The organism is Hydrogenophaga sp. L310, from assembly GCF_055703065.1.
The window spans coordinates 57,672-114,104 of record NZ_JBVPZA010000013.1 but is presented as its reverse complement, the minus strand read 5'-3'; the positions used below and the strand labels follow the sequence as shown (position 1 = coordinate 114,104).

The 56,433-nt window shown below is 67.0% G+C and carries 48 protein-coding genes (1 of these 48 cut by a window edge); 29 read left to right on the top strand and 19 right to left on the bottom strand.

Annotated elements, in window-relative coordinates; translation table 11 throughout:
- The 3 genes from AC0GNO_RS19290 to AC0GNO_RS19280 all read left to right on the top strand — a co-directional run.
- Positions 1-342 (top strand): transposase (locus tag AC0GNO_RS19290; protein ID WP_472905134.1); only part of this gene is annotated, 342 nt, incomplete at its 5' end.
- Between the two features lie 198 nt (positions 343-540).
- A complete protein-coding gene (locus AC0GNO_RS19285) occupies positions 541-1,371 on the top strand; it encodes a Bug family tripartite tricarboxylate transporter substrate binding protein (protein ID WP_472905133.1) in 831 nt (276 codons plus the stop codon).
- Positions 1,361-1,504, top strand: coding sequence for a hypothetical protein (locus AC0GNO_RS19280; RefSeq protein ID WP_472905132.1), 144 nt, complete (start codon positions 1,361-1,363; stop codon positions 1,502-1,504). Before AC0GNO_RS19285 ends, AC0GNO_RS19280 begins: the two co-directional genes overlap by 11 nt.
- A 36-nt stretch (positions 1,505-1,540) precedes the next feature.
- On the opposite strand, the gene AC0GNO_RS19275 is transcribed toward AC0GNO_RS19280, so the two are convergent.
- Both AC0GNO_RS19275 and AC0GNO_RS19270 read right to left on the bottom strand, forming a co-directional pair.
- Complete coding sequence (locus AC0GNO_RS19275) at positions 1,541-2,353, bottom strand: IclR family transcriptional regulator (protein WP_472886964.1); 813 nt, start codon at positions 2,351-2,353, stop codon at positions 1,541-1,543.
- A gap of 73 nt (positions 2,354-2,426) precedes the next feature.
- On the bottom strand, positions 2,427-2,858 hold the full coding sequence (locus AC0GNO_RS19270) for an acyl-CoA thioesterase (protein ID WP_472886965.1): 432 nt from the start codon (positions 2,856-2,858) through the stop codon (positions 2,427-2,429).
- A 68-nt stretch (positions 2,859-2,926) separates the two neighbouring features.
- Here AC0GNO_RS19270 and AC0GNO_RS19265 point away from each other — a divergent pair, with 68 nt between their 5' ends.
- Positions 2,927-4,759 carry an ABCB family ABC transporter ATP-binding protein/permease gene (locus tag AC0GNO_RS19265; protein WP_472905131.1) on the top strand — a complete coding sequence of 611 codons (1,833 nt, stop codon included), beginning with the start codon at positions 2,927-2,929 and terminating at the stop codon, positions 4,757-4,759.
- 145 nt (positions 4,760-4,904) lie between these two features.
- Here the strand turns inward: AC0GNO_RS19265 and AC0GNO_RS19260 are convergent, their stop codons facing one another.
- Entirely contained in the window at positions 4,905-6,455 is a 1,551-nt protein-coding gene (locus tag AC0GNO_RS19260) for an acetyl-CoA hydrolase/transferase family protein (protein WP_472905130.1), read from the bottom strand.
- Between the two features lie 106 nt (positions 6,456-6,561).
- Here AC0GNO_RS19260 and AC0GNO_RS19255 point away from each other — a divergent pair, with 106 nt between their 5' ends.
- The 4 genes from AC0GNO_RS19255 (at position 6,562) to htpX (ending at position 10,447) form a co-directional block, all read left to right on the top strand.
- On the top strand, positions 6,562-7,488 hold the full coding sequence (locus tag AC0GNO_RS19255; protein WP_472886968.1) for a LysR substrate-binding domain-containing protein: 927 nt from the start codon (positions 6,562-6,564) through the stop codon (positions 7,486-7,488).
- Positions 7,489-7,516: 28 nt separating this feature from the next.
- Positions 7,517-8,569 (top strand): dihydroorotase, encoded by a 1,053-nt coding sequence (gene pyrC / locus AC0GNO_RS19250; RefSeq protein WP_472905129.1) that lies wholly within the window; start codon positions 7,517-7,519, stop codon positions 8,567-8,569.
- A 6-nt stretch (positions 8,570-8,575) separates the two neighbouring features.
- The gene (locus tag AC0GNO_RS19245) at positions 8,576-9,376 is read left to right on the top strand and encodes a DUF3025 domain-containing protein (RefSeq protein ID WP_472905128.1); all 801 of its coding nucleotides are present in this window, start codon (positions 8,576-8,578) and stop codon (positions 9,374-9,376) included.
- 201 nt (positions 9,377-9,577) lie between these two features.
- Positions 9,578-10,447, top strand: coding sequence for a protease HtpX (gene htpX / locus AC0GNO_RS19240; protein WP_472905127.1), 870 nt, complete (start codon positions 9,578-9,580; stop codon positions 10,445-10,447).
- Positions 10,448-10,579: 132 nt separating this feature from the next.
- Here the strand turns inward: htpX and AC0GNO_RS19235 are convergent, their stop codons facing one another.
- On the bottom strand, positions 10,580-11,944 hold the full coding sequence (locus AC0GNO_RS19235; RefSeq protein ID WP_472905126.1) for a peptidoglycan DD-metalloendopeptidase family protein: 1,365 nt from the start codon (positions 11,942-11,944) through the stop codon (positions 10,580-10,582).
- 200 nt (positions 11,945-12,144) lie between these two features.
- On the opposite strand from AC0GNO_RS19235, the gene tyrS reads away from it, so the two are divergent.
- The gene (tyrS, locus tag AC0GNO_RS19230) at positions 12,145-13,407 is read left to right on the top strand and encodes a tyrosine--tRNA ligase (RefSeq protein ID WP_472905125.1); all 1,263 of its coding nucleotides are present in this window, start codon (positions 12,145-12,147) and stop codon (positions 13,405-13,407) included.
- A gap of 376 nt (positions 13,408-13,783) precedes the next feature.
- Here tyrS and AC0GNO_RS19225 read toward each other — a convergent pair whose 3' ends face one another.
- The 6 genes from AC0GNO_RS19225 to glgB are packed head-to-tail and all read right to left on the bottom strand — an operon-like array spanning position 13,784 to position 24,765.
- On the bottom strand, positions 13,784-16,276 hold the full coding sequence (locus AC0GNO_RS19225) for a glycogen/starch/alpha-glucan phosphorylase (RefSeq protein ID WP_472905124.1): 2,493 nt from the start codon (positions 16,274-16,276) through the stop codon (positions 13,784-13,786).
- 52 nt (positions 16,277-16,328) lie between these two features.
- The gene (gene glgA, locus AC0GNO_RS19220) at positions 16,329-17,855 is read right to left on the bottom strand and encodes a glycogen synthase GlgA (protein ID WP_472905137.1); all 1,527 of its coding nucleotides are present in this window, start codon (positions 17,853-17,855) and stop codon (positions 16,329-16,331) included.
- A 2-nt stretch (positions 17,856-17,857) separates the two neighbouring features.
- The gene (gene glgC / locus AC0GNO_RS19215; protein WP_472905123.1) at positions 17,858-19,117 is read right to left on the bottom strand and encodes a glucose-1-phosphate adenylyltransferase; all 1,260 of its coding nucleotides are present in this window, start codon (positions 19,115-19,117) and stop codon (positions 17,858-17,860) included.
- Positions 19,118-19,151: 34 nt separating this feature from the next.
- Positions 19,152-20,663 carry a 4-alpha-glucanotransferase gene (gene malQ / locus AC0GNO_RS19210; protein ID WP_472905122.1) on the bottom strand — a complete coding sequence of 504 codons (1,512 nt, stop codon included), beginning with the start codon at positions 20,661-20,663 and terminating at the stop codon, positions 19,152-19,154.
- A gap of 20 nt (positions 20,664-20,683) precedes the next feature.
- Positions 20,684-22,849, bottom strand: coding sequence for a glycogen debranching protein GlgX (gene glgX, locus AC0GNO_RS19205; RefSeq protein WP_472905121.1), 2,166 nt, complete (start codon positions 22,847-22,849; stop codon positions 20,684-20,686).
- The gene (gene glgB, locus AC0GNO_RS19200; protein WP_472905120.1) at positions 22,846-24,765 is read right to left on the bottom strand and encodes a 1,4-alpha-glucan branching protein GlgB; all 1,920 of its coding nucleotides are present in this window, start codon (positions 24,763-24,765) and stop codon (positions 22,846-22,848) included. The genes glgX and glgB overlap by 4 nt, the downstream gene beginning before the upstream one ends.
- Before the next feature lie 119 nt (positions 24,766-24,884).
- On the opposite strand from glgB, the gene AC0GNO_RS19195 reads away from it, so the two are divergent.
- Genes AC0GNO_RS19195 through AC0GNO_RS19185 form a run of 3 tightly spaced genes read left to right on the top strand, consistent with a single transcriptional unit; the run spans position 24,885 to position 27,243 of the window.
- Positions 24,885-25,811, top strand: coding sequence for a cation diffusion facilitator family transporter (locus AC0GNO_RS19195; RefSeq protein ID WP_472886977.1), 927 nt, complete (start codon positions 24,885-24,887; stop codon positions 25,809-25,811).
- Positions 25,808-26,254, top strand: coding sequence for a D-aminoacyl-tRNA deacylase (gene dtd / locus AC0GNO_RS19190; protein ID WP_472905119.1), 447 nt, complete (start codon positions 25,808-25,810; stop codon positions 26,252-26,254). Before AC0GNO_RS19195 ends, dtd begins: the two co-directional genes overlap by 4 nt.
- An 8-nt stretch (positions 26,255-26,262) precedes the next feature.
- On the top strand, positions 26,263-27,243 hold the full coding sequence (locus AC0GNO_RS19185) for a chorismate transformation FkbO/Hyg5 family protein (RefSeq protein WP_472905118.1): 981 nt from the start codon (positions 26,263-26,265) through the stop codon (positions 27,241-27,243).
- Between the two features lie 33 nt (positions 27,244-27,276).
- Here the strand turns inward: AC0GNO_RS19185 and ybeY are convergent, their stop codons facing one another.
- Together ybeY and AC0GNO_RS19175 are read right to left on the bottom strand one after the other, a co-directional pair.
- The gene (gene ybeY, locus AC0GNO_RS19180) at positions 27,277-27,738 is read right to left on the bottom strand and encodes an rRNA maturation RNase YbeY (protein WP_472905117.1); all 462 of its coding nucleotides are present in this window, start codon (positions 27,736-27,738) and stop codon (positions 27,277-27,279) included.
- A 9-nt stretch (positions 27,739-27,747) separates the two neighbouring features.
- A complete protein-coding gene (locus AC0GNO_RS19175) occupies positions 27,748-28,728 on the bottom strand; it encodes a PhoH family protein (RefSeq protein WP_472905116.1) in 981 nt (326 codons plus the stop codon).
- A 33-nt stretch (positions 28,729-28,761) separates the two neighbouring features.
- Between AC0GNO_RS19175 and ruvA the strand changes: the two genes are divergently transcribed.
- The 4 genes from ruvA to ruvB are packed head-to-tail and all read left to right on the top strand — an operon-like array spanning position 28,762 to position 32,254.
- Positions 28,762-29,340, top strand: a complete 579-nt coding sequence (gene ruvA / locus AC0GNO_RS19170; protein ID WP_472886982.1) for a Holliday junction branch migration protein RuvA — start codon at positions 28,762-28,764, stop codon at positions 29,338-29,340.
- Between the two features lie 56 nt (positions 29,341-29,396).
- Positions 29,397-30,560, top strand: coding sequence for an AAA family ATPase (locus tag AC0GNO_RS19165; RefSeq protein WP_472886983.1), 1,164 nt, complete (start codon positions 29,397-29,399; stop codon positions 30,558-30,560).
- Positions 30,557-31,156, top strand: coding sequence for a hypothetical protein (locus AC0GNO_RS19160; protein WP_472886984.1), 600 nt, complete (start codon positions 30,557-30,559; stop codon positions 31,154-31,156). Before AC0GNO_RS19165 ends, AC0GNO_RS19160 begins: the two co-directional genes overlap by 4 nt.
- A gap of 45 nt (positions 31,157-31,201) precedes the next feature.
- A complete protein-coding gene (ruvB, locus tag AC0GNO_RS19155) occupies positions 31,202-32,254 on the top strand; it encodes a Holliday junction branch migration DNA helicase RuvB (protein WP_472905115.1) in 1,053 nt (350 codons plus the stop codon).
- Here the strand turns inward: ruvB and AC0GNO_RS19150 are convergent.
- From AC0GNO_RS19150 to AC0GNO_RS19140, 3 genes are read right to left on the bottom strand one after another with little or no spacing between them, the layout of a single operon-like run.
- Positions 32,244-33,977 (bottom strand): lysoplasmalogenase family protein, encoded by a 1,734-nt coding sequence (locus AC0GNO_RS19150; protein ID WP_472905114.1) that lies wholly within the window; start codon positions 33,975-33,977, stop codon positions 32,244-32,246. The genes ruvB and AC0GNO_RS19150 overlap by 11 nt on opposite strands.
- Positions 33,978-33,996: 19 nt before the next feature.
- Positions 33,997-35,154 carry a DSD1 family PLP-dependent enzyme gene (locus tag AC0GNO_RS19145; protein ID WP_472905113.1) on the bottom strand — a complete coding sequence of 386 codons (1,158 nt, stop codon included), beginning with the start codon at positions 35,152-35,154 and terminating at the stop codon, positions 33,997-33,999.
- A complete protein-coding gene (locus AC0GNO_RS19140; RefSeq protein ID WP_472905112.1) occupies positions 35,138-35,782 on the bottom strand; it encodes a histidine phosphatase family protein in 645 nt (214 codons plus the stop codon). The genes AC0GNO_RS19145 and AC0GNO_RS19140 overlap by 17 nt, the downstream gene beginning before the upstream one ends.
- 127 nt (positions 35,783-35,909) lie before the next feature.
- On the opposite strand from AC0GNO_RS19140, the gene AC0GNO_RS19135 reads away from it, so the two are divergent.
- From AC0GNO_RS19135 to gorA, 5 genes are all read left to right on the top strand, one after another.
- Positions 35,910-38,270 carry a PAS domain-containing protein gene (locus tag AC0GNO_RS19135; RefSeq protein WP_472905111.1) on the top strand — a complete coding sequence of 787 codons (2,361 nt, stop codon included), beginning with the start codon at positions 35,910-35,912 and terminating at the stop codon, positions 38,268-38,270.
- Positions 38,271-38,348: 78 nt separating this feature from the next.
- A complete protein-coding gene (locus AC0GNO_RS19130) occupies positions 38,349-39,434 on the top strand; it encodes an IS630 family transposase (RefSeq protein WP_472905136.1) in 1,086 nt (361 codons plus the stop codon).
- An 88-nt stretch (positions 39,435-39,522) separates the two neighbouring features.
- Positions 39,523-40,374 (top strand): 3-hydroxybutyryl-CoA dehydrogenase, encoded by an 852-nt coding sequence (locus AC0GNO_RS19125; protein ID WP_472886886.1) that lies wholly within the window; start codon positions 39,523-39,525, stop codon positions 40,372-40,374.
- 217 nt (positions 40,375-40,591) lie between these two features.
- Positions 40,592-41,131: a hemerythrin domain-containing protein gene (locus AC0GNO_RS19120; RefSeq protein ID WP_472886885.1), complete on the top strand. Its 540-nt coding sequence runs from the start codon at positions 40,592-40,594 to the stop codon at positions 41,129-41,131.
- A 112-nt stretch (positions 41,132-41,243) separates the two neighbouring features.
- Positions 41,244-42,647 carry a glutathione-disulfide reductase gene (gene gorA, locus AC0GNO_RS19115; protein WP_472905110.1) on the top strand — a complete coding sequence of 468 codons (1,404 nt, stop codon included), beginning with the start codon at positions 41,244-41,246 and terminating at the stop codon, positions 42,645-42,647.
- Between the two features lie 38 nt (positions 42,648-42,685).
- Here the strand turns inward: gorA and AC0GNO_RS19110 are convergent, their stop codons facing one another.
- Positions 42,686-43,969, bottom strand: a complete 1,284-nt coding sequence (locus AC0GNO_RS19110; RefSeq protein WP_472905109.1) for an MgtC/SapB family protein — start codon at positions 43,967-43,969, stop codon at positions 42,686-42,688.
- 51 nt (positions 43,970-44,020) lie between these two features.
- Between AC0GNO_RS19110 and AC0GNO_RS19105 the strand changes: the two genes are divergently transcribed.
- The 6 genes from AC0GNO_RS19105 (at position 44,021) to AC0GNO_RS19080 (ending at position 51,588) form a co-directional block, all read left to right on the top strand.
- Positions 44,021-45,508 carry an AMP nucleosidase gene (locus AC0GNO_RS19105; protein ID WP_472905108.1) on the top strand — a complete coding sequence of 496 codons (1,488 nt, stop codon included), beginning with the start codon at positions 44,021-44,023 and terminating at the stop codon, positions 45,506-45,508.
- A gap of 9 nt (positions 45,509-45,517) precedes the next feature.
- Entirely contained in the window at positions 45,518-46,636 is a 1,119-nt protein-coding gene (locus tag AC0GNO_RS19100) for a mechanosensitive ion channel family protein (protein ID WP_472905107.1), read from the top strand.
- A gap of 180 nt (positions 46,637-46,816) precedes the next feature.
- Complete coding sequence (locus AC0GNO_RS19095; protein WP_472905106.1) at positions 46,817-48,277, top strand: efflux transporter outer membrane subunit; 1,461 nt, start codon at positions 46,817-46,819, stop codon at positions 48,275-48,277.
- A 26-nt stretch (positions 48,278-48,303) separates the two neighbouring features.
- Positions 48,304-49,605: an efflux RND transporter periplasmic adaptor subunit gene (locus tag AC0GNO_RS19090; RefSeq protein WP_472886879.1), complete on the top strand. Its 1,302-nt coding sequence runs from the start codon at positions 48,304-48,306 to the stop codon at positions 49,603-49,605.
- Positions 49,602-50,390: an ABC transporter ATP-binding protein gene (locus AC0GNO_RS19085; protein ID WP_472905105.1), complete on the top strand. Its 789-nt coding sequence runs from the start codon at positions 49,602-49,604 to the stop codon at positions 50,388-50,390. Before AC0GNO_RS19090 ends, AC0GNO_RS19085 begins: the two co-directional genes overlap by 4 nt.
- Positions 50,380-51,588: an ABC transporter permease gene (locus AC0GNO_RS19080; protein ID WP_472886877.1), complete on the top strand. Its 1,209-nt coding sequence runs from the start codon at positions 50,380-50,382 to the stop codon at positions 51,586-51,588. Before AC0GNO_RS19085 ends, AC0GNO_RS19080 begins: the two co-directional genes overlap by 11 nt.
- Before the next feature lie 314 nt (positions 51,589-51,902).
- Here the strand turns inward: AC0GNO_RS19080 and purT are convergent, their stop codons facing one another.
- A complete protein-coding gene (purT, locus tag AC0GNO_RS19075; protein ID WP_472905104.1) occupies positions 51,903-53,129 on the bottom strand; it encodes a formate-dependent phosphoribosylglycinamide formyltransferase in 1,227 nt (408 codons plus the stop codon).
- Positions 53,126-54,151, bottom strand: coding sequence for an archaetidylserine decarboxylase (gene asd / locus AC0GNO_RS19070; RefSeq protein ID WP_472905103.1), 1,026 nt, complete (start codon positions 54,149-54,151; stop codon positions 53,126-53,128). The genes purT and asd overlap by 4 nt, the downstream gene beginning before the upstream one ends.
- Here asd and AC0GNO_RS19065 point away from each other — a divergent pair.
- Both AC0GNO_RS19065 and AC0GNO_RS19060 read left to right on the top strand, forming a co-directional pair.
- A complete protein-coding gene (locus AC0GNO_RS19065; protein WP_472905102.1) occupies positions 54,144-55,085 on the top strand; it encodes an ATP-binding cassette domain-containing protein in 942 nt (313 codons plus the stop codon). The two genes, asd and AC0GNO_RS19065, sit on opposite strands and share 8 nt — an antisense overlap.
- Positions 55,082-55,918: an ABC transporter permease gene (locus AC0GNO_RS19060; RefSeq protein ID WP_472905101.1), complete on the top strand. Its 837-nt coding sequence runs from the start codon at positions 55,082-55,084 to the stop codon at positions 55,916-55,918. Before AC0GNO_RS19065 ends, AC0GNO_RS19060 begins: the two co-directional genes overlap by 4 nt.
- A gap of 45 nt (positions 55,919-55,963) precedes the next feature.
- Here AC0GNO_RS19060 and AC0GNO_RS19055 read toward each other — a convergent pair whose 3' ends face one another.
- On the bottom strand, positions 55,964-56,433 hold the final stretch of the coding sequence (locus AC0GNO_RS19055) for a YbdK family carboxylate-amine ligase (protein WP_305362572.1). It continues 658 nt past the right edge of the window; 470 of the gene's 1,128 nt are visible here — the last part of the coding sequence; the start codon falls outside the window, past its right edge — the gene reads right to left on this strand; its stop codon occupies positions 55,964-55,966.

The window sequence follows — 56,433 nt, the reverse complement described above, 5'->3', positions numbered from 1 at the left end:
CTGGCCGATGCGGGGTTCCGCTGTGAGGCGGTGTTTGAGCAACTCAAGGGCAGCCCGAGCGAGTTGATCGTGGCGCTGGGCCGCGAGGGCAAGCAGGACCTTGAGATCGACGCCCAGAAGTACCCGCACAGCGCAGCGATGGATGCCAAGTTGAAGACGCCCGAAGGCAAGGCTGCCTACCGCAAGAGGAAGTGGATCGTGGAGGCGCCCAACGGTTGGATCAAGAGCGTGCTGGGGTTCAGGCAGTTCAGCCTGAGGGGATTGGACAAGGTCAAGGCCGAGTTCAAGCTCGTGTGCCTGGCGCTCAACTTGAGAAGGATGTGCAGTTTGCGCGGTACTTGAGGGGGAAACGGGGCATCGCGGGCCGCGAAACGGAGCCCTCAGACCCGCACAAGGTCGCCGCACAGACCACTCAAAACAACGGGAACGATCAAATCGCCCGAGGCACCGCGCAGTTGCAATCAAATCAGCACGCCAAACGTTCTGCCGCGCAGACTCCTAGCGGCCATCTGGCCATCACAATAGAAGGAGACAAGCATCATGCATTTATTCAAAGTACTCATCACCGCCGCCTGCGCGCTGACGACCACCATGGCCGTTCATGCGCAGACCTACCCGTCGCGGCCCATCAAGATCATCGTCGCCTACGCCGCCGGGCAAGGTACCGACATCGCCACGCGATACCTCGCCACCCAGTTGTCGAGCGATCTGGGCCAGCCCATCGTGATCGAAAACAAGGCCGGCGCCGGGGGCAACCTGGGCACCGAACTGACCAAGCAGGCGGCGCCAGACGGTTACACGCTGACCATGGGCACCAACGCCACCCATGTGCTCAACCAGTTCCTGTACAGCAAGCTGCCGTTTGATGCGGCGCGGGACTTCGAGCCGATCGCCCTGGTCGGCACCTTCCCCATGGTGGTGGCGGTGAACAGCGCTTCGCCGCTGACTTCGGTGGCCGAACTGGTGAGCCTGTCAAAAAGCAAGCCTCACAGCGCCGACATCGCCATGCCCAGCACCACCGCGCGGCTGGTGCTTGAGTTGCTGAAGGACACCTCCTCGGTGGAACTCTTCGGCATTCCGTACAAGGGTTCGGGCAACGCCATGACCGACCTGCTGGGCGGACAGCTCCCGGCGATCATCGACACGCCGACGGCCTTGCGCCCCCACCTGGCTTCGGGCAAGGTTCGCGCCCTGGGGGTGACTTCTGCCCAGCCCAGTGGCCTGGTTCCGGGCGTCAAGACGGTGGCGGAGCAGGGTTTCACCGGTTTCGAGGTGGTGGCATGGAACGCCCTGTACGCACCCAAAGGCACCCCCCCCGGCGATCGTCAACACCTTGAACGCCGCCATCAACAAGGTGTTGATGCGACCTGAAACCCGCCAGCGCTTGCTGGACATGGGCTTTGACCCAGCGGGCGGAACGGTGACCCAGCTGGCCGACTTCGCGAGCGCGGAACGCAAGAAATGGGCGCCGGTGATCCAGCGCGCAGACATCCGGGTCGATTGAGGTCGGCCCCCGGAGCGCCCTGAACCAGCGCTTGGTTCAGGGCCGGTCGAGCAGCAGGTCGGCGATCGAGCGGGCTTCCCGCTGCATCGCGGCCGCCAGCTGCGACGTGGCGGTCGCCTGCAGCTGGCTGGACAGGCCGACGGCCACCAGGGTGTGCATGAGCCGGCCCGAGGGCTCGAAGATGGGCACCGCCACGACGGTGATCCCGCTCATGAAGTTGTCGCGGTCCATGCTCCAGCCGCGTGCCCTGGTCTCTTCGACTTCCTTTTTCCACTGGGCAAAGCTCGGGGCCTTGTCCCACTCGATGGCGCTGAACTTCTTGCGCAGCGCGGTCCAGTTCTCGCCGCTGTAGGCCGCGATCAGGCGCCCCGTGGCGCTCACCAGGGAAGAAAACTGGCTGCCCACGTCGGTGTGCATGCGGAACGGCTGGTCCGACCGCGACAAGGCCAGCACCACCACGGTCTGCTTGGGCGTCACCTCCACCCCCATCGCCGTCACCCCGAACGAAGACGCCAGCCGGTCCAGGCCCGGCTGGGCCAGCTGGGCAAAGCTGCCGCCCTTGAGCACGCTGCGGGCCAGGCTGATCATGCCGCTGCCCAGTGCGTAATGTTTGGTGCCGGGTTCCAGCTTCACCAGTTCCTCGCTCACCAGCACCCGCAGGATGTGCAGGCAGGTGCTGGGCACCAGGCCCAGTTCGTCGGCAATCGCCTTCACGCCCAGGGCCTGGTTGGTTCGCCCCAGCAGACGCAGGATGGCGATGGACCGCGTCACCGCGGGCACATCGCGCACGCGAACACTTTTCTTCACCGGTGCGGTGGGCTGCCGGGCGGTCTTGGGTTCAGGTGGCATCGGGTTCTTGGTTCCATGGAAAGCATTTGTCCATGGACAATCTTAGCCTGACCGTTTCGAGACCCGGCCCGGATCAGGCCGGTTGCTGCAGCCCATCGCGGGGAATCTGCTGCGGCCGGCCGTCCTGGTCGACGGCGACGTAGGTCAGGCTGGCCTCGGTGACCTTCGCGTACTGGCCCTGGGTGCCAAAGCGCTCGGCGAACACCTCCACCTGCACGGTGATCGAGGTGTTGCCTATGCGTGTGACGTGGGCGAAAAAGCTCAGGATGTCGCCCACGCGCACCGGCTGCTTGAAGATGAACTGGTTCACCGCCACGGTGACCATGCGGTCCCGGCAGTAGCGGGCCGGCACCACCGCGCCGGCCAGGTCGACCTGGGCCATGACCCAGCCGCCGAAGATGTCGCCATTGGCGTTGCAGTCGGCCGGCATGGGAATGACCTTGAGCACCAGTTCGCGGTCCTGGGGCAGGGTGGTTTGCGGGCGGGGGCTTGTTTCGGTGGACATGGGCACAATCTCTGAATCAACGATTTGCCCCATTGTCCCGCATGCGCTCCCATTCATCCCGTGTTTCCATGCCCCTGCCGACGACCCCCTCCCCCGGGGACACAGCGGCACAGCGCCGCTCCGACTGGGCCACGCTCTCGCGCCTGTTGCCCTACCTGTGGCAGTACAAGTGGCGCGTGGGCTTTGCGCTGGCCTTCATGGTGGCGGCCAAGATGGCCAACGTCGGCGTGCCGCTGCTGCTCAAGGAGCTGGTGGACGCGATGACGATCCAGCCCGGCAGCGTCGAGGCGCTGCTGGTGGTGCCGCTGGGGCTGATCGTGGCCTACGGGCTGCTGCGCCTGTCCACGACCGTGTTCACCGAGCTGCGCGAACTCGTGTTTGCCAAGGCCACCGAGGGCGCCACGCGAAGCATCGCGCTGCAGGTGTTCGGCCACCTGCACGCGCTCAGCCTGCGCTTCCACCTGGAGCGCCAGACCGGGGGCATGACGCGCGATATCGAGCGCGGCACACGCGGCGTGCAGTCGCTGATCTCGTATTCGCTCTACAGCATCTTCCCCACGCTCATCGAGGTGATCATGGTGCTCACGCTGCTGGGCACCAAGTTCGACATGGGCTATGTCTGGATCACGCTGGTGGCGCTGGTGCTGTACATCACCTTCACGGTGACCGTGACCGAGTGGCGCACCAAGTTCCGGCGCGAGATGAACGAGCTGGAGTCGGTGAGCCAGACGCGCGCCATCGACTCGCTGCTGAACTACGAGACCGTCAAGTACTTCAACAACGAAGCTTTCGAGGCGAGCCGCTACGACGAGGCGCTGGAGAAGCTGCGCCGCGCGCGCATCAAGAGCCAGACCACGCTGTCGCTGCTCAACGCGGGCCAGCAAGTGGTGATCGCGGTGGCGCTGGTGCTGATGCTCTGGCGCGCGACCCAGGGCGTGGCCGAGGGCCGCATGACGCTGGGCGACCTGGTGATGGTCAACGCCTTCATGATCCAGCTCTACATTCCGCTGGGTTTTCTGGGGGTGCTCTACCGCGAGATCAAGCAGAGCCTGACCGACCTGGACAAGATGTTCGTGCTGCTGGAGAAGGAGCGCGAAATCGCCGACCAGCCGGGCGCGCAGGACCTGGTGCTCGACGGCCCGCCGGCGGTGACGTTCGAGAACGTGCGCTTCTCCTACGAGCCAGCGCGCGAGATCCTGCACGGCATCAGTTTCGAGATCCCGGCCGGCAAGACGGTGGCGGTGGTCGGGCCCTCGGGCTCGGGCAAGAGCACGCTGGCGCGGCTGCTCTACCGCTTCTACGACGTCAGCAACCACGAACCCGGGGGGCCGCATGGCGGCGGGCGCATCAACATCAACGGCCAGGACATCCGCGAGGTCACGCAGTCCAGCGTGCGCCAGGCCATCGGCATCGTGCCGCAGGACACGGTGCTGTTCAACGACACCATCGAATACAACATCCTCTATGGCCGGCCCGAGGCCGGGCACGAGGCCGCGGTCGCCGCTGCGCAGGCGGCGCACATCCACAGCTTCATCCAGAAGCTGCCGCTGGGTTATGCCACCACGGTGGGTGAGCGCGGCCTGAAGCTGTCGGGTGGCGAGAAACAGCGGGTGGCGATTGCGCGCACGCTGCTGAAGAACCCGCCCATCGTGATCTTTGACGAGGCGACCTCGGCGCTGGACTCGGCGAATGAGCGGGCGATCCAGGCGGAGTTGAAGAGTGCGGCGCGGAACAAGACTTCACTGGTGATTGCGCACCGCTTGTCGACGGTGGTGGATGCGCATGAGATTCTGGTGCTCGTCAACGGCGAGATCGTTGAGCGGGGCACGCACGCTGATCTGGTTTCGCGTGGTGGGGTGTATGCGGGGATGTGGGCGCTGCAGCAGTCAGGGACGGACTGATCCCTCTTCGTCGTTGTGTCTTTGGCCTTCGAGGCGTGCCGGGTCTCGGCCCGGCGGCCGTGTCTTCACGCCCTCTGCCACTGGGAGAGGGCAGGGGTGAGGGCCAGGCCAGCCATGCCACCGGAGCGAACGACCCCGCCGGCCCTCAAGCCGCCCGCATCTTCCCCGTCTGCTCAAACCGGCTGTGCCAGGACAGCGCCTCGTCCAGCAGGTGCGGCGTGTGCATGCCGCCATGCCCCGCGCGGGCGTTGGCTTCGCTGCGTTCCACGTAGTCCAGCAACGCGGGCCTGAAATCCGGGTGGGCACAGCGCTCGATGATCAGGCGCGAGCGTTGGCGCGGTGACAGGCCGCGCAGGTCGGCCAGGCCTTGTTCGGTAACGATGATCTGCACGTCGTGTTCGGTGTGGTCCACGTGGCTGGCCATGGGCACGATGCAGCTGATGCTGCCGCCCTTGGCGGTGGACGGGGTCATGAACACCGAGAGGTAGGCGTTGCGCGCGAAGTCGCCCGAGCCACCGATGCCGTTCATGATGCGCGTGCCCATCACATGCGTGGAGTTGACGTTGCCGTACAGGTCGGCTTCGATCATGCCGTTCATGGCGATGATGCCGAGCCGGCGGATCACCTCGGGGTGGTTGCTGATCTCCTGTGGCCGCAGCACGATGCGCTCGCGGTAGAAGTCCAGGTTGGCGAGGAACTCTTGCATCACGGGCGCCGAGAACGACAACGCGGTGGAAGAGGCCATGGCCATCTTGCCGGACTTGAGCATGGCAAGCATGCCGTCCTGCAACACCTCGGTGTAGCCCTGCAGGTGATTGAACGGGCCGTCGTTCAGGCTCTCCATCACCGCGTTGGCGATGTTGCCCACGCCCGACTGCAGCGGCAGCAGCTCGGGTGGCAGGCGGCCCTGCTGGACTTCGTCCTGAAAGAAGGCCATCAGGTGGCCGGCGATGCGTTTCGAGGCGTCATCGGGCGCCGAGAAGCGGGTGTCGCGGTCGGGCAGGTTCGTCTCGACGATGGCGATCACCTTGGCCGGGTCGCAGCGCAGGTAGGGCTCGCCGATGCGGTCGCCCGCGTGTGTCATCGGGATCGGCTTGCGGTGCGGCGGGCGTTCGGTGCCGTAGTAGATGTCGTGCATGCCTTCCAGGCCCAGGCTGTGGCCGTGGTTGACCTCCAGGATCACCTTGTCGGCCTGGTCCAGCCAGGTCTTGTTGTTGCCCACCGAGGTGGCCGGGATCAGGCGGCCGTCTTCCAGGATGCCCGCGACCTCGATCACCGCCACATTGAGCTTGCCGAGGAATCCGAACCACACGTACTGCGCCACGTGCGAGAGGTGGATGTCGATGTAGGCCATCTCGCCGTCGTTGATGCGCGCGCGGCAGGTCGGGTCCGACTGGTAGGGCAGGCGCATGTCCATGCCGCCGACCTTGGCGAGCGCGCCGTCGAGTTCGGGCGCGGTGGAGGCGCCGGTCCAGACACCGATGCGGAATGCCTTGCCGGCGTCGTGGTGCGCCTGGATATTCCGGGCCAGCGCCAGCGGAATGGCCTTGGGGTAGCCGGCGCCGGTGAAGCCGCTCATGCCGACGTGGTCGCCGTGTTCGATAAGGGCCGCGGCGGCTTCGGCCGACATGATTTTCTGACGCAGGCCGGCGTGGGCGATGCGGGACGGGCGGATCGGAGGCGGGTTCTGTGTCATGGGATGGAATATCAGGGTTAACCCTAGGTATTGGCTATCGTAACGGATGCCCATGACCGCAAAGCGTCAAAACACCGGGATTCACCCGCGCGCATAATCCGCGACCATGGAAACCAAGTGGCTGGAAGACTTTGTGAGCCTGGCTGAAACGCGCAGCTTCAGCCGTTCGGCGCAGCTGCGCCACGTCACCCAGCCCGCGTTTTCGCGCCGCATCCAGTCGCTCGAAGCCTGGGCCGGCACCGATCTGGTGGACCGGTCGTCCTATCCCACCCGCCTCACGCCCGCGGGTCAGACGCTCTACGAGCAGGCGCTGGAAACCCTGCAGGCGCTGCAGACCACACGCGCCATGCTCAGGGCCCACACGGCCGCGGCGCAGGACGTGATCGAGTTCGCGGTGCCGCACACGCTGGCCTTCACCTTCTTCCCGGCCTGGCTCTCCAGCCTGCGCGAGAGCTGCGGCCCGATCAAGAGCCGGCTGATCGCGCTCAACGTGCACGACGCCGTGATGCGCCTGGTCGAAGGCAGCTGCGACCTGCTGATCGCCTACCACCACACCTCGCAGCCGATCCAGTTGAACGCCGCGCGCTACGAGATGCTGCCGCTGGGCCGCGAGACGCTGTCGCCCTTCGTCAAGCCCAACGAACAGGGAGAACCCCTGTTCACGCTGCCGGGCACGGTGGCGCATCCGCTGCCCTACCTGGCCTACGCGCCCGGCGCCTACATGGGGCGCGCCGTGGAGCAGATGCTCAAGCAGAGCACCGCGACGGTGCACCTGGACCGCATCTATGAAACCGACATGGCCGAAGGCCTCAAGGCCATGGCGCTCGAAGGACACGGTGTGGCCTTCCTGCCCGCCAGCGCCGTGCGCCGTGAGCTGCGCGCCAAGCGCCTGGTAAGCGCGGGGCAGGGACTCGATACCGCGCTGGACATCCGCATCTACCGCGAGCGACCGGGCACGCGCAAGGCCAAAGGCTCGGTGGACGCGTTCTGGAACGATCTGGAAAAACACCTGGCCGCGCAAACCAAGGCCTGAGCTGCAGGCTATTTGAGACAATGGGGTCATGAACGCCCCTGTCTCTGCACCCCAGACCCTCACCATCACCCGCCCCGACGACTGGCACCTGCACGTGCGCGACGGCGAGGCCCTGCGCACCGTGGTGCCGCACACCGCGGCCCAGTTCGGCCGCGCGATCATCATGCCCAACCTGAAGCCGCCGGTGACCACCGCGGCGCAGGCCCTGGCCTACGCAGAACGCATCCGCGCCGCCGTGCCCGCCGGCATGGGCTTCGAGCCGCTGATGACGCTGTACCTGACCGACAACCTGCCGGCCGACGAGATCGCCCGCGCCAAAGAGGCCGGCGTGGTCGCCGTCAAGCTCTACCCGGCCGGTGCCACCACCAACAGCGACGCCGGCGTGACCGACATCCGCAAGACCTATAAAACGCTCGAAGCCATGCAGAAGGCCGGCATGCCGCTGCTGGTGCATGGCGAAGTCACCAGCCCCGAGATCGACCTGTTCGACCGCGAAGCCGTGTTCATCGAGCAGCAGCTGAAGCCGCTGCGCCGCGACTTCCCCGAGCTCAAGATCGTGATGGAACACATCACGACGAAAGAAGCCGCGCAGTACGTGGCCGAGGCCGACGAGTTCCTGGGCGCCACCCTCACCGCGCACCACCTGCTCTACAACCGCAACGCCATCTTCACCGGCGGCATCCGCCCGCACTGGTACTGCCTGCCGGTCCTGAAGCGCGAAGTCCACCGCCAGGCCCTGGTGGCCGCGGCCACCAGCGGCAACGCCAGGTTCTTCCTCGGCACCGACAGCGCACCGCACCCGGCGCACCTGAAGGAGCACGCCACCGGCTGCGCCGGCTGCTACACCGCCCACGCCGCCATCGAGATGTACGCCGAGGTCTTTGACGCGGCCGGCGCGCTCGACCAGCTCGAAGCCTTTGCCAGCTTCAACGGCCCGGCCTTCTACGGCCTGCCGCGCAACAGCGGCACCATCACGCTGAAGCGCGAAAGCTGGACGCCGCCCGAGAGTTTTGCCTTTGGTGAAGCCGAGCTGAAACCGTTGCGCTCGGGCGAGGCACTGCCCTGGAAGCTGGTGGTCTGAACCACCATGTGCGCGTTGATCGAGGCGGTGCAGACCTGGCCGGCGCCCGACTGGTCGTTGCCCTGGAACGCGCCGTTTGCCGTGGATGGCGCGGTGGTGCGCAGCGCCTGCGAGCAGGGTGTTCCGCTGCCGCAGGCGCTGACGCAACGCATCGGAACCCTCGGCCCGCGCTTCGTGCCGCAGGCCGATCTGCCCGAAGGCACAGCCTACGAGCAGTTCATCTTCGAAACCGGCAGCGTGCCCACACGAGAAGGCCTGCACGACTTCTTCAATGGCTTGTGCTGGATGCGCTTTCCGGCCACCAAACGCCTGCTCAACCGCCTGCAGGCGGAGGAGATTCAGAAAGCCGGTGTGGGCCAGGTGCGCGGCCCGGTGCGCGATGCCATCACGCTGTTCGACGAAAACGCCGTGCTGTTGCAGGCCCCAGACGAACTCTGGGACGCGCTGATCGCGCGCGAGTGGACCCGCCTCTTCGTGGCGCTGCGGCCCCTGTGGGCGCAGGCGCGGCTGGTGCTGTTCGGCCACGCCCTGCTGGAGAAGCTGGTGACGCCCTACAAGTCGATCACCGGCCATGTCTACCGGGCGCGGGTGCCGCCGGGCCTGGGTGATGACCTGGCGGCATGGGATGCCTGGCTGGCGGGCCGATTGAGCGCGACCGGGCTGGGTGAAAAGCCCTTCACGCCGCTGCCCGTGCTCGGGGTGCCGGGCTGGTGGGCCGGGAATGAAAAGGCGGACTTTTATGCCGACGCCGGTGTGTTCCGGCCGCAGCGCCTCCCTGGAGATGCCCGGTCACCGAGCGCTGGCTGAATCGTTCAAGTCTTTGAAATTCAAGGCTTTTCCCTTGAATTGCCGACACCTGTCCCCATACTGGTTTCTCGGTATCATGCGCGCACCCGCCCGGGCCGCGCGGACACCGGCCCCGGGTTTCAGATGGAACCTTGGGGCGGCTGAACGATCCTGTCTTTGCAGCCGGTTGTTCAACCGGGTCACCGTCCACATGGAGAAAAAATGAAACGCATCCTGCTGTTTGTCCTGACCAACTTCGCCGTCATGGCGGTGTTGCTGGTCACCACCCGCATCCTGGGGGTGGACCGCTTCCTCACCGCCAACGGGTTGAACATGACGGCGTTGGCCGGGTTCTCGCTCGTGATCGGTTTTGGCGGCGCCATCATCTCGCTGCTCATCAGCAAGCCCATGGCCAAGTTCAGCACCGGCGCGCGGGTCATCAACCAGCCTCAGACCGCCGACGAGGCCTGGATCGTGCAGACAGTGCAGAAGTTTGCCGAAAAGGCCGGCATTGGCATGCCCGAAGTCGCCATCTACGACGGCGCGCCCAATGCGTTTGCGACCGGTGCTTTCAAGAACTCGGCCCTGGTGGCGGTGTCCACCGGCCTGCTGCAGAGCATGACCAGGGAAGAGGTCGAAGCCGTGATCGGCCACGAGGTGGCCCACGTGGCCAACGGTGACATGGTGACCATGACGCTGATCCAGGGCGTGATGAACACCTTCGTGGTGTTCCTGAGCCGCGTGATCGGTTACGCCGTGGACAGCTTCCTGCGCCGCGGCAGCGACAACCATTCCGGCCCGGGCATCGGCTACATGGTGACCACCATCATGATGGACATCGTGCTGGGCTTCCTGGCCGCCATCATCGTGGCCTGGTTCAGCCGCCAGCGCGAATTCCGCGCCGATGCAGGTGCTGCGAGCCTGATGGGCCGCAAGCAGCCCATGATCAACGCGCTGGCCCGCCTGGGTGGCCTGACGCCCGGCGAACTGCCCAAAACTATGCAGGCCATGGGCATCACCGGTGGCCTGGGCAAGCTGTTCTCGACCCACCCACCGATGGAAGAGCGCATCGACGCGCTGCAGAAACTCTGATCCGGGTGTTCGGGAGCCATCGATTCGATCGGTGGTTTCCCCGCCAACAAAAAAGCCCCGCGAGAAATCGCGGGGCTTTTTTGTTGGGGAGCCAGTGAAGGTCTCGTCCCGGACAGACCGGCGGACGGTGGCTTATTCGGCGCTGGCCTGCTGGACCGTGGCCGCTGCGGCGAGGTGTTGCCGCTGCGACTGCGCCACCGCTTCAAAGCGGGCGCGGAACGTCGGGCTCACCGGGATGTTTTCACTTTGACGGGCAATTTCCAGCGGGTCCCGGTGCACGCCCCGGTCGCGGAATTCGAAGTGCAGGTGCGGGCCGGTCGAGGCGCCGGTGGAGCCCACAGCACCCAGGCGGTCGCCCTGCGAAACCTTCTGGCCCATCCTTACATCGATGCGGCTCAGGTGGGCAAAGAGGGTCGTCTGGTTGTCACGGTGGGTGACCTCGATCGCATTGCCGTAGCCGCCTTTCCAGCCGGCAAACGAGACCACGCCGTCACCGATGGTGCGAACGGGCGTGCCGGTGGGGGCCGCGTAGTCCACACCCAGGTGGGCCTTCTGCTTGCGAGAGATGGGGTGAAAACGCATGCCGTAGCCGCTGCTGACGCGCGAAAACTCCAGCGGTGAGGTCAGGTAGGTCTTGCGCGCGCTCTGGCCGTCAAAACCGAAATAGGCACCCTTGTGGCCAGGTTCTTCGAACCAGACGGCTTCGTGCTTGCGCCCGTTGTTGACGAACTCGGCGCTCAGCACGCGTCCGGCGCGCATCGTTTCGCCGTCCGCTTCCAGACTCTCGTAGACCACGCTGAACCGGTCACCCTGGCGCAGGCTGCGGCGGAAGTCGATGTCGGAACCGAAGATCTCGGCCAGTTGCACGGCCACGCTGTCGGGCAGGCCGATGGCGTCGGTCGCGGCAAACAGGGAGGTGTTGATGACGCCACCGGCCAGGCGGACGCTGGGCGTGAGCTCGGCGGTTTCCAGCCGAACCTTGTGACCCAGGGGGTCGGCTTCGATCACCATGCGCTGGAATTCACGCCCATCGTCGGGCAACCAGCGTGCAATCAGGCGCTGCAGTTCGTGGCGGTCGTTGGTTTCCGCGGTGACCAGCTTGCCCGTTCGGCCGTTGAAAAGCTGGCGCGCCGTGGCGTCGTTGCGCAGGAAAGCCAGAGCAGCCGAGTCGGCCACCCCCAGGCGTTGCAGCAGGCTCTGGGCGGTGTCATCGCGGCGCACCTGGTCGCTGCGGAACAGTGTGAGCGATGCAGCGGGTGAGGCGACATCGGTGAGCAGCGGGGCACCCAGCGGAGCCGTGTTCAGCGCCTCGATCACTTGCCGAACCGGCAGATCGGCGGCATCGGGAGCCAGCGGTGCGATGCCAAAAGCCGTCACGCCGGTGCCCAGCAAAATCGCGCCCACACCCAGCGTGATGCGGCGGGGGTGTCGGAGCAGTCCACGGACCAGGAGGCTGGAGGAAGAGAGTGCAAACTGGGGCAGCGAGCCCGGTTTCATGGAAATCAAGGTGCGGTTCCAGCTGGCTTGCCGCAGCGGCGACAGGCAAAAAAAGGACGCCTGATTCGGGGATCGAACCCGTGATCATGGCGCACAAAGGGGCTTGCGTTTGGAAGGCTCCAGGCCGGGCCACTAAAATCCACGCTCGCTAACTCAAAAGTATAGCCAGTTCCAGGGCTGTTGCAGTTGAAAAACCCCTTATGAATCACAGCCTTAACGAAACAAAAGGTGTTCAGAAATCCACGCTGGAGGCGGTGCAGCCGACGGACGGTGTGCGCGAGGCGCTGGCGGTGACCCTGAGAGGCATCGAGGAACTGATCCCGCAGGACGACTGGGTGAAAAAGCTGGCGAGGTCCGAAGCCACCGGTGTGCCGTTGCGCATCAAGCTCGGGCTGGACCCGACCGCACCCGACATCCACATCGGTCACACGGTGGTGCTCAACAAGATGCGCCAGCTGCAGGACCTGGGCCACCAGGTGATCTTCCTGATCGGCGACTTCACCAGCCTGATCGGCGACCCCTCGGGCCGCAACAACACGCGTCCGCCACTGACCACCGAGCAGATCAAGGCCAACGCCGAGACCTACTACAGGCAGGCCAGCCTGGTGCTGGACCCGGCCAGAACCGAGATCCGTTACAACAGTGAGTGGTCGCTTCCGTTGGGCTCGATGGGCATGATCCAGCTCGCGGCCAAGTACACCGTGGCGCGCATGATGGAGCGCAACGATTTCCATGACCGTTTCAAGGCCGGCACGCCGATCTCGGTGCACGAGTTCCTGTACCCGCTGATGCAGGGCTACGACTCGGTGGCTTTGAAGAGCGATCTGGAGCTGGGCGGCACGGACCAGAAGTTCAACCTGCTGATGGGCCGCCACCTGCAGCAGGAGTATGGCCAGGAGCCGCAGTGCATCCTGACCATGCCGCTGCTCGAAGGTCTGGACGGCGTCGAGAAGATGTCCAAGTCCAAGAACAACTACATCGGCATCACCGAAGAGGCGAACAGCATGTTCGCCAAGGTGCTGAGCATCAGCGACACGTTGATGTGGCGCTGGTACACGCTGCTGTCGTTCAAGTCGCTGGCCGAGATCGAGGCGCTGAAGCAGGAAGTGGCCGGCGGGCGCAACCCCAAGGACGCCAAGGTGATGCTGGCCAAGGAGATCACGGCGCGCTTCCACAGCGCGGCAGCGGCGGATGCGGCGGAGCAGGATTTCATCAACCGCAGCAAGGGCGGTGTGCCGGATCAGATTCCCGAGGTGTCGTTGTCGGGTGCGCCCATGGGTGTTGCGGCGCTGCTCAATGCCGCCGGACTGGTGGCGTCCAACGGTGAGGGCAACCGGCTGATCGATGGTGGTGGTGTGCGCATCGATTCTTCTGTGGTCAGCGACAAGGGTCTGAAGCTGGGCGCCGGGGTTTATGTGGTGCAGGTGGGGAAGCGGAAGTTTGCGCGCGTGACTTTGGGCTGACGTTTCGTTTCTCTCCCGCTGTTTCCATTCATGCACCTTTGCGGGATCGGGGCGCCAGCGCGCTCTGTTCCGTTCGTGTCCCCCGGACCGGCTGCGCCGGTCCTCCTCCTTGACCTCACTGCACAGAACGCACTGTCACCCCGATCCGATGCGGTGCTGGCAGGCCACCGTTGATGCGCCCTTGTTGGCATGCCGCTCAGTCGGCGGTCTGAAGGACCGGCGTGGCTGGCGCAGCGAAGTCAAGGAGGAGGGGCCGCGCAGCGGCCCCGGGGGACATGAGCGGAGTCAGCCGCGCCGGTTCTTCAGACCATGAGGTAACGCCTAAGCACAAGGGTTTCGGTCGCACGGCTGCCTTGGCGGCGAAAACAGCACGACCTCACTCAAACAGCGGCTTCACGTTCCAGATATCGTCGGCGTACTCGCGGATCGTGCGGTCCGACGAGAACGCGCCCATGCCGGCCACGTTCATGATGGCCTGGCGCGTCCACTCGGTGGGGCGGCGGTAGACCTCGTCCACCTTCTGCTGCGTGGCGATGTAGTCGGCGTAGTCGGCCAGCAGCAGGTAGTAGTCCGATTCGAGCAGGGTGCGCGTGATGTCGTGGAAACGCTTGGGCTCTTCGGGGCTGAAGGCGCCCTCGGCGATGCGGTCGATGGCGCTCTTCAGGTCGTAGTTGTGGTCGTAGTAGCGGTGCGGGTTGTAGCCGCTGGCGCGCAGGGCCGCCACCTGCTCGGTGCGCAGGCCGAAGATGAAGATGTGGTCGAGCCCCACGTTTTCGGCGATCTCGATGTTGGCGCCGTCCCAGGTGCCGATGGTGAGCGCACCGTTGAGCGCGAACTTCATGTTGCCGGTGCCCGAGGCTTCGGTGCCGGCGGTGGAGATCTGCTCCGACAGATCGGCCGCGGGGATGATGACCTCGGCCAGCGACACGCGGTAGTTCGGCATGAACACCACCTTGAGCTTGTCGCCGATGCGCTTGTCGTTGTTGACCGTGCGCGCCACGTCGTTGATCAGCTTGATCACCAGCTTGGCCATGTAGTAGGCCGAGGCCGCCTTGCCGCCGAAGATCACGGTGCGCGGCACCCAGTTGGCGTTCGGGTGGGTGAGGATCTGCTGGTAACGCGTGACCACGTGCAGCACGTTGAGCAACTGGCGCTTGTACTCGTGCATGCGCTTGATCTGCACGTCGAACAGGCTGTCGGGGTTGACGATCACGCCCGTCTCCTGCGCGATGCGCTCGGCCAGGCGCTTCTTGTTCTGCGTCTTGGCGAGGCGGAAGGCGTTCTGGAATTCGGGTTCGGTGGCGAACTCGCGCAGTGCGCTGAGTTCGTCCAGGTGGCGGCGCCAGGTGCTGCCGATGCGCGCGTCGATCAGTGCCGAGAGCGGGCGGTTCGCTTGAGAGAGCCAGCGCCGCGGCGTGATGCCGTTGGTCTTGTTGCAGAAACGCTCGGGCCAGATCCTGGCGAAGTCGGCAAAGATGGTTTCCACCATCAGCTGGCTGTGCAGCGCCGACACGCCGTTGATCTTGTGGCTGGCCAGCACCGAGAGCGAGGCCATGCGCACCCTGCGCTGGCCACGTTCGTCGATCAGCGAGACGCGGCGCAGCAGTTCGTGGTCATTGGGGAAGCGGTCGTGCACCTCGGCCAGGAAGCGCGCGTTCAGGTCGTAGACGATGCGCAGGTGGCGCGGCAGCAGCCGGCCCATCAGGTCCACCGGCCAGGTCTCCAGCGCTTCCTGCATCAGCGTGTGGTTGGTGTAGCTGAAAATGCGCTGGCACAGGTCCCAGGCGCTGTCCCAGTCGATCCGGTGCTCGTCCACCAGGATGCGCATCAACTCGGGCACGGCCAGCGCGGGGTGGGTGTCGTTGAGGTGGATGGCCACCTTGTCGGCGAGCTGGTCGAAGCTGCCGTGGTCCTTCAGGTAGCGGCGCACGATGTCCTGCAGCGAGGCGCTGACAAAGAAATACTCCTGGCGCAGGCGCAGCTCCTTGCCGTGTTCGGTGCTGTCGTCGGGGTAGAGCACGCGCGAGACGTTTTCCGACTCGTTCTTGGCCTCCACGGCGCGCATGTAGTCGCCCTTGTTGAAGGCGTCGAGGTTGATGCCGCTGGTGGCGCGCGCGGTCCACAAGCGCAGCGTGGCCACACTGCTGAGTTCGTGGCCGGGCACGCCGCTGTCGTAGGCGGTGGCGATGACGTCGTCGGTGTCCACCCAGCGCACGTGCTCGCCTTCCTGCACCAGGCGGCCACCGAACTGCACGGGATAGCTGAACTCGGGGCGCATGAATTCCCAGGGGTTGCCGTTGACCAGCCAGTAGTCGGGTTCTTCGACCTGGCGGCCATCGACGATGCGCTGCGCGAACATGCCGAAGTCGTAGCGGATGCCATAACCCATGCCGGGCAGGCCGACCGTGGCCATGGAGTCGAGGAAACAGGCCGCGAGGCGACCCAGGCCGCCGTTGCCCAGGCCGGGGTCGTTTTCCAGGTCGATCAGGGCGTCGAAGTCGGCGCCGAGCTGGGTGCAGGCGGTCCTGGCGTCGTCGTGGATGCCGACCGCGAGCAGGGCGTTGGTGAGCGCGCGCCCGGTCAGAAATTCCAGCGAGAGGTAGTACACGCGCTTGGCGTCGCTGTCCTGCGCGGTGGCCAGGGTTTCGCGCCAGCGGTCCATGGTGCGGTCGCGCACGGCGTGGAACAGGGCAAACAGCCAGTCGCGCCGGGTGGCGGAGCGCAGGTCTTTGCCGACCGCGTAGACCAGCCGGTTGGCGATCGACTTGCGCAGCGCGTCGACGGTGTTGTCCAGGTGGTCGTATTCGAACGGCGCGGTGACGGTGCCGATCGCGGTGCCGGTGGTGGGTGTGAGCAGGGTGTTGGGCATGGCGGTGGTGTCGGCAGGTCGGTGGCGAACGGGAGGGGGCGGTGTTTCGGGTTCAAGCAGAACGCGTGCCATCGGTGGCAGTTGCCAGAGCGGTCTCGTAGACCCGCAGGTAGTCGCTGGCGGCGCGGGCCCAGTCGAAGCGCAGCGCCATGGCGTGGCGCTGCACGGCCAGCCAGTCGGCCGGGCGTCGCTGCAGGGCAAACGCGCGCCGCAGCGCGGACGACAAGTCGGCCACGTTCAGATCGTGGAAGACGAAGCCGCTGGCGCTGCCGTCGTCCAGGTTTTCCAGGCTGCAGTCGGTCACCGTGTCGGCCAGACCCCCGACGGCGCGCACCAGCGGGAGCGTGCCGTAGCGCAGGCCGTAGAGCTGGGTCAGGCCGCAGGGTTCGAAGCGCGAGGGCAGCAGGATCACGTCGGCGCCGGCGATGATGCCGTGGGCCAGGGCTTCGTCGTAGCCCACGCGCAGGGCCACCTGACCCGGATGGCGCTGTGCGCAGTCCTGCAGCGCGGCTTCGATGGCGGCATCGCCCGCGCCCAGCACGGCGAGCTGGCCGCCGCGCTGCACCAGTTCGTCGACCACGGCGGGCAGCAGGTGCAGGCCCTTCTGTTCGGTGAGGCGGCTGACGACGGCGAACAGCAGGGCGTCGGGCCGTTTTTCCAGGCCGATGGTCTTTTGCAGCCGCGACTTGGCCTTGGCTTTGCCGCTCAGGCGGGTGGCGCTGAAGCCGGGCCGGACCAGCGGGTCCGCTTCCGGGTTCCAGACCGCGTCGTCCACGCCGTTGAGGATGCCGCTCAGCACCGGCTGGCGTGCACGCAGCACCCCGTCGAGCCCGCAACCCTGTTCGGGTCCGGTGATTTCACGGGCGTAGGTGGGGCTGACCGTGGTGATGGCGTCGCTGTACAACAGGCCGGCCTTCATGAAGGAGATCTGGCCGTGGAATTCGAGCCCGTCGAGGTGGAACAGCGGATCGGGCAGGCCCAGGGCGCTGCGCTGGTCCGCGTCGAACAGGCCCTGGTAGGCCAGGTTGTGGACGGTGAAGACCGTGGCTGGCCGGTGCTGTCCGGAAGGGGGGAGCTGATGCAGGTAGGCGAAGGCCAGGCCGGTGTGCCAGTCGTGGCCGTGCACCACGTCCGGGCGCCAGGTGGGGTCCAGGCCGGTGCCGAGCAGGGCGGCGGCCCAGCCCAGCCAGGCGAACTGCTGCGCGCTGTCGGGCCAGGGCTGGCCGCTGGCGTCGAGGTAGGGGTTGCCTTCGCGTTCGTACAGGCCGGGCGCGTGCAGCAGCAGCACGGGTTGGCCGCTGGCACCGATGCGTCCGGCCTGCAGCCAGGGCGCGGGGCCGGCCGTGGTGTCGGGCCGAGGGCCGAGGCCCCAGGGCAGGCCGGGCGCGCCGCCCGCTGGCACCGGCAGGGCGGGGCCTTCCGGTGCCACACCCGCCACCACGGACGGGAAGGCGGGCAGCAGCAGGCGCACGTCGGCACCCGCGGCCGCCAGCGCCGGCGGCAGACCCGCACTCACATCGGCCAGCCCGCCGGTCTTGAGCAGCGGATAGACCTCGGAACAGACGTAGAGAACGCGCAATGTCATTTCAAGGCTTCAAGCATGGCTCGGGTGACGAGCACCACACCGCTGTCGGTGCGGAAGAAACGGCGCGCGTCTTCAGCCGCATCGAAGCCGATCTGCATGCCGTCGGGGATGACGCAGCCGTTGTCGATCACCACCTTGCGCAGACGGCATTCGCGGCCCACGTCCACTTCGGGCAGCAGCACGGATTCTTCGATCGTGGTGAAGGAGTGCAGCCGCACCTTGGAGAACAGCACCGAGCGGCGCACCGAGGCGCCCGAGATGATGCAGCCGCCCGAGACCAGCGAGTCCACCGCCATGCCGCGGCGGCCGTCGTCGTCGAACACGAACTTGGCGGGGGCGAGCTGTTCCTGGTAGGTCCAGATCGGCCAGTCGCGGTCGTACATGTCGAGCTCGGGCACGGTGCCGGTGAGGTCGATGTTGGCGGCCCAGTAGGCGTCGACCGTGCCGACGTCGCGCCAGTAGGCGGGTGCCTCGGGCGTGCTCTTGACGCAGGACATGCCGAAGGGGTGGGCCACCGCGTCGCCCGCGGCCACCATGGCCGGGATCAGGTCTTTGCCGAAGTCGCGGCTGGAGCCGGGCGTGGCCGCGTCTTGGGCGAGCGCTTCAAAGAGGTGCTGCGCATCGAACACGTAGATGCCCATGCTGGCCAGCGCCACATCGGGCTTGCCCGGCATGGCGGGTGGGTTGGCGGGTTTTTCCAGGAAGCCGACAATGCGCCGCTCGGTGTCGATCGCCATCACGCCAAAGGCGGTGGCCTCGGCCAGCGGCACTTCGATACAGCCCACGGTGCATTTTTTGCCCTGCGCCACGTGGTCGGCGATCAGGCCCGAGTAGTCCATCTTGTAGATGTGGTCGCCGGCGAGGATCAGGATGTACTCGGGCTTGTGCGCACGCAGGATGTCCAGGTTCTGGTAGACCGCGTCGGCCGTGCCCAGGTACCAGCTTTCGTCGCCCATGCGCTGTTGGGCGGGCAGCAGGTCGATGAATTCGTTGAACTCGTTGCGCAGGAAGCTCCAGCCGCGCTGCAGGTGGCGCAGCAGGCTGTGCGACTTGTATTGCGTCACCACGCCGATGCGGCGCACGCCCGAGTTCAGGCAGTTGGAGAGCGCGAAGTCGATGATGCGGAACTTGCCGCCGAAGTACACCGCGGGCTTGGCGCGCCGGTCGGTCAGCGCGTGCAGTCGCGAACCGCGCCCGCCCGCGAGCACGAGGGCGATGGTGCGTTTGGCCAGTTGCTGGGGGTTGGGCTTTTCCATGCGTGTCTCCTGTCGGGTTGAAAGGCGGGGAAGGTCAGGGGTGGGGCCAGCGTCCGTGAGCTTTCGTCATGGCCGCCAGGCGCTCGGCGGGTTCGTGGTTCACCTGGCTCCAGTCGAAGCGCCATTCCCAGCAGCCGGTGGCGAGGCCCGGGGTGTTCATCCGGTGCCGGGTGTCCAGGCCCAGCACGTCCTGGAACGGCACCACCAGGGTGTTGGCGACCGACATGGACAGCGCGTTGATCAGGGTCCAGTGCGGCTCGGTGTCGACGCAGTGGCCCAGGTAGGCGCGCGCGGCCGTCTTTTCACCCGCCGTCGCACTGGTCCACCAGCCCACCGTGGTTTGATTGTCGTGTGTGCCGGTGTAGGCCACGGTCTGGCGCTCCAGGTTGTGCGGCAGGTACGGGTTGGCCGGGCCGCTGCCAAAGGCGAATTGCAGGATGCGCATGCCCGGGAAGCCGCAGGTCTCGCGCAGCGCGGTCACTTCGGGCGTGATCAGACCCAGGTCTTCAGCAATGATGGGCAGGCGGCCCAGCTCTTCCTGGATGGCGTCGAAAAAATGCTGGCCCGGACCGGGCTGCCAGTGGCCGGCGATGGCGGTGGGTTCGCTGGCCGGGATTTCCCAGTGCGCCTCGAAACCGCGGAAGTGGTCCAGCCGCACCACGTCCACCTGCTGGAACTGGTGGGCCAGCCGGTCTTTCCACCAGCGGTAGCCGCGGTGCGCCATCGCTTTCCAGTTGTAGAGCGGGTTGCCCCAGCGTTGTCCGGTGGCGCTGAAATAGTCGGGCGGCACGCCGGCCACCACGGCGGGGTCCATCTGATCATCGAGCAGGAACTGGTCGGCGTGGGCCCAGACGTCGGCACTGTGGTGCGCAACGAAGATGGGCGCGTCGCCCACCATCTGCACGCCGCGCTCGCGTGCGTAGCTGCGCAAGTTCTGCCACTGCACCCAGAAGCGCCATTGCACGAAGCGCCAGAAACCCAGCGCGTGCACCGACTGTTCGCGCACCGCGTCCAGCGCGGCAGGCTCGCGCCGGGCCAGTGGCTCCGGCCAGAGCGACCAGGGGCCGCCGTGGCGTTCGTCCAGCACCATGAAGAGGGCGTAGTGATCGAGCCAATGGGCCTGTTCGGCGCAGAACGCGGCGAGGGCCTCGCGGCAGACCGGGGTGGCGCGTTGCGTGAAGCCGTCCCAGGCCTTGCGCAGGCAGGCCATGCGGTACGGGGCCACCCGCTCGAAATCGCAATGGTGGTGGTCGAAGCCCTTGCGCGCCAGCCAGGGCAGCCAGCCCTGGTGCACCAGGTCGTCCAGGTCGACCATCAGCGGGCTGCCGGCGAAGGCCGACACGCTCTGGTACGGCGAATTGCCCGGGCCGGCGGGCGAGAGCGGCAGGATCTGCCAGATCGACTGGCCGGCCGAGGCCAGCCAGTCCACGAAGTGGCGGGCGGCCGGGCCGAGGTCGCCCGAGCCGTGCGGGCCGGGCAGGCTGGTGATGTGCAGCAGCACGCCGCAGGTGCGGCGCGAGAGCAGGTCGCTGGGTTGGTGGTTCATGGTGTGAGGCGGAGGAGGGGTCATCCGCCCTGCAAACTCTGGACCAGCACACACATCCGGGTCTCGGCGAGGTGCAGCTGGCTGCTCACGGGTTCACCCGCCGCTTCGTTCAGGGCCACAAAGCCGCGGGCACTGTCCAGCCGCCGCGACCAAGGTCCCGGCGGCAGGGCCATGGTGGTGTGGCCGCGACCGGCGTGCCAGACCAGCAGCAGGCGTTCGGCGGGTGGTTGGCCCTCTTCACCCACGGTGATCACCGCGCCCAGGGTGCAGTGTCGGCTGTTGTTCCAGGACGCGTTGTGCATCGCCGCGCCATCGCCGTGCAGCCAGGCGATGTCGACGGGCCCGCCCGGCGCCAGCGACTGGCCGCTGAACCAGCGCGCGTGGCGCAGGCCGGGGTGCTGGCGGCGCAGCGCGGCGAGACCGGCCACGAAGTCGGTCATCTCCCCGTCGGCCTGCGGCCAGGCCAGCCAGGTGAGGGCGTTGTCCTGGCAGTAACCGTTGTTGTTGCCTTGCTGGCTGTGGCCGATCTCGTCACCGGCCAGCAGCTGCGGTGTGCCCTGGGCGCAGAACAGCGTGGCGAGCAGGGCGCGGCGCCACAGGCCGCGCCGGTGTTGCACCAGCGGATCGTCGCTGGGGCCTTCGGCGCCGGCGTTGGCGCTCAGGTTGTGGCCGTGGCCGTCGCGGTTGTCCTCGCCATTGGCGGCGTTGTGCTTCTGGCTGTAGGCCGTGAGGTCGGCCAGGGTGAAGCCGTCGTGCGAGGTGAGCAGGTTGACGCTGGCCGCGGGCAGCCGGCCTTGGTGGTGAAACAGGTCGCTGCTGGCACTCACGCGGCTGGCGAGTTCGCCGAGCGAGGCGTGGTGCCCGAGCCAGAAGGCACGCACGCCATCGCGGAAGCGGTCGTTCCATTCCAGCCAGCCGGGGGCAAAACCACCGCTGTGGTAGCCGTTGGGGCCGATGTCCCAGGGTTCGGCGATCAGGCGCACACCGCGCAGCACCGGGTCTTGCGCCATGGCGGCGAGCAGCGGCGCGTGCGGGTGGAAGGCATGACCGAGCGCGGCGACGCGGCCGAGCGAGACCGCCAGATCGAAGCGGAAACCGTCCACGCCGTAGGCCATCACCCACCAGCGCAGGCTGTCCATCACCCACTGCACCACGCGCGGCTCGCTCACGTTGAGACTGTTGCCGCAGCCGCTGAAGTTGTTCGGCACGCCGTGTTCGCCCATGGCGTACCAGGCGTTCTGGCCCAGGCCGCGCCAGCAGAGCGTGGGGCCGTCGAGGTCGCTCTCGGCCGTGTGGTTGAACACCACGTCGAGCACGACCTCGATGCCGGCGCGGTGCAACGCATCCACCATCTGGCGGAACTCGGCGCGCACGGCGGCGGCTTCGGCGGCGTTCGACGGATCGTGTCCGCCGGTGGCGGCCGCGTAGGCGGGTTCGGGCGCGAACGCGTTGAGGGTGTTGTAGCCCCAGTGGTTGACCAGGCCGCGCGCGAGCAGGTGGCGCTCGCTGATGTGCTGGTGCACCGGCAGCAGGCAGACGGTGGTGACGCCCAGGCGTTGCAGGTGGGCGAGCACGGCCGGGTGGGCGAGCGCGGCGTAGCTGCCGCGCTGCGCGTCCGGTACCTCGGGATGCAGGCGCGTGAGTGCCTTCACGTGGGCTTCGTAGATGAACACACGCTCACCAGCGATCACCGGGCGCGGCGCGATGGCGTGGCCGGCGTCGAGTTCGGCCTGGGTATCCACCACCACGCATTTCGGCATGGCCGCGGCGTTGTCCAGCGGGTTGGGCTGATGCTGTGCCCAGGGCTGGGAGGGGTGCAGCGGGTCGGCCACGGCATGGCCGGCCTGCAGCGCGAGCTGCCCGGTGCTGCCCACCAGGGCCAGGGCCCAGGGGTCGAGCAGCAACCGGGCGGGGTTGAAGCGCTGGCCCGCTACCGGCACCCAGGGGCCGCTGGCGCGCAGGCCGTAGAGCTGGCCGGCGGTCAGGCCTGGCACGAAGGCCTGCCAGACGCCGTTGCCCTCGGGGGCCAGTGCGATGCGGCGGGTTTCCGGGCCGGTGGCGGTGTCAAACAGGCACACCTCCAGGCCTTCAGCCTGCGGTGCCCAGACGGCAAACTGCACGCCGGATTGCCCTTTCAGTTCGTGCAGGTGGGCACCCAATGCCGGGGTGACGTGCGCCGGGTTCATGCGCTTGCGGGTTCTGGCTTCAGCCACAACACCGCCAGTGGCGGCAACGTGAGCGCCGCCGACCAGCGCTGGCCGTGCATCGGCACCTCGTCGGTCTGCACGCGGCCGTGGTTGCCGACGTTGCTGCCGCCGTAGTGGGCCGAGTCGGTGTTCAGGGTCTCGTGCCAGTGGCCGGCGTGTGGCAGGCCGACGCGGTAGCCGTGGCGCACCATCGGCGTGAGGTTGGCGACCAGCACCACCGTGTCTTCGAGCCGGTGGCCGTAGCGCGCGAAGGCCAGCACGGAATGGTCGGCGTCGTCCACCACCAGCCACTGGAAGCTGTGCGGGTCGGTGTCGCGCGCGTGCAGCGCCGGCTGCGCGCGGTAGGCGTGGTTCAGGTCGCCCACCAGACGCTGCACGCCGGCGTGTGCCGGGTCGCCCAGCAGGTGCCAGGGCAGTTCGCTGTCGTGGTCCCACTCGGTGGGCTGGGCCAGTTCGGCGCCCATGAAGAGCAGCTTCTTGCCGGGGTGCGCGTACATCCAGGCGTAGAGCGCGCGCAGGTTGGCGAGCTGCTGCCAGCGGTCGCCGGCCATCTTGCCCAGCAGCGAACCCTTGCCGTGCACCACCTCGTCGTGCGAGAGCGGCAGGCAATAGTCTTCGCTGTGTGCGTACATCATCGCGAAGGTGAGCTTGTTGTGGTGCCAGCGGCGGTGCACCGGGTCCATCGAAAAATAGGCCAGGGTGTCGTGCATCCAGCCCATGTTCCATTTGTGGTCGAAGCCCAGGCCGCCTTCGGCCACGGCGCCGGTCACGCGCGGGAAGGCGGTGGATTCTTCGGCGATGGTGGTGGCCTGCGGCGCTTCGCGCTGCAGCACCTCGTGCACCTCGCGCAGGAAGGCGATGGCCTCGTAGTTCTCGCGTCCGCCGTCGCGGTTGGGCACCCACTCGCCGGCCGGGCGGCTGTAGTCGCGGTAGAGCATGGACGCGACCGCGTCCACGCGCAGGCCGTCGATGCCGTACTGCTCGACCCAGAACAGCGCGTTGCCGACCAGGAAGTTGCGCACCTCGTGGCGGCCGAAGTTGTAGATCAGCGTGTTCCAGTCGCGGTGGAAACCTTCCTTCGGGTCGGCGTGTTCGTAGAGCGCGGTACCGTCGAAGCGCGCCAGCGCGTGTTCGTCGGCGGGGAAGTGGGCCGGCACCCAGTCCAGGATGACCTTCAGGCCGGCGGCGTGTGCGGTGTCAACAAAGCGGCGGAACGCCTCGGGCGAACCGTGGCGCGCGGTGGGCGCATACAGGCCGGTGGGCTGGTAGCCCCAGGAGGCGTAGAACGGGTGTTCGCTGACCGGCAGCAGCTCCAGGTGGGTGAAGCCCAGGCCGGCGGCGTAAGGCACAAGGTGGGTGGCGAGATCGTCCCAGGTCGGCAGGGTGTGTGGTCCCTCGGGACGCTTCCACGAACCGGGGTGCACTTCGTAGACGGCCATGGGCGCGGCGGGGCGGGTGTGGGTCGCGGCCGGCGCCGGTGCGGCCCGCAGCGGTTCGCACACGCGCGCGGCGTTGCCCGGGGGCAGCTCGGTTTCGCGCGCGTAGGGGTCGGTCTTCATCACGTGCCGGCCGTCGGCGCCCTGCACATCGAACTTGTACCAGGCGCCCACGCCGGCACCGGGCACGAACAGCTCCCAGACACCGCACTCGGGGCGAAACCGCATGGGCTGGGGCTGCCAGCCGTTGAAGTCGCCGGTCAGGCCGACGTGGCGTGCGTGCGGCGCCCAGACCGCGAACGCCGTGCCCGCCACCCCGTCCATCTCGGTGGTGTGGGCGCCCAGTTTCTGCCAGGGCCGCAAGTGCTTGCCTTCGGCCAGCAGCCAGGCGTCGGTCTCGCCGATCCAGAAGCTGGTGGGGGTGCCGGGTGGGGTGGGGGAAGTGGAAGATGGGTTCATGGCGGCACGCTGTTGGCATTCTGGCACCGAACGGGAACCCGCTGGTGACAGCCCGGGCCCGTCTGATACGGCCCGCGTGGCGCACAGAACGCGGGCGGAGCCTCGGCGACAATGCGCGGATGAATCTGGAATCACGTTACCTCACGCCGCAGCGCCTGCTCATGGCGTCTGTGGTGGTGGCCCTCATCACCATCACGCTCAAGACCCTGGCCTGGGTGGTCACCGACTCGGTCGGCCTGCTGTCGGACGCGATGGAGTCGCTGGTGAACCTGGCCAGTGCCATGTTCGGCCTGGTGATGGTGACCATCGCCGCGCGCCCGGCCGACGACGACCACCCCTATGGCCACCACAAGGCCGAGTATTTTTCATCCGGCTTCGAGGGCATCCTGATCATCGTGGCGGCGCTGGGCATCGTCTGGACGGCGGTGCACCGGCTGCTCGATCCGCAACCCATACAGCAGGTGGGCTGGGGCCTGGCCCTCTCGGTGGCCAGTTCCATGCTCAACGGCTTGCTGGCCTGGGTGATGTTTCGCGCGGCGAAGCAGCACCGGTCCATCGCGCTGGAAGCCGACGCCAAGCACCTGACCACCGACGTCTGGACCTCGGCCGGCGTGGTGATCGGCATCGCACTGGTGCATTTCACCGGCTGGCTCTGGCTCGATCCGGTGGTCGCCATCGGCGTCGCGCTGAACATCCTGAAAGAAGGGTTCCACCTGATCTGGCGTTCGTCGCAGGGGCTGATGGACGAGGCCGTGGAGCCCGAGGTGATGGCCACCATCCAGGAAACGCTCGATGGTTTCGCGAGCCAGCGCGGCGAATCCACCATCATCCGTTTCGACCACCTGAGCACACGCAAGGCCGGGCAGCGCCGCTTTGTGGACCTGCACATGCACATGCCTGCGGCCTGGTCGCTCGGGCGCGCGGCCGCCGTGCGCGGCAGCGTGGAGCAGGCGCTCATGAGCGCGGTGCCGGGCCTTCGCGCCAGTATCCAGCTGCTGCCCAGCGACGTGGAAGCGCATTTTGAAGATGAAAAGGATTTGATTTGATCGCCCTGTTGCAGCGCGTGAGCGAGGCCCGCGTGGTGATCGCGGGTGAAACCGTGGGCCAGATCGGCGCCGGGCTGCTGGTGCTGGTGTGCGCCGAACCGGACGACACCGAGGCCGTGGGCCAGAAGCTGCTGGCCAAGATCCTCAGGCTGCGCATCTTTTCCGACGAACAGGGGAAGATGAACCGCAGCGTGCAGGACGTGGCCGGCGGCCTGCTCATCGTGAGCCAGTTCACCCTGGCGGCGGACATCAAAAGCGGCAACCGGCCCGGTTTCACCGCCGCCGCGCCGCCGGCCCTGGGCGAATCGCTGTACGACCGCTTGGTCGAAGCCGCCCGCGCGTTGCACCCGCAGGTGGCCACCGGCCGCTTTGGCGCCGACATGCAGGTGCATCTGGTGAACGACGGCCCGGTGACCATTCCGCTGCGCATGACGGCAACCTGAACCCAGCCATGAGCCTTCAATTCCTTGTTTCTCCCACGCCGTTCGAGCCCGGAATGGCGCACGTGCTGGGCGCCGGCCTTCTGGGGCTGCAGGCGCCCACCGCCGCACCGGACTGGCCGCTGCAACACGTGCGTGCGCCGGTGCTCGGTTCGGCGGGGCTGTCGTTTCACGAGGCCTGGCAGGTCGACTCGGCGCCCCTCGCCGGCACCTCCGAAGGCATCCAGTGGCGCCGCGTTGGCGACCTGCTGTTCGGCGTGATCGAGCTCGCGGAAGCCCCGGGCGTGTCCGACCTGCGCACCCACAGCGAACAGGCCTACGCCCGCCTCTTCCGCCTGCTGGATGCGCAAGCGCTGCCGCACCTCTGGCGGGTCTGGAACTACATGGCCGACATCAACGGGTCGGCAGACGGGCTGGAGCGTTACCGCCAGTTCAACCTGGGGCGCGCCGAGGCGTTCCTGCAGGGCGCGCGCAGTGTCGTGGGACGCGTGCCGGCAGCCTGCGCGCTCGGTCTGGCCGGCGGCCCGCTGTCGATCGCTTTCCTCGCCGGGTCCACGCCGGCGGTGCCGATCGAGAACCCGCGCCAGGTGAGCGCCTACCACTACCCGGCGGAATACGGGCCGCGCAGCCCGACCTTTTCGCGGGCGGCGCTGGTGTACCCGCCGGGGCAGGAGCTGCTGTTCATTTCAGGCACGGCGAGCATCGTCGGTCACCAGAGCGTGCACCCGGGCGACGTGGTGGCGCAGACCCGCGAGTCCATGGACAACGTGGCGGTCGTGCTGGACCAGGCCAACCAGCGCAGCCGCAGCGGCGGCCATGCACTGGGTGCACTGAGCTACCGCGTGTACATCCGGCACGCGGCCGACACCCCCCAGGTGCAAGCCGTGATGGCCGAACGTGTGGGGGCTGCGCCGGTGGTGTGCGTGTTGGCCGACGTTTGCCGCGCCGAGCTGCTGGTGGAGGTGGAAGCCCAGGGCCTGCGTTCGCTCTGAGCACGCCGCAGCGCCAAGCTGAAGGCGTCCACTTCAGCCGCGGTGGTACGGATCGGGTTGGCCCAGCCCGGCGAGGATCTGTGTTTCCCGCGCTTCCATCGCTTCGGCATCTTCCTCGCCGGTCTCGTGGTCCCAGCCCTGGGCGTGCAGGGTGCCGTGCACCAGCAGGTGGGCGTAGTGCTCGGCCAGCGGCTTCTTCAGCTCCTTCGCCTCGCGCGCCACCACCGGTGCGCACAGCACCAGGTCGGCCATCACCAGGGGGGCGGTCTGGTAGTCGAAGGTCAGCACGTTGGTGGCGTAGTCCTTGCCGCGGTAGTCGCGGTTCAGGGCCTGGCCTTCTTCGGCATCCACGATGCGCACAGTGATTTCGGCGTCGGCCTCCAGCGCGTGGCGGATGCAGCGGGCGACGGTGTGGCGCGGCAGCGCGGCGCGGTGGATGGCGGCATCGGCCAGGTCGCCGAACTGCAGGGACAGGCTCAATGAGGGCAGGGCCATGGGTTGTCCTCAGACCGTTTTGCGGCGTGCGCGTTTCGCTGGCGCTGCGTCGCTGCTGCCCGAACCGCGTGCGTCGTAGGCGTCCACGATGCGCGCCACCAGCGGGTGCCGCACCACGTCGGCACTGGTCAGGCGCGTGATGGCGATGCCCTGCACGCGTTTGAGCACGCGTTCGGCGTCGATCAGGCCGCTGAGCTCGGTGCGCGGCAGGTCGATCTGGCTCACGTCGCCCGTGACCACGGCCTTGCTACCAAAGCCGATGCGGGTGAGGAACATCTTCATCTGCTCGACGGTGGTGTTCTGCGCTTCGTCGAGGATCACGAAGGCGTGGTTGAGCGTGCGTCCGCGCATGAAGGCCAGCGGCGCGATCTCGATCTGCTGGCGCTCGAAGGCTTTCTGCACCTTGTCGAAGCCCATCAGGTCGTGCAGCGCGTCGTACAGCGGTCGCAGGTAGGGGTCGACCTTCTGGCCCAGGTCGCCGGGCAGGAAGCCGAGCTTTTCGCCCGCTTCCACCGCCGGGCGGGTGAGCACGATGCGCTGCACCGCACTGCGCTCCAGCGCGTCCACGGCGCAGGCCACGGCGAGGTAGGTCTTGCCGGTGCCGGCCGGGCCGATGCCGAAGGTGATGTCGTGCGTGGCCATGTTCTCCAGGTAGCGCGTCTGGGCCGGCGTGCGCCCGCGCACCTCGCCGCGCCGCGTCTGCATCGCCAGCGCCCCGTCGCCCGGCTCGACCAGCGCCGTGTCGCCGCTCAGCATGAGCTGCACGGTTTCAGCGGGGATCGGCTTCTTCGCCATCTCGTACAGCGCCTGCAGCGTTTCCAGTGCCTGGTTGGCCTTGGCCTTGGGGCCTTCGATGCGGAACTGCTCGAAGCGGTGCGCCACCTTGACCTGCAGGCCCGCCTCGATGCTGCGGATGTGGCTGTCCATGGGCCCGCAGAGGTGGCCCATGCGCAGGTTGTCGGGCGGGGAGAAGGTGTGGCGGAGGATCAAACCGATAATCCTGTGAACAATGAGGAATCACCAATGATAGGCAAGTTGACTGGCACCCTGCTGGAAAAGAATCCGCCCCAGATCCTGATCGACTGCCACGGTGTGGGCTACGAAGTGGACGTGCCCATGAGCACCTTCTACAACCTGCCCGCCTTGGGAGAGAAGGTGTCGCTGCTCACGCATTTCGTGGTGCGCGAAGACGCGCAGATCCTCTACGGCTTTGGCAACGCTGCCGAGCGCGAGGCCTTCCGCCAGCTCATCAAGATCAGCGGCGTGGGGCCGCGCACGGCGCTTTCGGTGTTGTCGGGCATGAGCGTGGCCGATCTGGCACAGGCCGTCAGCGCGCAAGACAGCGGGCGCATCATCAAGGTGCCCGGCATCGGCAAGAAGACCGCCGAGCGCCTGCTGCTCGAACTCAAGGGCAAGCTCGGCGCCGACCTCAACCTGCCCGGCGCCGGCCCGGTGCAGAGCGATGTGCAAGGCGACATTCAGCAAGCGCTGATGGCACTGGGTTACAGCGAGAAGGACGCGGCGGCGGCGCTGAAGGCGCTGCCGGTGGAGGTGGGGGTGAGCGAGGGGATCAAGCTGGCGTTGAAGGCGCTGGCGAAGTGAATAGAAGCGTGGCGACACTTGAACGCCGCTGAATCGCAAATGACGAGGAACCCGACATGTTGATTACCCGGCTAAGGCTGAAGAATTGGCGAAATTTTCGCGATGTGGATGTTGCGCTTGGGTCGAGGGGGTACGTTATCGGAGCCAATGCATCAGGCAAGTCAAACCTGCTGGATGTTTTTCGGTTTTTGAGAACGATCGCTCAAAGTGAAGGAGGCGGCCTGCAGAAGGCTTTGAAGGACCGGGGTGGTTTGAGCAAGTTGCGCAGTTTGCATGCCCGGAAAGATTCTGAAGTTCGCATCGAGGTGGAGGTGTCCGGCTCGACGGCGGACCCCGTACCGAAGTGGCGCTACATCCTCGCATTTCAGTCAGGTGGAAAGAAGACTCAAGGCGTGGTGATCCAGCAAGAGGCGGTTTTTCGTGATGGCAGAGAGTTGTTTAGCCGCCCTGAAAAGCTTGACAAGCAAGATGAGGTGCGTCTCACGCAGACCTACCTGGAGCAGATCAACAGCAATGCAGGTTTTCGTGAGTTGGCCGACTTCCTGGCCGCAACGACATACATGCATTTGGTGCCCCAACTGCTCAAGCACAGCGACGAGATCAGCGGGCGCATCATCGAAAACGATCCCTTTGGACAGGGTCTTTTGCACAGAATAGCCAAGACCAACGAAAAGACTCAAAAATCCAGATTGAGTCGTATACAAAAAGCTCTTGAGGTGGCGGTCCCCCAGTTTTCAGAATTGCATTTTGAACAGGATGCCGTGACGGGCGTTCCCCATTTGAAGGCCAACTTCAAGCATTGGCGAGTACATGGCTCTTGGCAGCGAGAGGACCAATTTTCAGATGGAACGCTTCGACTGATTGGTTTTTTGTGGGCTCTTCAAGAGGGCGATGGCCTTTTGCTTTTGGAAGAGCCAGAGCTTTCTCTCAACGATGCGATCACTCAGCACATCCCTCTGATGATTGACAGAGTGCTGAGGCTTCGAAAGAAAGGTGGACCGCTGAGACAGGTGCTCAGTACCACCCACAGCGAAACCTTGATTTCTTCTGTTTCAGATCCGCAATCCATACTGTTGCTAGAGCCAGGCGAGAACGGGACGACGGTGCGAACTGCAGATGCCCAGGAGCTTCAGGAAATGGAGCACGGATTGAATCCGGCAGAGGTACTGCTGCCAAAGACGCGTCCTGCCAACATCGAACAGATGGGTTTGTTCTCGTGAAGCGGATGCTGGTGGTGGGCGAAGACGAACTGAGTTGTTCTCTTGGGCAGCAGCTTGTGGCGCAGCTTTTGCCAGAGTGGACGCTTTCCAGGGCTCCAATCAATAAGAGGGGCGTCACAAAGCTGATCCCCGAGCTCCCCAGGTTTGTCGAGCAGTCCCGGCTCCAACCTGTGCTGTGCATTGCCGACACCGATCAAACGTGCCCTGTTCAATGGTTGAAGAAGTGGTCGCCCAGACATTTGCCTGAACGGTTTTTTCTCAGATTGGCTGTTCCCGAAGCTGAAAGCTGGGTGCTCGCAGATCGGCAGGGGGTGTCCGAATTTTTCAAGGTGTCAACGGCGCAGATAAAACCCGACCCTGAGCAACTTGAAGACCCCAAACGAGAAGTGCTGCGTTTGGCGAGAAAGTCCAAGGTGCGTCAAATACGTGATGAGATGGTGTCGGCGACGGACATCAATAGAACCGGTTCTGGGTACAACATTCACCTGAGTGCATTGGTCCGCGAGAACTGGCGAGCCATGAGGGCGGCAGAGCGATCGTCAAGTTTGGAACGTGCCATTCGTCGGTTGACAGAGTTTGGCGACTCTTTTCGATGAACATCCATCGCTCTGCATTCACCATCGACAACCGAAAAATTTGAGATGACCATCCAGACCGACGATTTCGCTCCCACACCGCGCGTGGTCTCAGCCGCTCCGGCTTCGCCGAAGGAAGAGGCGATCGAGCGCGCGCTGCGGCCCAAGCTGCTGGACGAATACGTGGGCCAGCAGAAGGTGCGCGAGCAGCTGGAAATCTTCATCGGCGCGGCCAAAAAGCGCAACGAGGCGCTGGACCATGTGCTGCTGTTCGGCCCGCCGGGCCTGGGCAAGACCACGCTCTCCCACATCATCGCGCAGGAGCTCGGCGTCAACCTGCGCCAGACCAGCGGCCCGGTGCTGGAAAAGCCACGCGATCTGGCCGCGCTGCTGACCAACCTCGAAGCCAACGACGTGCTGTTCATCGACGAGATCCACCGGCTGAGTCCGGTCGTCGAAGAAATCCTCTACCCCGCGCTGGAGGACTACCAGATCGACATCATGATCGGCGAAGGGCCGGCCGCGCGCAGCATCAAGCTCGACCTGCAGCCCTTCACCCTGGTGGGCGCCACCACGCGCGCGGGCATGCTGACCAACCCGTTGCGCGACCGCTTCGGCATCGTCGCGCGGCTGGAGTTCTACACCGCTGAAGAACTCGCACGCATCGTCAAGCGCAGCGCAGGCCTGCTGAACGCGCCGATGGATCCCGAGGGCGGCTTCGAGATCGCGCGCCGTTCGCGCGGCACACCGCGCATCGCCAACCGGCTGCTGCGCCGCGTGCGCGACTACGCCGAGGTCAAGGGCAGCGGCACCATCACGCTGGACATGGCCAACCGCGCCCTGGCCATGCTCGACGTCGACCCGCAGGGTTTCGACCTGATGGACCGCAAGCTGCTGGAGGCCGTGATCCACCGTTTCGACGGCGGGCCGGTCGGGCTGGACAACATCGCCGCCAGCATCGGCGAAGAGCGCGACACGATCGAAGACGTGATCGAGCCCTACCTGATCCAGCAGGGCTTTCTGCAGCGCACGCCGCGCGGGCGCATCGCCACGCTGGCGGCCTACCGCCACCTGGGCGTGGCACCGCCGAAGACCGACAGCGCGCTGTTCAGCGAGTGAGCCGCGGGGCACCGCTGCGCAGCACGCCCATGACCATCAGGCACTGCGCGGCGTAGTAGCTGCCCAGCACCCAGAAGGCCGACATCGGCAGCGGGCTCACGAAACGGTTGATCGCCAGCAGGGCGTCGCTGAGCATGAAGCAGACGGCGCCCACCGCAACCATCACCGACGGGCCGTCGCGTTGCACGCTGGCGCGTCCCAGGGCCTGCGCGGTCATCAGGCCGATGGCCAGCACATAGGCCGCCACGGGTGCGCGCAGCTCGGGTGGCAGGCCGCCAAACCAGAGCACGGCGAACATGCCCAGCCCGGCAGCGGCGACGCCCCAAGCGGCCTGCCGGCTGGGCAGCCAGGGCACGTCCTGGCGGAACAGCGCGATGTAGGCCAGGTGCGCGAGCAGGAAGGCCGCCAGTCCGGGGATGAACAGGCCTTCGAGCATGAGGAACACATCGCCCGCGAGCGAAGCGGCAAGGGCCGCGAGCAGCCAGACGGCGCCCCGCAGGGCGGTGGCGGACGCGCGCCGGGCCAGCAGCACCACGCCCAGCGCGATCAGCATGGTCAGTGGCTTGAACACCAGGTGCGCCGCTGTCCAGCCGGTGACCGCGCTGGCCATGGCCAGCGCGGCGCATTCGATCAGCAGCACCTCACCCATGCCGATGCGGCCCTGCAACAGCGCGCCCACGGCCCACAGGCCGGCCAGCAGCACCGCGAACCCCGCGATGTTGTGCGGCAGCGCCGCGGTATCGGCCTGCCAGAGGAAGACCGCCACGCCGACCAGCAAGGCCACGAACTGCAGCGCAGCGAACACCCGAACCGCGTGCGGGATGGGCGGTGCATAGGTCCGCAACGCGGTGATGTCGAAAGCCGGCTTGGGGAACGCCGCCGCCACATCGGCCGGGCGCCAGCCCGGCGGCTTCAGCCACACGCGCAGCTTGTCGCTCCAGCGCTTCGTGTGCCAGCTGTCCTTGGCCAGCGCCCAGTAGACCTCGGCGTTGGCCCAGAGCGGGTCCCAGCTGTTGAGCGGGCTGCGCGTGCCGTAGACGCAGGGCTCGCGCGGGTCTTCCGGCTCAAAGCTGCCGAACAGGTGGTCCCACAGCATCAGGATGCCGCCGTAGTTCCTGTCCACGTAGCGGTGATTCACGGCGTGGTGCACGCGGTGGTTGGACGGCGAGGCGAACCAGCGGTCGAAGCGGCCGAGCCGCCCCACGTGTTCGGTGTGGATCCAGAACTGGTAGAGCAGGTCGATGAGCGTCACCACCGCGAACACCAGCGGCGGCACGCCAGCCACGGCCATGGGCAGGTAGAACACCCAGCCCAGCAGCGGGTAGCTGCTGGGCTGGCGCAGCGCGGTGGAGAGGTTGTAGTCCTGGCTCTGGTGGTGCACCACGTGCGCGGCCCAGAACACGCCCGCCGTGTGGCCGAGGCGGTGGTTCCAGTAGTAGAGGAAGTCGTAGAACAGCAGCGCCAGCAGCCAGCCGGGCAAGGTGGTCCAGAAGCCCGTGTCCGGGACGAGAGACAGGCTGTTGAACGCCGCGGTGTAGATGCCGATTTTCAGCAGCGGCACAAACACCACGCTGGCCTGGCTCAGCATGCCCAGCGAGATGCTGCTCAGGGCGTCGTCGAAGCGGTAGGTGTTGCGGCCCCGGCGCAGACCGACCACGAACTCGATGGCGATGAGGGCCAGAAAGACCGGGGTGGCGAGGACGATGATCTGGCTGGGCGACATCGGGCCATTCTGGCGCGACTCAGCCCAGTTTTCCTCTGGCGTCAACCCTGATCAGGCGTTCCACCCGCCCGGCCGCGAGGCCGCCGCGCACGCCCACACAGCCGTCGTGCAGGTTCACCGTGGGGTCGCAATGGCCCGGGATCAGCCAGACGGTTTCGCCCAGTTCGGGCAGCTCGGTGCCGGGCACGGCGGCACGCAGGATGCCGTGTTCGTCGCCGCCGTTGGCGAACACCAGGCCGCTGGGCCAGGCCACCGCTGGCAGGCCGCTGTCGATGGCGTGGCTTTTGTGGCCGGCGTCGCAGACCGCGTGGTCCGCGCTGCGGCTCATGACCTGGCTCTTGACAAACAGCGCGTGTTCAAACGCCGGGGCCTCGGGGTCGGTCTGGTTGGCCGCGTAGTCGGCGTCCATGAACAGATAGGACCCGGCCTGCAGCTCGCCCCAGACGCCGCTGGCGGCCTCCAGCACGAAGCTGCCGGTGCCCGCGCCCGTGACCTGCGGCACGCTGTAACCCGCCGCTGCCAGTGCATCGCGGGTGTCGGCCACAGCCTGCGTGGCGCTCTCGATGGAGCGGCGGCGTTCGGCCGGCGTGCGCTGGTGCTGGGCACGGCCGTGGTAGGCCTGCAGGCCGGCGAAACGCAGGGCGGGGTGGGTTGCGATCTGCCGTGCCAGCCCCACGGCCGGCTCACCCGGCACCACACCGCAGCGGCCCTGGCCGACGTCGATCTCGATGAACACGTCGATGGCGCCGACGGTGTGCACGCCGGCTGCGTCGAGCGCCTGCGCCAGGCGTTCAATGCCCAGGGGGCTGTCCACGGCGATGGCGAAGCGCGTGGGCAGCTCGCGCACCGCTTCGGCCAGCCGCGCCAGCTTGTGGGGCGCGATCACCTCGTTGCTGATGAAGATGTCGTGCACGCCTGCGTGAGCCAGGGCCAAGGCTTCGCCGGTCTTCTGCACGCAAACGCCGACGGCGCCGTGGGCCATCTGCAGCTTTGCCAGCTCGGCGCTCTTGTGCATCTTGGCGTGCGGCCGCAGGCGCAGGCCGTGTTCGGCCGCGAAGGCCGCCATGCGCGCCAGGTTGCGCTCCATGGCGTCCAGGTCGATCACCAGCGCCGGTGTGTCGATGGCGGCCACGCCCTGACCGACACAATCCCGGTCCTGCTCAAGCGGTCTGTTCATCCAGCGGTCCGTTACCGGCCTGCAGGTGGCCGGTGTCGGCCCAGCCCACCAGGCTCAGGCCTTCCGGCGTCCAGAGCAGGCGGTTGATGGCGGTGTTGGTCAGCTCCCAGCTGCGCGGCGCCTGCAGCTCCAGCCGGGTGGCGGCGCGGTAGAGGATGTCGAGCACGCCCCCGTGCACCGCCATCAGCACCTGCTCACCCGGGTGGCGCGCGGCCAGTTCGTTCACGGCGGCCACCACGCGGTCCTGCAACTGCAGCAGCGACTCGCCGCCCGGGGGGGCAAAGTCGGGCACGCGCTTGCGCCAGGCGGTGGATTCTTCGGGATAGCGGGCTTCGAGCTCGGTCCAGGTGTGGCCCTCGAAGCGGCCGAAACAGCGCTCGCGCAGGCCGGCGTGCGTGTGCACCGGCCGGTCGTGCCGGCGCGCGACGGCCCGGGCGGTTTCCAGTGCGCGGCTCAGATCACTGGCATAGAACGCGTCAATGGGTTCCTCGGCCAGCGCCTGCGCGAGCTGCGCCGCCTGCCAGCGGCCGCGCTCGTTGAGGTCGATGTCGGTGTGGCCCTGGATGCGGGTGTCGTGGTTCCAGGCGGTTTCACCGTGGCGCACGGCCAGGATGCGGGTAACGTGCAAGTGGGGTCCTTTTCAGTATGGGCGGTCAACAGCGTGCACTGTACCGGGTTGCCTCCGGTCTGCAAAACCGCACGGAATACGTTCCGGAGCGCGCGGGCCATCGGGTGCTTTGGGACACAATCGTTGCATGTCACTGCCCGCCGCCGTGCCGCTCGGGGAATTTGCCACCCTGTTCAACTTCCTGCCCATCGGGGCCTACCGGAGTTCGCCCGATGGTCAGATGATCCGCTCCAACCAGGCGCTGGTGGAACTCAACGGTTATGCCTCCGAGGCCGAACACCTGGCCGCGGTCAAGGACATCGGCCGCGAGTGGTACGTGGACCCCCTGCGGCGCGACGCATTCAAGCAGCGGCTGGAGCACGAAGGTTTCGTGCGGGGTTTTGTGTCCGAGATCTGGCGCCACAAGACCCGCGAGCGCATCTGGATCAGCGAAAACGCGCACATCGTGCGGGACGGTCAAGGGGCTGTGCTCTATTACGAAGGCACGGTCGAAGATGTCACCGAGCGCGTCCGGAACCAGGAAGCCCTGCGCCGCAGCGAAGAACAGCTGCGCCAGATCACCGCGCAGGTGCCGGGCATGGTGTTTGTCGTTCATGTGGCACCCGACGGACGCCGGGAGTACCGCTTTGTGAGTTCCGGCGTGCGCGACATCTATGGCTTCGATCCCGAAGACCTGATGCGCGACCCGATGCTCATCGCGCGCTACCGCCATCCGGACGACCAGGCCGTGCTGGAGCAGGACATGGAGCAGATCAGGCAGGGGCCGGTCGACCTGGGCGGGGAATTCCGCATCGTCATGCCCGACGGCCAGATCCGGTGGATCTACCGCCGCTCCTGCACCGTGTCGAGCGATGCGTCGGGTTTCCTGCGGGTGGGGGTTCTGCTCGACATCACCGGGCGCAAACAGGCCGAAGCCGCCCTCCACGAAAGCGAGGCGCTCTGGAAGCTGGCGATGGACAGCACAGGCGATGGCGTCTGGGACTGGAACATCGCGACCGGGGAGGAGTTTTTCTCCTGCCGCATCCAGACCATGTTCGGCTTTGACGAAGGCGAGCTGGCCAACCTGGCCGAAGCACTCGACAGCAGGACCCATCCTGACGATGTGGCGCAGATGCTGACCGACCGGCAGGCGCACTTTGACGGCCACACGCCGGTCTACCGCAACGAACACCGCGTGCGCTGCAAGGATGGATCGTGGAAATGGGTGCTGTCGCGCGGCATGGTGATCGCGCGCAACGCCGCCGGTCAACCCCTGCGCATGGTCGGTACGCACACCGACATCACCGAGCTCAAGCAGGCCGAGGCGCAGCAGCATGTGCTGGAGGCGCAACTGCGCGAGTCGCAGAAGATGGAGGCCATCGGCACGCTGGCCGGTGGCGTGGCGCACGACTTCAACAACCTGCTCGCTGCGATCCTGGGCAATCTGGCGCTGGCGCGTGAAGACGTCGGCCCCGATCACCTGGCCCAGGAAAGCCTGCAGGAAATCAGCCGTGCGGCCATTCAGGCGCGCCAGCTGGTGCAGCAGATCCTGACCTTCAGCCGCCGCCAGACGCAGGCCATGCGGCAGCAGCCGCTCACGCCCCTGGTGCAGGAAACGCTGGGTCTGCTGCGTTCGCTGTTGCCCGCCGGCGCGCGCCTGGACACCCTGCTGTCCAAGGCGCCGCTGGTGGTCAACAGCGATGCCACACAGGTGCAGCAGGTCCTGATCAACCTGTGCTCCAACGCCTGGCAGGCGCTCGAAGGCCGCACTGGCGTGATCTCGGTGGCCCTGGAAGCCGCGCGGCTCGATGCGGCCCAGGCCTTGCAGCTGGGGAATCTGCCCGCGGGCGCCTATGCCTGCCTGAGCGTGACCGACAACGGGCCCGGCATGACCGCCGAAACGCAGCGGCGCCTGTTCGAACCCTTTTTCACCACCAAGCCACCGGGGGCCGGCACGGGCCTGGGGCTGGCGGTGGTGCACGGGATCGTCAAGGCGCACCGGGGCGCGATCGCGGTGCACAGCCAGCCCGGTGAGGGCACGCGCTTCGACGTCTACCTGCCACTGGCCGGGGAAGCCGAAGCGCTGCAGCCGGCACCGGAGGCCGTGCCAGCACCCGGACCGAACGTGTCCGAGGCTGACGGGCGGCACGTGGTCTACATCGACGATTACGAGGCGATGGTGTTCCTGGTCGGTCGGCTGCTGCGCAAGCAGGGTTTTCGTGTCACCACGTTCGAGTCGGGTGAAGCCGCGCTGGCCTGGTTGCGAACCCACGACGACCCGATCGATCTGGTGGTGACCGACCAGAACATGCCCGGCCTGTCGGGTGTGGAGGTGGTGCGCGAGATCGGCCGCCTGCGTCCGGGGCAACGCGTTGCCATCGTCTCTGGCCATGTCAACGACCAGCTGCTGGCCGAGGCGGCTGCGGCAGGCGTGAGCGACGTCCTGGGCAAGCAGGACAGCATGGACGCGCTGGGTGAAGCCATCCGCCAGCTGCTGGAAGCGCGCTAGTGTGGTGTTTGATTCTTGATGGAACTTATGATGCGAGTGCATTTCCAATGCTCTACTACGAGCAAACGGAGAGAGCCAGTGCGAGTTGCCCCGGAGATTGTGTTGACCGACGAAGAACGAGCCGAGTTGACCCGGCTGGTTCGCTCCAAGCTCACCAGCGTGAGACTGGTGCAGCGCGCGCGCATTGTGCTGCTGGCCGCTGAGTCCTTGCAGAACAAAGACATCGCCGAGCAAGTGGGCGTGGGACGCGTGCAAGTCTCGCGTTGGCGTGAGCGATATGCGCAATCGCGCCTGGCGGGCATCGAACGCGATTTGCCACGCGGAGCACCCCCGGTCAAGGTGGATGCGGCGCGGCTGGTGGAGTTGACCACACAAAGCCAGCCCGCGGCGGCCACGCACTGGAGCACGCGCACGATGGCTGTTGAGTTGGGCGTCAGCGCCAGCACAGTCATGCGGCATTGGCATGCTCACGGTTTGAAGCCGCATATCGTGCGCGGCTTCAAGGTCTCGCGCGACCCTCAGTTCGTGCAGAAGCTCGAAGACATCGTGGGGCTGTACATGTCGCCGCCCGAGCACGCGCTGGTGCTGTGCTGCGACGAGAAGAGCCAGGTGCAGGCGCTGGACCGCACACAGCCTGGGCTGCCGCTGAAGAAGGGGCGCGCGGCCACCATGACGCACGACTACAAGCGCCATGGCACGACCACTTTGTTCGCGGCTCTCAACGTGCTGGACGGGCAGGTCATCGGCCAATGCCAGCAACGCCACACGCACATCGAGTGGCTGAAGTTCCTGCGCCAAATCGATCGTGAAACGCCCAAAGGCAAGACGCTGCATTTGATCGCCGACAACTACGCCACGCACAAGCATCCGGCCGTGCAGGAATGGCTGGCCAAGCACCCGCGATTCAACATGCACTTCACGCCGACCTCGGCATCGTGGCTGAACATGGTCGAGCGCTTCTTCCGCGACATCTCCGAAAACCGTCTGCGCCGCGGTGTGTTCACCAGCGTGCCCGAACTCGTCGCTGCCATCGATGAGTACGTCGCTCACCACAACACCAACCCCAAACCGTTCATCTGGACCAAGAGCGCTCGCGATATCTTGCAGAAGGTCATTCGCGCCAATCGTCACTTAAGTTCCAAACAGAATGGAACACTGCACTAGTCCCGACGCCTGCGCGACGCGGCCGAGGTCGGGGCCGGTGCACGTCCCCGACAATGGTTCTTTGTCTTTTTTCAGGAGCATTTCCCCTATGAGCAGCATTCAAACCGTGGGCATCATCGGCTCGGGCACCATGGGCAACGGGATCGCCCAGGCCTGCGCCACCAGCGGCATCCGCGTGGTGATGGTCGACATCGCGCAGACCGCGATCGACAAGGGCCTGGCCACCATCGCGGGCAGCCTCGACCGCCTGATCAAGAAGGAAAAGATCAGCGCCGACGACAAAGCCAAGGCGCTCGGCCTGATCCAGGGCAGCACGAACTACGACGACCTCAAGGGCGCGCAACTCGTCATCGAAGCCGCCACCGAAAACGAAGGCCTCAAGGTCAAGATCCTGCAGCAGCTCGACGGCCTGCTGGCACCCGAGGTGATCGTGGCCACCAACACCAGCTCCATCAGCATCACCAAGCTGGCCGCCGCCACGCAGCGCCCCGACCGCTTCATCGGCATGCATTTCTTCAACCCCGTGCCCATGATGGCGCTGGTGGAGATCATCCGCGGCCTGCAGACCAGCGACGCCACGCACGACGCCGTGAAAGCCATGGCCGAAGCCCTGGGCAAGACGCCGATCACGGTGAAAAACGCGCCCGGCTTCGTGGTCAACCGCATCCTGGTGCCCATGATCAACGAGGCTTTCTTCGTGCTCGCCGAAGGTCTGGCGACGCCGGAAGACATCGACGCCGGCATGAAGCTGGGCACCAACCAGCCCATCGGCCCGCTGGCGCTGGCCGACATGATCGGCCTGGATGTGTGCCTGGCCGTGATGAACGTCTACATGGCCGAATACAACGACAGCAAGTACCGCCCGGCGCCGCTGCTGAAAGAAATGGTCGCTGCCGGCTGGCTGGGCCGGAAAACGGGCAGGGGCGTGTACACGTATTGACCCCCGCGCCGTTTCGCGTCACCCCCAGGGGGCGATGCTGGCGGCCCGGCAAGCCGGTTCCGCGACATCCTTGGATCGGGCACGCGCGCCGGATGCAATCTGGGCTGTGTGATGTCCATCGGAAGCCCGCTTCAGCGGGCTTCTTGTTTGAGCAAGATCAACTTGCCGCAGCGCAGCATTTTCATAATGAACCCAACCCAGTGAACAGGAGTTCCTCATGTGTGCCGCGCCCGTCTCCATCGCCGTTTTCGAGTTCCTCGACAACACCCATCAGGAAATCCAGAGCCAGATCAAGCTGCTGCATGCGCTGGTGGACGCCATCGAAAACGAAGGCCTGAACCAGGCCAACCGGGCCCGGGCACGCCGCGTGCTCGACTATTTCAATGGCGAAGCGCGCCAGCACCACCTGGACGAAGAAAAACACATCTTCCCGGCCTTGCTGGTCAGCCAGGACGCCGAGATCGTGCAGGCTACCGAACACCTGATCCAGGACCACGGCTGGCTGGAAGAAAACTGGATCCAGATCGCCCCCTCGCTGGAGGCCGCCACCGGCGGCAACCTCTGGTTCGACACAGCGGAACTGCGCCACGCGCTGGATGTTTTTGAAGCGCTCTACCTGGACCACATCCTGCTTGAGGAGTCCATCGCCTACCCGGAAGCGAAAAAGCGGCTTGCCGCCCTCGACACCGCCGGCATGGGTCGCGAAATGGCCAAGCGCCGCGCCCTCAAGCACAATGAGGTCCGTTCGCGGACCTGAGCCGCACCCATGACGTGGCAGAACGTCCCCGAAACTGCACGCCGGACGGGCTGCGCGTAAACTGCCCCGCTCCACAGCATGGGCCACGACCCCGTTGGCCGAACGGACGAGCATGAGCACTTACGACTTCGATCTATTCGTCATTGGCGGCGGCAGCGGTGGCGTGCGCGCCGCCCGCATGGCCGCCCAGCGCGGGGCGCGCGTGGCGCTGGCCGAAACCCTGGGGCAAGACGGCCTGGGCGGCACCTGCGTCAACGTGGGCTGCATCCCCAAGAAGCTCTACAGCTACGCCGCGCACTACGCCGACGCAGCCCACGAAGCGCAAGGCTACGGGTGGGAGGGCGACATGCCCATCCTCAACTGGGGCACGCTCAAAGCCAACCGCGCCACCGAGATCAGCCGCCTGAACGGGGTCTATGGCAACCTGCTGCGCGGTTCTGGCGTGACCGTGTTCGACGGTTTCGCCCGTCTGCAAGGCGACCACAGCGTGGGCCTGGCCACGCTCAACGCCGACGGCAGCCCCGGCCACCAGAATTTCACCGCCAAAAACGTTCTCATCGCCACCGGCGGCACGCCGCATGTGCCGCACTTCGCGGGTCGCGAACACGTCATCACGTCCAACGAGATCTTCGATCTGGAGCCGTTTCCGAAACGCCTGCTGGTGGTGGGGGGCGGCTACATCGCCTGTGAATTCGCCTCCATCTTCAATGGCCTGGGGTCGAAGGTCACGCAGTTGTACCGGGGTGAACAGGTGCTGCGCGGTTTTGACGACGAGGTGCGCCACTTCGTCGCCGCCGAGATGATCAAGTCCGGGGTGGACCTGCGGCTGAACGCCGACGTGGTGGACATCCGGAAAACCGACGAAGGCCTGCGTGTGGAGCTGGAAGGTGGCAGCGTCGTGCTGGCCGACGCCGTGCTCTACGCCACCGGGCGCAAGCCCAATGTGCAGGGTCTGGGCCTGGACACCGTGGGCGTGGTCCAGGGCGCGCAGGGAGAGGTGATCGTGAGCGAAACCTACCAGACCAACGTGCCCGGCATTTACGCCGTGGGCGACGTCACCAACCGCGTGCAGCTCACGCCGGTGGCGCTGGGCGAGGCCATGGTGGTGGTCGATCAGCTCTTCGGCGCTGCAGCGGGCAAGCCAACGCGCGAGATGAGTTACGAGTTCATCCCCACCGCCGTCTTCACCCACCCCAACATCGGCACCGTGGGCTACAGCGAAGCGCAGGCGCGCGAGAAGTACGGCCAGATCGCTGTCTTCCGCAGCGAGTTCAAGGCGCTCAAGCACACGCTTTCGGGCAGCAGCGAACGCACACTCATGAAGCTCATCGTTGACACCGCGAGCGACCGCGTGGTGGGCCTGCACATGGTCGGCGCCGAAGCCGGCGAGATCGTGCAGGGCTTTGCCGTGGCCATGAAGGCCGGCGCCACCAAGGCCGTTTTTGACAGCACCATCGGCATCCACCCCACGGCGGCGGAGGAGTTCGTGACGATGCGCGAGCCGACCCGGAACTGAGAACCTGAATGCGATCTCTCCGAGGTCGCCTGTCCGTTCTAGACGCGTGCCATCCAGTAGATGCCCGCGACGCTGAGCGCCATGTGCAGCCACAGGCCCGGCGCCAGCCAGGCCAGGTAGCGCCACCCCCCCACGAGCCCGGCGGTGACACTCTTGCTGCCGGCGTGCACCAGAATCGCCAGCATCACCGCCCAGGTCGCGGCCCCACCCGCCGCGGGTGTGCCCGACGCAAAGACCGCCGCCAGCGAGGCGTGCAGGTCGGCCAGCGCCGCCAGGGCCGAGCCCAGCAGCAGACCCGATGACCCCAGCCACAGCGTCAGCGCGTACACCATCACCTGAACGGCACTGAGCAAAGCGGCCACGCCCGCGGCACCCCAGAGGCTGAACATCCGGTCTTCGTCCGGCACCGTCGTGGTCACGGCGGCTTCCTCCGGCGCTCCGCGCACCATCCACCAGCCCCAGGCCAGGGCCAGCAAACCGGCGGCCAGCGCCGGGAGCCACAGGACCGGCAGCCAGGCCGGTTGCACGGCCGCGGCCACCAGCAGCACCTGCAGCTGGGTGGACACGCAGGACAACAGGCCACCGCCCGCCATCAAGCGCGCTTCCGAACGGCCCTCGCGCACGGCCAGCCCCAGCGTGGCGATGGTGGCGGTGCTCGACACAAAGCCCGAGGCCAGCGCCGAGAACGCCACCGCGTGGCGCGCCTGCAGCAGGCGGCGGCACAGGTGCGCCAGCGACTGCACCGCCAGCAGCAGGGCCAGCAACTGCACGATCACGTAGGGGTTGAGCACCGGGCCCCAGAGCGGCCGGTTCGGCACCAGCGGCAACGCCATCAGCACCAGTGCCGCCAGCACGATGCCGTCGCGCACCTCGCCCTCGGTCAGCCACTGGCGGGCAAAACGGTGCAGCCGTTCCCGCCCGGCCAGCACGCCGGTCAGACCCACGGCGAGCGCGGCGGCCAGCGGCAAGCTCTGCGCGCAGAGCACGCCGATCAGGTAGGTCAGCAACAGGGCGATTTCGGTGGTGGCACCCGGATCCTCGGAGCGGTCGCGCCAGTAGGCGACCAGGGCCAGCGCCGCCACCAGGACCGCGCCGGTCACCACCAGTCCCGTCAGCTGCGTGAGCGCTGCGGCGGCGCCCACCACGCTGGTCAGCGCAAAGGTGCGCAAACCGGCGAACGCCCGCCCCGGACCGGCACCTTTGCGCCGCTCGCGTTCGATGCCCACCAGCAAGCCGCAGCCCAGTGCGGCCGCCAGCACCGCCGCGGCCCCGGCCATGTCGACCGACGGGTTCAGCAGCACCGGGGCAGCGGCATCCAGCATGGGGTTTCCGGGTGGGGGCAAGGTGTCACGGGGCGGCGCCACAATAGCGGCATGTACAAGACACCCGACTTTACCGCCCCCGTTTTCTACCGCAACCCGGCCGCTGCGCTGGCCCAGGTCCAGCACATCTACCAGCAGAACATTCACTTCCTGCGCGCGGCCATGCGCGACTTCGTGGCCGGTGCCGACGCCAAAGGCAGCCGCGTGCGCGCCTGCTACCCCTTCGTGCGCCTGCACACCCACAGCGTGTCGCACCAGGGAACGGGCCGCCTGAGTTACGGCTTCGTGGCCGGTCCCGGCCGGTTCGAGACCACGATCACGCGACCCGACCTCTACGCCGACTACCTGCTGGACCAGTTCAGCCTGCTGCTGATCAACCACGGCGGCGAACTGGAGGTGGGCACCAGCACGCACCCCATCCCCATCCACTTCTCGTTCGCCGAACACGACCACGTCGAAGGCAGCCTGAGCGCCGAGCGCCGCGCCCTCATGCGCGACGTGTTCGACCTGCCCGATCTGGCGGCCATGGACGACGGCATCGCCAACGGCACGCACGAGCCGCGCCCGGGCGAGCCGCACCCGCTGTCGCTGTTCACCGCGCCGCGCGTGGACTATTCGCTGCAGCGCCTGCGCCACTACACCGGCACAGCGCCAGAGTGGTTCCAGAACTTCGTGCTGTTCACCAACTACCAGTTCTACATCGACGAATTCATCCGCCTGGGCCACGCCGAGATGGCCAACCCCGCCAGCGAATACATGGCCTTCGTGGAGCCGGGCAACGTGGTGATGCGCCGCGCCGGCCTGCCGGCCGAAGCCAGCGACGAACTGGGTGCGGCCCCGCCGCGCCTGCCTCAGATGCCGGGCTACCACCTCATGCGCGCCGACCGCAGCGGCATCACCATGGTCAACATCGGCGTCGGCCCGGCCAACGCCAAGACCATCACCGACCACATCGCCGTGCTGCGCCCGCACGCCTGGCTCATGATCGGCCACTGCGCCGGCCTGCGCAGCTCCCAGCAGCTGGGCGACTACGTGCTGGCCCACGCCTACGTGCGCGAAGACCACGTGCTCGACGAAGAACTGCCGCTGTGGGTGCCGATCCCTGCGCTGGCCGAGATCCAGCTCGCGCTCGAAGCCGCCGTGGCCGACGTCACCGGCGTGCCGCCGGCCGAGGTCAAGCGCATCATGCGCACAGGCACCGTGGCCAGCACCGACAACCGCAACTGGGAGCTGCTGCCCGACAACAAGCCCCAGCGCCGCTTTTCGCAATCGCGCGCGGTGGCGCTCGACATGGAAAGCGCCACCATCGCCGCCAACGGCTTCCGCTTCCGCGTGCCCTACGGCACCCTGCTCTGCGTGAGCGACAAGCCGCTGCACGGCGAGATCAAGCTGCCCGGCATGGCCAACCACTTCTACCGCGAACGCGTGGACCAGCACCTGCGCATCGGCATCCGCGCCATCGACCGCCTGCGCGCAGGCGGACCGGACCAGTTGCACAGCCGCAAGCTGCGCAGCTTTGCCGAAGTCGCGTTCCAGTGACCCGCGCCCATGAACCGACTCACCGACAGTCTTCAACAATTCACGGGCGCTGAACTCTGGCTGGCATCCGTGCTGGCGATCGTCCTGCTCACCCTGCTGGTCGGGCAGGCCGTGCGCACGGCGTTCCTGCAGGCCCATCGCTGGGCCCTGCGCTCGGCCAACCCCTGGGACGAGGCCGTGCTGAGCGCGGCACGCAAGCCCGCGCAGTTGCTGATCTGGCTGATCGGGCTGGGCTGGGTGGCGCGTGCGCTGAATGCGCATTGGCCCGAGCCCGCCCTGCTGACAGGCGCACTGCAATGGCGCGACGTCGGCCTCGTGGTCAGCGTGACCTGGTTCCTGTGGAAACTCATCGGGCTCGTGACCCAGACCAGCATCCGGCGCCGCACCGAAAGCGGCGAGGCCTTCGACCTCACCACCGCGCTCGCCCTGAACAAGCTGCTGCGCCTGCTGGTGGTCGTGGTCACCGCCATCACCGTGGCACACACCCTGGGCTTCCAGATCGGGGGCCTGCTCGCGCTCGGTGGTGTCGGCGGCATCGCGGTCGGCCTGGCCGCGAAGGACCTGCTGGCCAACTTCTTTGGCGGCCTCACCATCTACCTCGACCGCCCGTTCAGCGTCGGCGACTGGATCCGATCGCCCGACAAGAGCATCGAAGGCACGGTGGAATACATCAGCTGGCGCCACACCCGCATCCGCGCCTTCAACAAAAATCCGATCTACGTGCCCAACTCGGTGTTCACCAGCATCGTGGTCGAAAACCCCTCGCGCATGAGCCACCGGCGCCTGAAAGAAACCCTGGGCCTGCGCTACGACGACTTCGCCCAGGTGGAAGCCGTGGTCGCCGACATCAAGGCCCTGCTGCAGAACCACCCCGGCATCGACAACAGCCAGACACTGATCGTGAACTTCACCCGCTTTGGCGCCAGTTCGCTCGACATCATGGTCTACGCCTTCACGCTCACCCGCGCCTGGGTGGACTTCCAGGTGCTCAAGCAGGAGCTGCTGCTTGACATCGGCCGCATCGTGGCGCGCCATGGTGCCGCCATCGCCTTCCCCACCCAGACGCTGCATGTGGCGACAAGGCCCGATCCGGCGCCAACCGACGCACCGGAACCCGGCGCGGCCTGACCATCCCGCGCCGGCCCGACCCGTTGACGCCGGGGAACGCACACATCAATACACCGCTGACGGCCAGATACCACCAAAGTACAAATCGGCTTTACCTGAACTTCACCGTCCGGTCACAGTCGGTCATGTTCGCTTGCGCACAATGGGGCAACGGCGTACCCGGTATGCTGAACGAACACCATGAACCTGCTCCCCCCCTCCCAAGCCCGACCGGTCCGCCGGCCTGTCACCCTGATCGGCCTGGCCAGCGTCGCCCTGCTGTCGGCCTGCGCCAGCCTGGCACCGGCTGGCGGCGAGCTGCCTTCAACCCCGCTGCCGACGGCCTGGTCCGCAGCTCCTGTCAGCGCAGCCACCTCGCCCACGGGGCTGGCCGCCTGGTGGCAGCGCTTCAACGACCCCACCCTCACCACGCTGGTCAAGCAGGCGCTGCAGGCCAACACCAGCGTGAAAAGCGCGCAGGCCGCGCTGCTGCAGGCGCGCGCGCAGCGCGACGTGCAGCAGGCCGGCCTTGGCCCGTCGGTGGGGGTTTCGGGCTCGGCGCAGCGCAGCAAGTCGGGCGACAACGACGCCAGCAACCGCTTCCAGGCCGGCTTTGACGCCAGTTGGGAGCCGGACATTTTTGGCGGCAACCGCAGCACCCTGAACGCCAGCGAGGCCGATGCCCGCGCGTCCGAAACCAGCCTGGCCGATGTGCAGGTGTCGCTGGCGGCCGAAGTCGCCGCCACCTACATCGAACTGCGTGGCCTGCAGACCCGGCTGGCGATCGCGCGCAGCAACCTCGCCGCACAGAGCGAAACGCTGCAGATCACGCGCTGGCGCACCCAGGCGGGTCTCGCCTCGTCGCTCGACCTGGAACAGGCCATTGCGTCCAGCGAGCAGACCGCGGCCCAGATCCCGGCGCTGCAGACCAGCATCGCCCAGGCCCTGAGCGGCGTGGCGGTGCTGACCGGCCAGGCGCCCGGCACGCTGCCCGCCGCGCTGCAGGGCGCACTGAACACCGCCGCACCGATCCCGCAGGGCGCGGGCGATCTGGCGCTGGCCTTTCCGGCCGAGACGCTGCGCCAGCGCCCCGACGTGCGGACCGCCGAACACCGCATCAGCGCCGCGCTCTCCCGCGTGGCCGCGGCCGATGCAGCCCGCTACCCGAGCTTTCGCCTCAGCGGCTCGCTGGGCCTCTCCGCGCTGACGCTGGGAACGCTGACCAACGGCGCGTCGGTCGCCAGTTCGCTGCTGGCCAGCGTGTCGGCGCCGCTGTTCGACGGCGGCGCGGCCAGAGCCCAGGTGCGCGCGCAGGAAGCCGCGCTGGAGCAGGCGCGCGTGGCCTACCAGGGCAGCGTGATCAGCGCCGTCAAGGACGTGGAAGACGCGCTGGTGGCGCTGCAGGGCGACCGCGAGCGCCTGGTGCGCCTGCAGGCGGCCAGCGCCGCTGCGGCCAACGCCGAGTTGCTGGCACGCCAGCGCTACGAAAGCGGCCTGGTCGATTTCCGCACCGTGCTCGACACCCAGCGCACCCTGCTCTCGACCCAGGACAGCGTGGCCAGCACCCAGGCCACGTTGAGCGCCGACCATGTGCGCCTGTACAAGGCCCTCGGCGGCGGCTGGACGCCCGATGCGCCACCGGTTGAAGCCACCCCCCGCTGAACCCAGAACACCGAAACCGAATCGCCATGAGCTCCAAAAAAGACGCCCCCCCCGCCGACCTGCAAAACCTGCTGGGCAACGACCACCCGCCGCACTGGTGGCAACGCAGCGCGCTGTGGATCAGCACTGCCGTGCTCGTCGCCGTGGTCGGAGGCATCATCTACTGGCAATCGCAGCAGCAGAGCAAGGCCGCGCCGGTCTACGTGACCGAGCCGCTGAAAAAGGGCGACGTCACGCTCACCGTGTCCGCCAACGGCACGCTGCAGCCCACGCGCTCGGTCAACATCGGCAGCGAACTCTCGGGCACCGTCAAGCGGGTGCTGGTGGACGTGAACGACCGCATCAAGGCCGGCCAGGTGCTGGTGGAGCTGGACACCGCCAAGCTGGTGGACCAGGTGACGCAGTCGCGCGCCGGTCTGGCCGCGGCCCAGGCGCAGCTGGCGCAGGCGGTCGCCACGACCAAGGAAGTGCGTGCCACGCTGGCGCGATTTGAAGAAGTGGCGCGCCTCTCGGGCGGCAAGGTGCCCTCGGCCACGGAGCTGGACAGCGCGAAGGCGGCCGTGGAGCGCGCCGTCGGCAGCGAGGCTGCTGCGCGCGCTTCGGTCACCGAATCGCGCGCCGGCCTTGCCACCACCGAAACCAACCTGTCCAAGGCCTCGATCCGCTCGCCCATCAACGGCGTGGTGCTCAGCCGCACGGTGGACCCGGGCAACGCCGTGGCCGCCTCGCTGCAGGCGGTGACGCTGTTCTCCGTGGCCGAAGACCTCGCGCAGCTCAAGCTCGATGTCGCGGTGGACGAGGCCGACGTGGGTGCCGTCAAGGTGGACCAGAAGGCCACCTTCACCGTGAGCGCCTTCCCGGCGCGCCGTTACCCGGCCACCATCAACCGCGTGGCCTTTGGCTCCACCAAGACCGACAACGTGGTCACCTACACCACCACACTCAACGTGGACAACGGCGACCTGAGCCTGCGTCCGGGCATGACGGCCGCCGCCACCATCGTCGCCAAGGAGGCCAGGGGCGTGCTGCTGGTCCCCAACACCGCCTTGCGCTTCTCGCCCACCAGCAGCAACGGTGCTGCGGCGGCCAACACCAGCATCCTGTCGAAAATGATGCCGCGCCCATCCCGCAACACCCGGCCCAAAACAGCGGGCACCGACCCGCGCGGCGGCGGCGCGCGCCAGATCTGGGTGCTGCAGGAAAGCCAGCCCGTGGCCATGCAGGTCAAGACCGGCATCAGCGACGGTCGCAACACCGAGGTCAGCGGCGAAGGTCTCTCCGAAGGCATGGCCGTGATCACCGAACAACGCTCAGGGACGGCGCCGTGAGCGAGACCCCCCTGATCCGCCTGCGCGGCATCACCAAAACCTACGGCGAGGGCAACACCGCCTTCCAGGCCTTGAAGGGCGTGGACCTGGACATCCAGCAGGGGGAGTTCGTCGCCATCATGGGTCCCAGCGGATCGGGCAAGTCCACGGCGATGAACACACTGGGCTGCCTGGACGTGCCCACCACCGGTACCTACGAATTCCAGGGCGTGCAGGTGCAGTCGCTCAGCCGCGATGAGCGCGCGCGCCTGCGGCGGCGCTACCTGGGCTTCGTGTTCCAGGGCTTCAACCTGCTGGCGCGCACGTCGGCGCAAGAAAACGTGGAGCTGCCGCTGATCTACCGCGGCGAGCCCGCCGCCACGCGCCACGCCGCCGCGGCGCGCGCGCTCGAACAGGTGGGACTCAAAGGCTGGGAGCACCACACCCCCGGCGAGCTCTCGGGCGGTCAGCAGCAGCGCGTGGCGATTGCGCGCGCCATCGTGACCGAGCCGCGGGTGCTGCTGGCCGACGAGCCCACCGGCAACCTCGACACGCACCGCAGCCAGGAAATCATGGAACTGCTCTGGCACCTGAACGCCGAGCAGGGCATCACCGTGCTGATGGTCACACACGAGCACGACATGGCCGCTTACGCCAAGCGCATCGTGCGTTTCGTCGACGGCGTGGTCGAGAGCGACGAGCGCAACACCCACCCGGTCGCACTGCAGGCGGGTGCGGCGCACGCGACCGTGAGCGACGCGGAAGTCACGGGCATCGCCGGCAAAGGGACACCCCATGTGGCTTAACACCTTGCTGCTGGCGCTGCGCTCGATCCGCCGCAACCTGCTGCGCTCTTTCCTCACCATCCTCGGCATCGTCATCGGCGTGAGCGCGGTGATCACCATGGTCACGGTGGGCAACGGTGCCACGGCCGCGGTGCAGAACCAGATTTCGGGCCTGGGCACCAACCTGCTGCAGGTGCGCCCCGGACAGCGCATGGGCCCCGGTGGCAGCGGCGCCAGCGCGACCGCCTTCAAGGAGAGCGACGGCGAAGCCATTGCCGCTCAGATCGGCGGCATCGCCGCGGTGGCGCCCGAAGCGCGCACCGGATCCGTGCTCGTGGCCAACGGCCGCAACTGGAGCAGCAGTGTGATCGGCAGCACCAATCAGTGGCTCACCACCGGCAACTGGAAGCTGGCCGGCGGCCGCGAGTTCAGCAACGACGAACTGCGCGCTGGCGGCGCGGTCTGCCTGATCGGTCAGACGGTGCAACGCGAGCTCTTCGGCAACACCAGCGCGGTGGGTGCACAGCTGCGCGTCAAGGCGATGAGTTGCGAGGTCATCGGCACCCTGGTCTCCAAGGGCCAGGGTGCCTTCGGCAACGACCAGGACGATGTGGTGCTGATGCCGATCAAGACCCTGCAGCGCCGCATCGTCGGCCACACGCGGGTGAACACCCTGCTGGTGTCCATGAGCGAGGGTGCGGACGCCGCCCGCATCACGTCGTCGATCACCCAGCTGCTGCGCGAACGGCGCAAACTGGCCGAGACCGACGAAGACAACTTCAACATCCTCGACACCAAGCAACTGGCCGAAACGCTGTCGGGCACGACCAAGATCATGACCATGCTGCTCGGCGCGGTGGCCGCGGTGAGCCTGCTGGTGGGCGGCATCGGCATCATGAACATCATGTTGGTGAGCGTGACCGAGCGCACGCGCGAGATCGGCCTGCGCCTGGCCATCGGCGCCCTGGAACGCGAGGTGCTGCTGCAGTTCCTGATCGAGGCCGTGGTGCTGGCCGCGCTGGGCGGACTCATCGGCATCGTGCTGGCCACCGGCGCCTCGCTCGGCCTCTCGGCGCTGATGAGTGTTCCCTACCAGTTCAACCTGAGCGTGAACCTGCTGAGCTTCGTGTTTTCAGCAGCAATCGGTGTGCTGTTCGGCTACTTCCCGGCGCGGCGCGCGGCGCGGCTGAATCCGATCGATGCGCTGCGGCATGAGTAGCGGGCCCCCCCTGCGCCGCTGACGCGTCTTCCCCCCTCTCTGGCGCGCCTTTAGCGCTTGGAGGGGGGGACGGCACTGGTGGCCCGGCAAAGCCGGTTCCACGGTGCCACTGTCGTGAAAACCCTTCAGGCCAATGCGCGTGTGCCCCGGAGCTGTGAGATTCAGAAGAAGCGCCGTGCGTGAGGTGACTGCTGCTGTGGGCACCCGCGGAACCGGCTTCGCCGGGCCGCAGGGTGCGTCTCCCCTCCAAGCGCCGCGCAGCGGTGCGCCAGAGAGGGGGGAAGCCGCGTCAGCGGCGCAGGGGGGTGTTCCGGTCAAGCCACCCGTGGCTTGACCTTGCTGGCCGCCAGCTTGGCCTGCGTGCGCGCGACCTCCACATCCGCGTCGTGCACCAGCGCCACGCCCATGCGGCGCTTCACAAAGCTCTCGGGTTTGCCGAACAGGCGGATCTCGCTGTTCGGCACGCGCATCGCTTCGTCCACCCCGTCGAACACGATGCCGGTGGCTTCCACGCCGCCGTAGATCACGGCGCTGGCGCCCGGGCTCTTGAGCGCGGTGCTCACCGGCAGACCGAGAATGGCCCGGGCGTGCAGCTCAAACTCGTTCTGCCACTGCGTGATCATCGTCACCATGCCGGTGTCGTGCGGGCGCGGGCTCACTTCGCTGAACCAGACCTGGTCCCCCTTCACGAACAGCTCCACGCCAAACAGGCCCAGACCCGAAGGCTGGCCGTCGTGGCCCACGCCGAGGTCGTCTGTCACCGCCTTGGCGATGCGGCGCGACTCGGCCAGCGCGGTGGCCGTCATCGGGTGCGGCTGCCAGCTTTCCACGTAGTCACCGCTCACCTGCACGTGGCCGATCGGGTCGCAGAAATGCGTTTGAATCTGACCATCGGCACCGAGCGCGCGCACGGTGAGTTGCGTGATCTCGTAGTCGAAATCGATGAAGCCTTCGACGATGATGCGGCCCGGGCCGACACGCCCGCCGGACATCGCGTAGTCCCACGCGGTCTTCACATCGGCCGGGCCATCGATCTTGCTCTGGCCCTTGCCCGAACTGCTCATCACCGGTTTGACGATGCAGGGGTAACCGATGCCCGCGTCGATGGCGGCCTGCAGCTCTTCGAGCGAGTCGCAGAACTGGTAGGGGCTGGTCGGCAGGCCCAGCGTTTCGGCCGCGAGGCGGCGGATGCCTTCGCGGTCCATCGTCAGGCGCGCGGCGCGCGCGGTGGGGATCACGCGCACCAAGCCGGCCGCTTCGAGTTCCTGCAGCATGGGCGTGGCAATCGCCTCGATCTCGGGCACCACCAGGTGTGGGCGCTCGGCCTCGATCAGCGCCTTCAGCTGCGCCGGGTCGCTCATGGTGATGGTGCGAGCGTGGTGGGCCACCTGCTGGCCCGGTGCGTTGTCGTAGCGGTCCACCGCGATGGTCTCAACGCCCAGGCGCTGCAAGGCGATCAGCACCTCTTTGCCCAGCTCGCCGGAGCCGAGCAGCATCACTTTGGTGGCGGAGGGAGACAGGGGGGTGCCGAGGGTGGTCATGGGGTGTCCTGGGAGGTGATCAGGGCTTGCGGGCAGGTGTCGGGTTCGCTCACCACGGCGTGGCCCATGGCTTCGCCCATGCGCACGCCCTGCCCCGCCAGCCACTGCTGATTGAAGTGAATGGTGTCTTTCGGCCAGAGCAGCACCACGGTGGAGCCGAGCAGGAAACAGCCCATTTCTTCACCGCGGTTGAGCAGAAAAGCCTTGTCGTCGTAGCGCCACTCGCGCACCTGCCCCGGGCGCGGCGGGTTCACCACGCCGTGCCACACGGTGGCCATGCTGCCGACGATGGTGGCGCCCACCAGCACCTGCACGAACGGGCGCATCTCGCCGCTGTCGCCATGGGGCACGTCGAACACGCAGACCACGCGTTCGTTGCGCGCGAACAGACCGGGCACCCCGCGCGCCGTGGTCGGGTTGACCGAAAACAGGTCACCGGGCACGTGGATCATGCGACGCAGGCGGGCGGCACTGGGCATGTGGATGCGGTGGTAATCCCTGGGGCTGAGGTAGATGGTGGCGAAGGCGCCGTCGTTGAACTGCGCGGCCAGTTCGGCGTCCCCGCCCACCAGGGCCTGCGTGCTGTAACTGTGGCCCTTGGCCTGGAAGATCTGGTCTTTTTCGATGGCGCCGAACTGGCTGATGGCACCGTCCACCGGGCAGACAAAGGCCGCGCGCGCGAGGGGCCGCGCGCCGGGCTTGAGCGCCCGGGTGAAAAATTCGTTGAAGGTGGCGTAACCGCGTGGGTCCGGGTCCGCCGCCTCGGCCATGTTGACGCCATAACGCCGGATGAACCAGGGGATCACGCTGCGCGTCCACCAGGTCGCGCGCGACCCTGCGCACCAGCCAGCGAACACGGTCAGTGCCTGTTTGGGCAGCAGATATTGAAGAACGACAGCAGGGGATAAAGACACGGCAGGTCGCGTGAAAAGACCGATCGGTCCGGTGCCGGTATTGTAGGCGGCACCCCTGGCGCCCACGTCGCGCGACGGGCCGGTCGCCCGGGCACAATTCATGTCCATGAGTGCCAACCTCTTCGAATGCCAGCACCTGTCCAAGCGCTACGGCGGCAACACCGTGGTGGACGACCTGTCGTTCACCATCGCGCCGGGCGAGTGCCTGGGTGTGATCGGCCCCAACGGCGCGGGCAAGACCACCACCATCCGCATGTGCCTGGGCCTGACCGCGCCCGACGCCGGCCGCATCACCGCCTTCGGCCTGGACATGCCGCGCGACGCGCTGGCCATCAAGGCGCAGCTGGGTGTGGTGAGCCAGATCGACACGCTGGACCCGGACTTTTCCTGCGCCGAAAACCTGCTGGTGTACGGCCGCTACTTCGGCATGGGCGCCGCGCAGATCCGCCTGCGCATCCCGCAGTTGCTGGACTTCGCCGCGCTCTCGCACAAGGCCGAAGCCAAGCCGGGTGAACTCTCGGGCGGCATGAAGCGGCGCCTGTCGCTGGCGCGCGCGCTGGTGAACGACCCGCAGTTGCTGATGCTCGACGAACCCACCACCGGGCTGGACCCGCAGGCGCGCCACCTGATGTGGGAACGCCTGCAGCAACTGCTGCAGCAGGGCAAGAGCATTTTGCTCACCACGCACTTCATGGACGAGGCCGAGCGCCTGTGCTCGCGCCTGCTGGTGCTGGACCACGGCCGCAAGATCGCCGAGGGCCGCCCGCGCGAGCTGATCGCCCAGCACCTGGAGCCCGACGTGGTGGAGGTGTACGGCAACGGCGCGCTCGCGCTGGCGCAGGCCGAAGAGCACGCCGCCTTGCGGGCACTGGCCGCGCGCGTGGAGGTGAGCGGTGAGACGGTGTTTTTCTACACCGCGCAGGCCCTGCCGCTGTTGGCCGCGCTGGGCCAACACCACCAGCTGCGCACCCTGCATAGACCAGCCAACCTGGAAGACCTGTTTCTGAAACTCACCGGTCGGCAAATCCGCGAGGACGGATGAACATGAACACAACAACCGTGGCCACAACCCCTTCACACTGGGCGATACCCCGGCTTTCGAGCCGCTGGTGGCCGGTGTTCCTGCGCAACCTGCTGGTCTGGAAGAAGCTCGCCATTCCGAGTCTGGTGGGCAACATCGCCGAGCCGCTGATGTGGCTTGTGGCCTTTGGCTACGGCATGGGTGCGCTGGTGGGCCAGGTGACCATCGCCACGCCGCAAGGCAACGTGGCCGTGCCCTACATCCTGTTCCTGGCCAGCGGCAGCATCTGCATGAGCGCCATGAACGCGGCCAGCTTCGAAGCGCTGTATTCGGCGTTCTCCCGCATGCACGTGCAGAAGACCTGGGACGGCATCATGAACGCGCCGGTGAGCCTGGACGACGTGGTGCTGGCCGAGATGTTGTGGGCCGGTTTCAAGGCGCTGTTTTCGGTCACGGCCATCATGGCCGTGATGCTCGCGCTGGGCATCAGCCATTCGCCAAAACTGTTGCTGGCCTGGCCGGTGCTGCTGGGCGTGGGCATCACGTTTTCGTGCATCGCCCTGGTGTTCAACGCCCTGGCCCAGGGCTACGACTTTTTCACCTACTACTTCACCCTGTTCCTGACACCGATGATGTTCCTCTCCGGGGTGTTCTTTCCGCGGGAACAACTGCCCGGGGTGGTGCGCGCCATTTCCGACTGGCTGCCACTGACCAACGCGGTGGAGCTGGTGCGCCCCCTGTTCATGGACCAGTGGCCCGAAAACGTCTGGCTGCATGCCGCCGTGCTGCTGGTCTACACCGTGGCCGCCTTCTGGCTGGCCCTGGCACTCACAAGAAAGCGCTTCTCAAGATAGCCCGGCGAGCTTCCCGGCAACCTTCGCTGCCATGGTCCATGATGCTCAGCCCGGACCGCGCCGCAAGGCGTCCACACTCGCCCTCACCACACTCTGCACGCTGCCGCTCTCGGCGTACCGTTTGCGCAGGAAGCTGGCGTGGTTGCCATCGCGCGCCGCCGTGCGTTCGATCTCGTCGAGCGCTGCCTGGGAGTTCAGCGCCTCGGCGTGCGGCCCCAGGTGGCGCAGCGTGGCCAGGATGTCCTCGCGGATGCTGATCTGCTCGCGTGTCTTGGGATTGACCATCATGCCGTCGAGCCCGAAACGGCAGGCCTGGAAGCGGTTGTAGGTGTAGACGAGGTAGTCGTCTTCTTCCGGTGGCACCTCGGTGCGCTCCAGCAGGTGGCGGCACAGCGCCTGCAGGTAGCAGGCCAGGCCGGCGGCGCGTTCCACCGTGAGCGGCGTGTCGCACACCCGCAGCTCGATCGTGCCGTATTCGGGCTTGGGCCGGATGTCCCAGTAAAAATCCTTCATGG

Bases quoted from the DNA above. Each gene is read 5' to 3' on its own strand.
- AC0GNO_RS19285 (WP_472905133.1), top strand. From the start codon at position 541: ATGCATTTATTCAAAGTACTCATCACCGCCGCCTGCGCGCTGACGACC.
- AC0GNO_RS19280 (WP_472905132.1), top strand. From the start codon at position 1,361: ATGCGACCTGAAACCCGCCAGCGCTTGCTGGACATGGGCTTTGACCCA.
- AC0GNO_RS19275 (WP_472886964.1), bottom strand. From the start codon at position 2,353: ATGCCACCTGAACCCAAGACCGCCCGGCAGCCCACCGCACCGGTGAAG.
- AC0GNO_RS19270 (WP_472886965.1), bottom strand. From the start codon at position 2,858: ATGTCCACCGAAACAAGCCCCCGCCCGCAAACCACCCTGCCCCAGGAC.
- AC0GNO_RS19265 (WP_472905131.1), top strand. From the start codon at position 2,927: ATGCCCCTGCCGACGACCCCCTCCCCCGGGGACACAGCGGCACAGCGC.
- AC0GNO_RS19260 (WP_472905130.1), bottom strand. From the start codon at position 6,455: ATGACACAGAACCCGCCTCCGATCCGCCCGTCCCGCATCGCCCACGCC.
- AC0GNO_RS19255 (WP_472886968.1), top strand. From the start codon at position 6,562: ATGGAAACCAAGTGGCTGGAAGACTTTGTGAGCCTGGCTGAAACGCGC.
- pyrC (WP_472905129.1), top strand. From the start codon at position 7,517: ATGAACGCCCCTGTCTCTGCACCCCAGACCCTCACCATCACCCGCCCC.
- AC0GNO_RS19245 (WP_472905128.1), top strand. From the start codon at position 8,576: ATGTGCGCGTTGATCGAGGCGGTGCAGACCTGGCCGGCGCCCGACTGG.
- htpX (WP_472905127.1), top strand. From the start codon at position 9,578: ATGAAACGCATCCTGCTGTTTGTCCTGACCAACTTCGCCGTCATGGCG.
- AC0GNO_RS19235 (WP_472905126.1), bottom strand. From the start codon at position 11,944: ATGAAACCGGGCTCGCTGCCCCAGTTTGCACTCTCTTCCTCCAGCCTC.
- tyrS (WP_472905125.1), top strand. From the start codon at position 12,145: ATGAATCACAGCCTTAACGAAACAAAAGGTGTTCAGAAATCCACGCTG.
- AC0GNO_RS19225 (WP_472905124.1), bottom strand. From the start codon at position 16,276: ATGCCCAACACCCTGCTCACACCCACCACCGGCACCGCGATCGGCACC.
- glgC (WP_472905123.1), bottom strand. From the start codon at position 19,117: ATGGAAAAGCCCAACCCCCAGCAACTGGCCAAACGCACCATCGCCCTC.
- malQ (WP_472905122.1), bottom strand. From the start codon at position 20,663: ATGAACCACCAACCCAGCGACCTGCTCTCGCGCCGCACCTGCGGCGTG.
- glgX (WP_472905121.1), bottom strand. From the start codon at position 22,849: ATGAACCCGGCGCACGTCACCCCGGCATTGGGTGCCCACCTGCACGAA.
- glgB (WP_472905120.1), bottom strand. From the start codon at position 24,765: ATGAACCCATCTTCCACTTCCCCCACCCCACCCGGCACCCCCACCAGC.
- AC0GNO_RS19195 (WP_472886977.1), top strand. From the start codon at position 24,885: ATGAATCTGGAATCACGTTACCTCACGCCGCAGCGCCTGCTCATGGCG.
- AC0GNO_RS19185 (WP_472905118.1), top strand. From the start codon at position 26,263: ATGAGCCTTCAATTCCTTGTTTCTCCCACGCCGTTCGAGCCCGGAATG.
- ybeY (WP_472905117.1), bottom strand. From the start codon at position 27,738: ATGGCCCTGCCCTCATTGAGCCTGTCCCTGCAGTTCGGCGACCTGGCC.
- ruvA (WP_472886982.1), top strand. From the start codon at position 28,762: ATGATAGGCAAGTTGACTGGCACCCTGCTGGAAAAGAATCCGCCCCAG.
- AC0GNO_RS19165 (WP_472886983.1), top strand. From the start codon at position 29,397: ATGTTGATTACCCGGCTAAGGCTGAAGAATTGGCGAAATTTTCGCGAT.
- ruvB (WP_472905115.1), top strand. From the start codon at position 31,202: ATGACCATCCAGACCGACGATTTCGCTCCCACACCGCGCGTGGTCTCA.
- AC0GNO_RS19150 (WP_472905114.1), bottom strand. From the start codon at position 33,977: ATGTCGCCCAGCCAGATCATCGTCCTCGCCACCCCGGTCTTTCTGGCC.
- AC0GNO_RS19145 (WP_472905113.1), bottom strand. From the start codon at position 35,154: ATGAACAGACCGCTTGAGCAGGACCGGGATTGTGTCGGTCAGGGCGTG.
- AC0GNO_RS19135 (WP_472905111.1), top strand. From the start codon at position 35,910: ATGTCACTGCCCGCCGCCGTGCCGCTCGGGGAATTTGCCACCCTGTTC.
- AC0GNO_RS19125 (WP_472886886.1), top strand. From the start codon at position 39,523: ATGAGCAGCATTCAAACCGTGGGCATCATCGGCTCGGGCACCATGGGC.
- AC0GNO_RS19120 (WP_472886885.1), top strand. From the start codon at position 40,592: ATGTGTGCCGCGCCCGTCTCCATCGCCGTTTTCGAGTTCCTCGACAAC.
- gorA (WP_472905110.1), top strand. From the start codon at position 41,244: ATGAGCACTTACGACTTCGATCTATTCGTCATTGGCGGCGGCAGCGGT.
- AC0GNO_RS19110 (WP_472905109.1), bottom strand. From the start codon at position 43,969: ATGCTGGATGCCGCTGCCCCGGTGCTGCTGAACCCGTCGGTCGACATG.
- AC0GNO_RS19105 (WP_472905108.1), top strand. From the start codon at position 44,021: ATGTACAAGACACCCGACTTTACCGCCCCCGTTTTCTACCGCAACCCG.
- AC0GNO_RS19100 (WP_472905107.1), top strand. From the start codon at position 45,518: ATGAACCGACTCACCGACAGTCTTCAACAATTCACGGGCGCTGAACTC.
- AC0GNO_RS19095 (WP_472905106.1), top strand. From the start codon at position 46,817: ATGAACCTGCTCCCCCCCTCCCAAGCCCGACCGGTCCGCCGGCCTGTC.
- AC0GNO_RS19090 (WP_472886879.1), top strand. From the start codon at position 48,304: ATGAGCTCCAAAAAAGACGCCCCCCCCGCCGACCTGCAAAACCTGCTG.
- AC0GNO_RS19080 (WP_472886877.1), top strand. From the start codon at position 50,380: ATGTGGCTTAACACCTTGCTGCTGGCGCTGCGCTCGATCCGCCGCAAC.
- purT (WP_472905104.1), bottom strand. From the start codon at position 53,129: ATGACCACCCTCGGCACCCCCCTGTCTCCCTCCGCCACCAAAGTGATG.
- AC0GNO_RS19065 (WP_472905102.1), top strand. From the start codon at position 54,144: ATGTCCATGAGTGCCAACCTCTTCGAATGCCAGCACCTGTCCAAGCGC.
- asd (WP_472905103.1), bottom strand. From the start codon at position 54,151: ATGGACATGAATTGTGCCCGGGCGACCGGCCCGTCGCGCGACGTGGGC.
- AC0GNO_RS19060 (WP_472905101.1), top strand. From the start codon at position 55,082: ATGAACATGAACACAACAACCGTGGCCACAACCCCTTCACACTGGGCG.